The organism is Neorhizobium sp. AL 9.2.2, from assembly GCF_013317225.1.
Taxonomy (GTDB): Bacteria; Pseudomonadota; Alphaproteobacteria; order Rhizobiales; family Rhizobiaceae; genus Neorhizobium; species Neorhizobium soli.
This window is the reverse complement of sequence record NZ_JAALXU010000007.1, coordinates 169,609-226,031: the sequence shown is the minus strand read 5'-3', so window position 1 is coordinate 226,031 and position 56,423 is coordinate 169,609. Positions and strand designations below refer to the sequence as shown.

Below are 56,423 nucleotides of genomic sequence, written 5' to 3'. Positions count from 1 at the left end.
TCCGGCCCGGGCGGCTATGTCTGCGCAATCAAGGCGGCCCAGCTCGGCCTCAAGGTCGCTGTCGTCGAAAAGCGTTCCACCTATGGCGGTACCTGCCTCAACATCGGCTGCATTCCCTCCAAGGCGCTGCTGCATGCTTCGGAAATGTTTGCGCATGTGGCGCATGGCGTGGAAGAACTGGGCGTCGAGGTTCCGGCACCGACGCTGAACCTTTCGAAGATGATGGCCCACAAGGATGCGACGGTAAAGTCGAACACTGACGGCGTCGCCTTCCTGTTCAAGAAGAACAAGATCGACGGCTTCATCGGCACCGGCAAGATCGTTTCGGCCGGCAAGGTTTCGGTCACCGGTGAAGACGGCAAGGTCCAGGAAATCGAGACGAAGAACATCGTCATCGCCACCGGCTCCGATATTGCAGGCATCCCGGGCGTCAATGTCGACATCGACGAGAAGGTCATTGTCTCCTCGACGGGCGGTCTCACACTCGACAAGGTCCCGGCCAACATGATCGTCGTCGGCGGCGGTGTGATCGGCATGGAACTCGGTTCGGTCTGGTCGCGTCTTGGCGCGAAGGTTACCGTGATCGAATATCTCGACAAGCTGCTCGGCTCGATGGATGCAGACGTTTCCAAGCAGTTCCAGCGCATGATGGCCAAGCAGGGCATGGACATCCGTACCGAAGCCAAGGTTACCGGCGTCGAGAAGACAGAAACCGGCGCCAAGGTCACCTATGAGCCGGTCAAGGGTGGCGAAGCCGTCAGCCTCGAAGCCGATGTCGTGCTGATCTCCACCGGCCGCAAGCCATACACAGCAGGCCTTGGCCTCGAAGAAGCAGGCGTTGCGCTCGACAATCGCGGTCGCGTCGAAATCGACGGCGGCTACAAGACCAATGTTGCCGGCATCTACGCGATCGGCGACGTGGTGAAGGGCCCGATGCTGGCGCACAAGGCCGAAGACGAGGGCGTCGCTCTCGCAGAAATCCTGTCCGGCCAGCACGGACACGTGAACTACGACGTCATTCCGTCTGTCGTTTACACCCAGCCGGAAGTGGCATCGGTCGGCCGCACGGAAGAAGAGCTGAAGGCTGCAGGCATCGCCTACAAGGTTGGCAAGTTCCCGTTCACGGCGAACGGTCGCGCCCGCGCGATGCTCGCCACCGACGGCTTCGTCAAGATTCTCGCCGACAAGGAAACCGACCGCGTTCTCGGTGGCCATATTGTCAGCTTCGGCGCCGGCGACATGATCCACGAGATTGCCGTGCTGATGGAATTCAGCGGTTCGTCCGAAGATCTCGGCCGTACCTGCCACGCGCATCCGACCCTGTCGGAAGCCGTCAAGGAAGCCGCACTCGCGACCTTTGCCAAGCCGATCCATATGTGATCGGCGACAATATCGCATCGGAAAACCGGCCCCGTAACAGGGCCGGTTTTTTTGTGTCCGGTTGACGGGTGTACGTCCCTCGCCAGAGGGCTCAGTTCACAACGGTGACTGTGAAACCCTGTTTGCGCAAAAGCTCGACCAGGCCGTCATCGCCCGGCAGGTGCAGTGCGCCGACGGCGATGAAGGTGCTGCCTTCGTTGAGGATGGGTGCTGCGCGTTCGGCCATCAGCAGGTTGCGCTTGCGCACCACCAGTTCCTCGAATTCGGCATAGCCGCTATCATCGTCCTCGCCCTCAGGCACGACGGTCTTCAGGAAGGGGATGGTCATGCCCATGTCGCCGGAGAGATAGAGACCGGTCATCGTCTCGAAAACGTCGTCCAGCTTGGGGCCGAGCTTGATCGCTTCGATCAGCGACTTGATGTGGATATCGACTGGAATGGCAGCCAAGGTCGAAAGCTGCTCAGCAAAAGTCTCAAGCCCCTTCACCGATTTGCCGGCTTTCGCCGCATCCAGCGCCAGCTGCTTGTCGAGGAAAGGGGTGTTCTGGGTCTTGCGGGCCATCTCGCAGGCGGGCATCGAGACGAGGCCCATCAGCAGCCAGGGCTTCATTCTTGAGACGGCGGCCAGCGGCACGCCGCGCTGTTTAAGGGCATCGCTGAGAAGTGCGAGATCGTCCTTCGTCAGCAGGCTCTCGATCGAGGTGCCATCGGTAAACATCGTCAGCTCCGGCTTGGACAGCATGCCGGCCATTGCCTTCTGCTCGTCGAGCACTTCGTCCGACTCAACGACGATGGTCTTTGCTTCCTTGCGCGCGGCATCGGCGCCCTCAGGCATTTTCAGAACGCGTGGATCGGTCACATGCATGGTGCCGAGAAGGTAGGACGGGGGGAGGCCGGCTTTCTCGATTTTCCAGAAGATGCCGCGGCCGTTGGGGATTTTTTCGCCCTCTGCGACAACCTGCCGATAGGCGGCCGGGTCCTTGGCCTTCATTTCCGCGATCAGGTCCCGTCCGGTGCAGGCCGGCGTCTCTGCCCGGGCGGCAAGCGATGTGATCACGAGGCAGACCGAGGCCAGCAGCAGAACGTGCAGGGCGGCAAACACCCAAAGCGCAGCCGTCTGGGCGCGTTGAAGGATTGTGCCGGCGAAAATGCTGCGGATCATGTCATCAGTCCCAATTGTTGGGCTCACCCTAGCGGGACTGCTCGAACAGCGGCTTAACCGATGTGGTTAAGGATGGGTTCATGCCCTTGGATGGGCGCGGTCGTAGACTTCGAGCAGTCTCGACGTATCGACGCCCGTATAGACCTGCGTGGTGGAAAGGCTGGCATGTCCCAGCAGTTCCTGGATCGTACGCAGATCGCCGCCTCCGGCCAGAAGATGGGTCGCGAAGGAATGGCGCAGCGCATGCGGGGTGGCGCTGTCGGGGAGGTTGAACGCGCTTCGAAGCTTCTGCATCTCGCGCTGGATGATCGCCGGCTGCAAAGTCTTGCCGCGCGCACCCCGGAACATCGGGGCATCGCCGGCCAGATGGTAGGGGCAGAGTTTCCGGTAGGTTTCGACCGCTTCGAGGATGACCGGAAGAAGCGGCACAATCCGCGTCTTGCCGCCTTTGCCGAGAATGCGGAGCGAGGTTGCGCCTGCATCGACATTGGCGGGCGTCAGGCCGAGCGCTTCTGAAATGCGCAAGCCGCAGCCGTAAAGCAGCGTCAGGATGGCCGCATCCCGTGCCGCGATCCATGGCTCCTCGTGCAGTTGCGCCTCAGATGTGACGATGTTGAGGGCCTGGGTGTCGGTCAGCGGCTTCGGCAGTGATTTCGGCTGACGCGGGGCACGGATAGCACCGGCTGCGGCGGCATTCACCAGCCCCTTGCGCTCCAGATACCGCAGGAACGAGCGCAGCCCTGCCAGATGACGGCCGAGCGAACGCGCACCGGAGCCCTCGCGGCGCCGTGCAGCCAGAAAACTTCTCAAGTCTGCCGGACGCAGCGTATGGATGTCCGCAATCGTCGGCGGTCCGGCGAGGTGCGTGGTCAGAAAAGTCAGGAATTGCCGCGTGTCGCGCTCATAGGCGTCAAGCGTGTTGGGCGACAGCCGGCGCTCTCCACTCAGGCTTTCCAGCCATTCGCGGCGCCTCTCGAGGAGATCGGGGGCAGCGATAATGAGCAGTTCGTTCATGAGGGCGACGTTGATTTCCGTGGCATGCCGCCCCAGATTGCTCCCAGCAACGTTACGGAATCCCTAAAGGCGCAGTAACTCTGCCATTGTAATATCATGCGGGCCTGCTCCATTGGGGACCCGCTTCAAGGAGTTTTAATGGACCGCCGTGATTCCATGACGAGCTTCGGCCAGGTCGCCGAAGCCATCGCACGCGTATCTCAAGGGCGTCCGGGCCACATCGTCGATACCCTGATCGCCGAGCGGGGCAAGCGGATCGTCGGCAGTCCGTTCTGGCCGGTCATGCGTCCGTTTCTCTATACGCTGCTGCGCTACGGAAGGGCGATCGAGTTCGCCGACGATATCGCGCCGAAATCCGGTTACCAGTGTTTCGAATATTTGAGCGAGCATCTGAAGCTGAAGCTTTCGGTCAATAACGAGGAGCGGATTCCCGAAAAGGGCGGTTTCATCCTCGTCAGCAACCATCCGACCGGCATCGCTGACGGTGTCGCCGTGTTCGACCTGTTGAAATCACGCCGGCCGGACCTGATGGTGTTTGCCAACCGCGATGCGGTGCGGGTCAATCCGCGTTTCGCCGAGATGATCATTCCCGTCGAATGGCGCGACGATCACAAGAGCAAACTCAAGACCCGCGAGACGCTGGTTCTTACCAACAAGGCGGTCGAGGAGGGCAAGGTCATGATCCTGTTCCCGTCCGGCCGCATCGCCTATTGGGAAAATGGTCGGCTGAACGAGCGTCCGTGGAAGACCTCGGCCGTCGGACTTGCTCGCAAATACAATCTGCCGATCCTGCCTGTCCACATGACGGCGCGCAATTCCGGGCTGTTCTACTGGCTTGCCAAATGGTCGACCGAACTGCGCGACATGACGGTGTTCCATGAGCTCCTCAACAAGAAGGGCAACCAGTTCGATTTCACCATCGGACACATGATCCAACCGGACCAGCTGGAAGGTGACGTCGTCGAGGTCACCAAGGCGCTGGAGCGGCATACGGTGTTCGGACTTGCCGCCGACGGCGATGCGCAGTTTGCGCCACAATCAGTAGTCCTCGAGGAAGCGCTCCAGGCCCCGGTTCAGGCGTAGATACTGCTGGCGATCGAGCTCTTTGATTGCCCGCTCTTCGGTCGCAGACACTGCCGATGTCGCAGGCTGTTGCCTCGGCCGCGCGGGCGCCGTCGGCGTCATCTTCTGCGGCTTCGGTTTTTGTCTCAATTTCTCTTTCTCTTCCGTCAGCGTCGGCATGGAGAGTGCAAACAGCAGCCGGTGCTTGTGGATGCGCGACGCGGAATTCGTCATGCCGAGGCTCGATATCGTGACGCCTGAGGTCACCGGGTTGAGCTCGATCTTCGGATCGATATTTCCCTTCAGCGTGGTCGTGAATTCCAGCGTATCGGCCATGGTGATCACGTCGGTGCCGCTCGGGGCTTTGAGATTGCCTTTCTCGTTAAGCCACACGAATGTCTCGAGCGTTTCCTTCAAGCCGATCCGTCCGACGATCGGGTAGATGAGGTTGCCGCTTCTCGCTTTCGGCGCACAGTATAAATCGTTGACCTCGGTCGCCAGCTTCGCGAATTCATCGGTGACGCGGAAGCTGCGGTTGTTTTGGCGGGACAGATCGACGCTGCTGCCCAGTCCGAGACTGCGGGTGCCGTTCGAGAACGGGTTGAGCAGGCCCAACGAAAACCCGTGGCTGTCCATTTCCGTCATGTTGAGCTGAAAGTCGTACGCGATGAACGACTTGGCATAGCGGTCGAAATAGAGACTGATGTCCGGGCTGTAGCGGCGTGTGAAAGCATCGGCATAGGTTACCGTCCCGGCTAGAAGCTCTGCGGAGAGCTGCTTCTCCGCCGGGGATCCGTATTCGCGCAGTAGCCCCGTGGCGATCTCGCGGATGGCATCGCGCGCCTCGCAGCGCACCTTGGCGACAATCTGGTAGGTCGTATCCGGCTTGGAGAAATCCTCTGGCAGAGGATGAATATTGCAGCCGGCCAGCAGAATAGCAGGCACGACAAGCGTCGTCATCGACTTGCAGAACATCCGTAGCCCCCACTCCGGTTAGGACTCTACCTATAGTTAATTTTTGTTTACGATACAACCTAAATTTCACGCCGCGATGTGTGTCGTCAACGGCGGGGAGCGCCAAACAGCGGTTCCCTTTCGTTCCGGTTTTGGGCATGGTCCCGCCATGGACACAGATTCGTCCGACCTGTTCGGTCCGCTCCTTGATAAGCCCGTCGCGGCCGTCGTGCCGGTCCTGGTGCCTTTGCCGGTGCCGGGTCCGTATAGCTATGCCGTGCCCGAGGGACTGACTGTTGTGCCCGGTTCGGTCGTGCAGGTGCCGGTCGGCCCACGCCAGATGATCGGCGTCGTGTGGGATGGCGCAGACGACAGCACGCTCGACCCGAAGAAGCTTCGACCGATCACGCTCGCTTTCGATTGCCCGCCGCTCTCCAAGGAGATGCGCGATTTCGTCGACTGGGTCTCGGCCTACACGCTGTCGCCGCCGGGTTTCGTGGCCCGCATGGCGATCCGGGCGCCGGCAGCGCTCGATCCGGAACCAATGGTGGAGGGTCTGCGCTTTGTGGGCGGCGAGCCGGCGCGATTGACACCGGCCAGAACCCGGGTGCTGGACCTTGCGAAAGAGCAGGAAGCGCCCTGGACCCGCAGCGGCCTTGCGCATGCGGCCGGCGTTTCCCTGAGCGTCGTCGACGGATTGATCAAGCAGGGTGTGTTCGACACGATTTTCCTACCGCCGCCGCCTGTCGTGGCACGGCCTGACCCGGATTATACTGCGCCCCGCATCGAGGGACCTCAAAAGGGAGCGGCCGAAGAGATCGTCGCGTCGGTTAGCGCCGGCGGGTTTGCCGCCTCGCTGATCGATGGCGTCACCGGGTCCGGCAAGACGGAAGTCTATTTCGAGGCGATTGCGCAGGCGCTTAGACAAGACAAGCAGGTTCTGATCCTGTTGCCGGAAATCGCACTCACCTCGAGCTTTCTCGATCGGTTCGAGCAGCGGTTCGGGGCAAAGCCTGCCGAATGGCATTCGGATCTTTCTCCTCGTATCCGCGAAAAGGTCTGGCGCGGCGTCGTGACGGGAGAGGTGAGGGTGGTTGCCGGGGCCCGTTCGGCTCTGTTCCTGCCGTTCGAGGACCTGGGGCTGATCGTCATCGACGAAGAGCACGACCCTGCCTACAAGCAAGAGGACCGCGTCTTCTACAATGCCCGCGATATGGCGGTGGTCCGGGCACGCATCGGCGATTTCCCGATCGTGCTGGTGTCGGCGACGCCTTCCGTGGAAAGCCAGGTCAACGGGCTTTCCGGGCGCTATACCACGGTCCACCTGCCGACCCGCTTTGGCGATGCGGCACTGCCGGACCTGCATCTGGTGGACATGCGTCGCCATCCGCCGGAACGCGGCGGGTTCCTGTCGCCCATTCTCCTGCGCGGCATGAAGAAGGCGCTCGAGCGTGGCGAGCAGTCGCTGCTGTTCCTCAACCGTCGCGGCTATGCGCCGCTGACGCTGTGCCGGGTCTGCGGCCATCGCTTTCAGTGCCCGCAGTGCTCGAGCTGGCTGGTGGAGCATCGCTTCAGAAACCAGATCCAGTGCCATCAGTGCGGCTATCACGAGCATACGCCGGAAGCCTGCCCGGAATGCGGCACGTTCGACCACCTGGTCGCCTGCGGGCCCGGTGTGGAGCGGATCGCGGAAGAGGTGGAGAAGCATTTTCCGGAAGCGCGCACCATCGTCATGTCGTCGGACCTGCTCGGCGGCGTGAAGCGGTTGCGGATGGAGCTCGACGCGATCGCCAAGGGCGATGTGGATATCGTGATCGGCACGCAACTGGTGGCGAAGGGCCACAACTTTCCGCTGATGACGCTGGTCGGCATCGTCGATGCGGATCTCGGTCTGTCGAACGGCGACCCGCGGGCCGCCGAGAGGACTTTCCAGCTGCTCAGCCAGGTAACGGGCCGCGCCGGGCGAACGGGGTTGAAGAGCCACGGCCTGATCCAGACCTTCCAGCCGCAGCATCCCGTCATGCAGGCGATCGTCTCCGGCGATGCGGGTGCTTTCTACGAGCGTGAGATTGCGGAGCGCGAAAAGGCGATCTTGCCGCCGTTCGGGCGACTTGCGTCGCTGATCGTTTCCGCCGATACGCGGGCCGATGCGGAAACCCATGCACGGGGATTGCGCGCGGCCGCACCAAGGGTGACGGGGATTTCCGTGCTCGGCCCGGCGGAAGCGCCGCTCGCGCTGGTACGCGGTCGCCATCGATTCCGGCTTCTGGTGCACGGACGGCGCAATTCCGACATGCAGGCTTTTCTGAAGGCGATGATGTCTGCCGGCCCGAAGGTCCGTGGTACGGTGCAGATCCAGCTCGATATCGATCCGCAGAGTTTTCTCTGATCCTATCTTTGCGAGTTGTTTACCGCTTTCGATAAAATCGCCGCACAAGAACGATTCGAGGATTCCATGGAACTGTATTTCCCCACCGAGACCGGCGAGCAGCTGGCGTTTGTCTGCGCTGCCGCGACGGCTCTCATCGGGCTCCTCATCCTCCTGTTTCCCGGCCCCTGCCTGCGGCTTTCGGCGTTCCGTGTCGGCGATGTGCGGCCGGAAGGATACGGATCGGTTCGGGCCGCCGGCGCCCAATATGTCGGCCTCGGTGTCGTGCCGATCATCTTTGCCCAGGACTGGTTCTATATGGTGCTCGGCATCGTGCTTGGTCTGGGGGCATTCGGCCGGCTTGTCTCGTTTGCTTTGGATCGTGGCGCAACTGTGAAAAATACACTGATTTTCCTACTTCAGGTTGTTCTTTCTGCCGGCCCGCTCGCCTATGTCTTCGGCTATCTCTGAGCTTCCCAATCAAGAGTGTTCATCTCAGACGCGGTCAATTCCAGCGGTGTCCGACATAAAAACGACTCAAGCTCTAGTCCCAGGGGCGTTTTCCCGCCTCTCCCGTGTTGCGAGTCCCTACATCCTATGCTAGACGGACCGCGAAAGTCGGAAATGGTGGGGTGGAGGCCTCGCTGGTTCTGATTAAAAATCAAATATTTTCAAGGTCTTGCTGATCCTCTAAAAAAGGGCACAGCGCTTGGATGGCAATTCAGGGAAACTGTGCCCGTGGCTGACACGTCCCCGCTTATTTCCGGTGTCGCAGAGCGTTACGCTTCTTCGCTTTTCGAGCTCGCGCTCGAAACCGGTTCCATCGATAAAGTCAGCGCCGATCTCGATCGGTTTCAGGCGTTGCTGGATGAGAGCGAAGACCTTAGGCGTCTGGTTGCAAGCCCGGTGTTTTCCGCCCACGATCAGCAGAACGCGGTGACAGCCGTTGCCGAAAAGGCTGGCATCTCCGGTGCCGTTCTGAACTTCATTAAGGTCGTTGCCGGAAATCGCCGTCTGTTTGCGCTTCCGGGCATGATCCGCAGCTTCCGCCAAATCGCTGCCGAGCATCGTGGCGAGGTTACCGCAGAGGTAACGTCTGCCCACGCGCTCACCCCAGCGCAGGAAACTGAACTTAAGTCGGCGCTGAAGGGCGTCACCGGCAAGGATGTGACAATCGCCGTTACGATCGATCCGTCGATCCTCGGCGGCCTGATCGTCAAGGTCGGCTCGCGTCAGATCGATACGTCCCTTCGCACCAAACTTTCCACCCTTAAGCTTGCATTGAAAGAGGTCGGCTGATGGATATCCGTGCAGCGGAAATTTCCGCAATTCTCAAGGACCAGATCAAGAACTTCGGCCAGGAAGCCGAAGTCTCTGAAGTCGGCCAGGTTCTTTCCGTCGGTGACGGTATCGCTCGCGTTTACGGCCTCGACAATGTCCAGGCTGGTGAAATGGTCGAGTTCCCGGGCGGTGTCCGCGGTATGGCGCTGAACCTCGAATCCGACAATGTCGGCGTGGTTATCTTCGGCTCCGACCGTAACATCAAGGAAGGCGACACCGTCAAGCGGACCGGCGCCATCGTTGACGTTCCTGTCGGTCCGGAACTGCTGGGCCGCGTCGTTGACGCGCTTGGCAACCCGATCGACGGCAAGGGCCCGATCAACGCGACCCGCCGTTCGCGCGTCGACGTCAAGGCTCCTGGCATCATCCCGCGCAAGTCGGTTCATGAGCCGATGTCGACCGGCCTCAAGGCCATCGATGCTCTGATCCCGGTTGGCCGCGGCCAGCGCGAGCTCGTCATCGGCGACCGTCAGACCGGCAAGACCGCGATCATTCTCGACGCGTTCCTGAACCAGAAGGCCATTCACGAGAACGGCCCGGAAAACGACAAGCTGTTCTGCGTGTACGTGGCTATCGGCCAGAAGCGCTCGACGGTTGCCCAGTTCGTCAAGGTTCTCGAAGAACGCGGCGCACTGCCTTACTCGATCATCGTCGCTGCGACTGCATCCGACGCTGCACCGATGCAGTATCTTGCTCCGTTCGCCGGTTGCGCGATGGGCGAGTACTTCCGCGACAACGGTCAGCACGCGCTGATCGCTTATGACGACCTTTCCAAGCAGGCCGTTGCCTATCGTCAGATGTCCCTGCTGCTGCGTCGTCCTCCGGGCCGCGAAGCTTACCCGGGCGACGTCTTCTATCTGCACTCGCGTCTTCTCGAGCGCGCTGCCAAGCTCTCCGACGAGCGTGGCGCCGGTTCGCTGACGGCTCTGCCTGTCATCGAAACCCAGGGTAACGACGTTTCGGCGTTTATTCCGACCAACGTGATCTCGATCACCGACGGTCAGATCTTCCTTGAAACCGACCTGTTCTACCAGGGTATCCGTCCGGCCGTGAACGTCGGTCTGTCGGTGTCCCGCGTTGGCTCGGCCGCGCAGATCAAGGCGATGAAGCAGGTTGCCGGCTCGATCAAGGGCGAGCTTGCCCAGTATCGTGAAATGGCTGCGTTCGCGCAGTTCGGCTCCGACCTCGACGCCTCGACCCAGCGCCTGCTCAACCGCGGTGCACGCCTGACCGAACTTCTGAAGCAGCCGCAGTTCTCGCCGCTGAAGACCGAAGAGCAGGTTGCGGTGATCTTTGCTGGCGTCAACGGCTACCTCGACAAGATCGCGGTTTCCGATGTCGGCAAGTTCGAGCAGGGTCTGCTCTCCTACCTTCGTTCCGAAGGCAAGGCGGTTCTCGAAACGATCCGCAGCGAGAAGCAGGTTTCCGACGACACGAAGGCAAAGCTCAAGGCAGCTCTCGACAGCTACGCCAAGTCTTTCGCCTAAAACGGATCTAGATCGAGGACCGATAACGGATGCCTTCACTTAAGGATCTGAAAAACCGGATCGCCTCCGTCAAGGCGACGCAGAAGATCACCAGGGCGATGAAAATGGTCGCCGCTGCGAAACTGCGCCGTGCACAGGAGGCGGCCGAGGCTGCCCGTCCTTATGCGGAGCGTATGACCAAGGTGTTGGCCAGCCTCACGGCTGCCAATGCCGGCAATGCCGAAGCACCGCTTCTCTTGTCCGGGACTGGCAAGGATCAGGTTCATCTCCTGATCGTTGCGACTGGCGAGCGTGGTCTGGCGGGGGGCTTCAACTCCTCGATCGTCCGTCTGGCACGCGAGCATGCGCTGAAGCTGATTGCACAGGGCAAGACGGTCAAGATCTTGACCGTCGGCCGCAAGGGCAACGACGTGCTTCGCCGTACGTTCAAGGACAACATCGTCCACTACGTGACCTTCCGCGAAGTTAAGCAGCTTGGTTTCGTCCAGGCCGACGAAGTGGCCCACAAGGTGCTTGAGCTGTTCAACGCCGGTGAATTCGACGTTGCGACGCTTTTCTTTGCGCGCTTCCAGTCGGTTATCGCGCAGGTGGCAACTGCCCAGCAGATCATCCCCGCAAAGTTCGACGTCAGGGATGCAGCACAGCCGGATGCCGGTTCTGCCGCACTCTACGAATACGAGCCGAGCGAACAGGAAATCTTGGAAGACCTGCTGCCGAAGAACATCGCAGTGCAGATCTTCCGTGCACTTCTTGAAAACAACGCTTCCTTCTATGGCGCGCAGATGTCTGCAATGGACAACGCGACGCGCAATGCCGGTGACATGATCAACAAGCTGACGCTCTCCTACAACCGTCAGCGTCAGGCACAGATCACCAAGGAACTCATCGAAATCATTTCGGGCGCGGAAGCGCTCTGAGGTAAAGAAAGAGGGTAATAATCATGGCTACCGCAACGGGCACGTCCCTCGGCAAAGTGACCCAGGTTATCGGCGCTGTCGTCGACGTGGCGTTCGACGGCGAACTGCCGGCGATCCTCAACGCGCTTGAAACAGAGAACAACGGCAACCGCCTCGTTCTCGAAGTCGCGCAGCATCTTGGTGAAAACCAGGTTCGCACCATCGCCATGGACTCGACCGAAGGTCTTGTTCGCGGTCAGCGCGTAACGGATACCGGCGCTCCGATCACCGTTCCGGTTGGTCCTGAGACGCTCGGCCGCATCATGAACGTCATCGGCGAGCCGGTCGACGAAGCTGGTCCGCTGATCACATCGGGCAAGCGCTCGATCCACCAGGAAGCACCATCCTACGTCGAGCAGTCGACTGAAGGCCAGATCCTGGTTACCGGCATCAAGGTCGTCGATCTGCTGGCTCCCTATTCCAAGGGCGGTAAGGTTGGCCTGTTCGGCGGCGCCGGCGTTGGCAAGACCGTTCTCATCATGGAACTGATCAACAACGTCGCTAAGGCGCACGGTGGTTACTCGGTATTTGCTGGCGTGGGTGAACGTACCCGCGAAGGCAACGACCTTTACCACGAAATGATCGAATCCGGCGTGAACAAGCACGGCGGCGGCGAAGGCTCGAAGGCAGCTCTCGTTTACGGCCAGATGAACGAACCGCCGGGCGCCCGCGCTCGCGTCGCTCTGACGGGTCTGACGATCGCTGAGGACTTCCGCGACAAGGGCCAGGACGTTCTGTTCTTCGTCGACAACATCTTCCGCTTTACCCAGGCAGGTTCCGAAGTGTCGGCTCTTCTCGGCCGTATTCCTTCGGCCGTTGGTTATCAGCCGACGCTTGCGACCGACATGGGTCAGATGCAGGAACGCATCACCACCACGACCAAGGGTTCGATCACCTCGGTTCAGGCCATCTACGTTCCCGCCGACGACTTGACCGACCCGGCTCCTGCAACCTCGTTCGCCCACTTGGACGCAACGACGGTTCTGTCGCGCTCGATCGCTGAAAAGGGTATCTACCCGGCTGTGGATCCGCTCGACTCGACCTCGCGCATGCTCGACCCGCTGGTTGTCGGCGAAGAGCACTACGAGATCGCTCGTAAGGTTCAGACGACGCTTCAGCGCTACAAGGCTCTGCAGGACATCATCGCCATCCTCGGCATGGACGAACTGTCCGAAGAGGACAAGATGACCGTTCAGCGCGCCCGCAAGATCGAGCGCTTCCTGTCGCAGCCATTCTTCGTCGCCGAAGTCTTCACCGGTGCGCCGGGCAAGCTGGTCGCTCTCGAAGACACGATCAAGGGCTTCAAGGGCCTCGTTGCCGGCGAATACGATCACCTGCCGGAAGCTGCCTTCTACATGGTCGGCTCGATCGAAGAGGCGATTGAAAAGGCCAAGAAGCTTTCCGAAGCTGCTTGATCCTATGAAACGGCGCGCGGGACATGATCCGGCGCGCCATTCCTGCTTGAAACACTCGAGGGAAGTGGACCTTGATGGCCGACGCTTTCAAATTTGAACTGGTATCGCCCGAGCGCCTGCTCGTGTCGGAGAATGTCTCCGAAGTGGTGATCCCGGCTACGCTTGGCGAAATGACGGTGCTTGCCAACCATGCGCCGACGATGACGACGATCAAGCCGGGCGTTGTGTCCGTGAAGCTTGCCTCGGGTCAGGTCACCAAATACGTCGTTTTCGGTGGTTTTGCCGATATCGTTCAGGACAGCTGCACGCTGCTCGCGGAATCCGCTGTGCCGGTGACCGAACTGAACCAGGACACGCTGCAGAAGCGCATCGATGCCACGCAGGCTGCCATCGACAACGCCAACAGCGACGAGCACAAGACGAAGCTCGAACAGTTCCTCTCCGAACTGACGCATCTGAACGGCATCGTCGTTCCGGCCTGATTTTTCAGAGTCCGATATAATTTACGAAGGGCGGTCCATCGGGCCGCCTTTCGCGTTTTAGCGCTGCCGGTGCCTATGGGTTTCCGAGCAGGTGCTGGTGGAGACGTGCGGCGCCCGGGGTGAGCGAGCGGTAGCGCGGCATGCCGAGATAGTAGCCGTAGCCCGTATCGAGCTGGGCCGTGCCAAGTTCCACCAGTGTTCCGGACGCGAGCTCCTCGGCAATCAATCCTCTGCTGCCAAGCGTTACGCCCTCGCCGCGCAGGGCGGCATCTATCGCCAGTGAGTAGGTTGAGAAGGACAGGCGCGGCTTGATCGCAGCCTTCGGTGGCTTCGGCAACCGCGCGAACCATTGCCTGAGCGAAATCCAGTGGGCGTTGGCCCGCTCGTAATCGATCAGGTCCAACTGGGTCATGGCGTCTGCTGTCAGCGAGGCTGCATCGAGCCCCCGTCTTTCCACATAGGCGGGGGAGGCGACGGGGACGAGGCTTTCCCGGATCAACAAAGTGAGGTTCCACCGCGGGTGTTCGCCGGCGGCATAGAGGATGACGAGGTCGTTGGCTTCCGAGGCCAGTTCCGACGGCACGTCGGTTGTCAGCAAACGCACGGAGACAGACGGGCTCTCATTGTCGAAATCCTTCAAGCGCTTGCCGAGCCACAGATGCGAGACCGAGCTGCTGGCGGCGATCGAGATGGTTTCCCTTCCGCCGCCCCGGAACGGCTCCAGACTTTCCTCCAGATATTCCAGCGTTGCGCGCACCCTTTGGGCAAGCCGGTCTCCCTCCGATGTCAGGCTGAGATTGCGGCCGCGCCGCGTGAAGAGTTTTGCGCCGAGTTGGTCTTCCAGCCCCTGGATACGCCGGCTGACGGCGGCCTGGGTGATATGAAGCTCACGACCGGCGCGGGAGAAATTCATGAGCCGGCAGGCGGCATCGAAGACGCGGAAGGCTTCCAGCGGAATTCTGTCCAGCATCGACGTCTCCATGATCTGAAGTCATCATTAAGCCTGAAAAACCGATGGATTTGAAGATGTGAAATTGTGTTGCACACTCACGGCTAGCGATCCTGTCAGGGTGTTTCCGTCATGCAGTTTCAGACGTCATCAGTACCAGATATCCGCTTCGGCTCCGGCCTGTTTGGCGATCTCGCCTCCGCGGCCAAGGGCTTCGAAGACGTGGCGATCGCAACCGTGGTCATGGACGGGTTTCTGGCATCGAGCGGTCTCGCCGCAGCGCTTGCGGCCGAGCTTGCCGCCGCGGGCATCGATGCGCGGTTCTATTCGGATTTTTCGGGCGAACCCAAACTCGCGCATCTTCGCGCCGCAAGTGAACTCGCCCGCGGTTCCGATCTCGTCATCGGTATTGGCGGCGGGTCGGCGCTGGATATCGCCAAGATCGCTGCCTGCTGCGCCGCGTCCGACGAGGATCCGATGCATTATGCACTGGCGGCCAATCCGCTTCCGCGTAACCCCCTGAAGAAGATCATGGTGCCGACGACGGCGGGCACCGGATCGGAAACGTCTGCGACCAATATCTTCGCTGGGCCGGAAGGCAAGAAGCTATGGATCTGGGGGGCGGAGACCAAGGCCGATCTCGTCATCCTCGACCCGGAGCTCACCATTTCGCTTCCGCCGCACCTGACGGCGTGGTGCGGCCTGGATGCCTTTATTCACGCCTTCGAGGCGGCGACCAACCGCAACACCCATGCCGGCGCGAAACTCTATGCCCATGAGGCCATGCGACTGGTGGCAGGTTCGCTCGAGACAGCCGTCAAGGCTCCAGGCAATCTCGATGCCCGCGGAAAGGTGCTGCTCGGCTCCTGCTATGCCGGTATCGCGATCGACAACTGCGGCACGGCTGTCGCCCACAATATCAGCCATGCGCTGGCCGGGCTTGCGCCGATTCATCACGGGCTTGCAACGGCGCTCGGCTTCGAGGCGACGCTCTCGTGGCTCTGCAACGCCGACCCGCCGGACCTGAACGATGCGGCCCATGTGCTGGGGCTTGCCGACGCGCAGGCGCTGCCTGGGTTTGTTTCAGAACTCATGGATCGCTGCGGAGTACGGCGCGCGCTGCCGAGGGCATTCGACGCCTTTTCAGCGTCAGACCTCGCCGCCGAAATGCGGGCGGCGGAAAACCAGCCGATGCGGCGCTCGACGGTCCGCGAAATTTCCGACGCCGATATGCATGCCTTCGCGAACACGATCATGACGCTGCCGAAGACGCTTTAGGAACAGGGACACTCCGATGACCACGACCTATACCCGCGACTACTGGGAAAGCGCGCTTTCCACGCTCAAGCTTGAAGGCCGCCTCTTCATCGGGGGCGACTATCGCCGGGCACTATCAGGCGAGACGTTTACCCGTCCGCGCCCGATGGACGGCAAGCCGGGGACGCCGCTCGCGCGCGGCGTCGGCGCCGATATCGATACGGCGGTCGGTTCGGCCCGCGCCGCCTTCGAAAGCGGCGTCTGGCGAAAACAGGAGCCGCTCGAGAAAAAGAAGGTCATGCTCCGATGGGCCGAACTCATCCGCGCCCATGCGGAAGAGCTTGCGGTGCTCGAAACGCTCGATGTCGGCAAGCCGGTTCTGGCTTCGCTCAATGTCGATGTCCGCCTCTGCGCCGATGGCATCCAGTATTACGGCGAAATGATCGACAAGCAGTATGACGAGATAGCACCGACCGGCCCGAACGCCCGGGCCCTGGTGCGAAAAGTGCCGCTCGGCGTGATCGGGGTCATCACGCCCTGGAACTACCCGATGATCATCGATGCCTGGAAACTCGGCCCGGCGATCGCGGCCGGCAATAGCGTCGTCCTCAAACCGGCCGAACAGTCGTCTCTCTCGGCGCTCCGGCTTGCGGCACTGGCGGTGGAGGCCGGTCTTCCCCCCGGCGTGTTCAATGTCGTCACCGGCTACGGCGAAGAGGCGGGTAAGCCGCTGGCGCTGCATATGGATGTGGACATGATCGCGTTCACCGGTTCGACCGAAGTCGGCAAGCTGATCATGGGGTATGCAGCCCAATCCAACGTCAAGCGCGTGGCGCTTGAGCTCGGTGGCAAGTCGCCCATCGTCGTGTTCGAGGATGCAGACCTTGATGCCGCAGCATCTGCCGCCGCCTGGGGATGCTTCTACAATGCCGGCGAGACCTGCCATGCCTCGACCCGCCTTCTGGTGCAGCGCTCGGTTCAGGAGAAGCTGATCGCCAAGATTGAGGCGGTGACCGCAAGCGACATAGCGCTCGCGCATCCGTTCGAGCCTTCCTCCCAGATCGGCGCCCTGATCGACGAAGCGCATATGGAAAAAGTACTCGGCATGATCGCTGCCGGCGAGACGGAGGGTGCCAAACGTGTCTTCGGAGCCGAGCGGGTGCTTTCCGAAACGGGGGGCTTCTACATTTCACCCGGCGTCTTTATCGACATGACCAACGACATGAGCCTGGCGCGGCAGGAAATATTCGGCCCGGTGCTTGCCGTCATCCCCTTCGATACGGAGGAGGAGGCGCTGCGGCTTGCCAATGATACGATCTATGGTCTGGCTGGCGCGGTGTTTACCAAAGACATGGACCGCGCCCACCGCGTTTCGGAAGCGATCCATGCGGGCACCGTGTGGATCAACACCTATGACATGGCAAATTTCTCGACACCCTTCGGCGGCTTCAAGCAATCCGGTTTCGGACGCGACCGGTCGGTGCATGCGATCGACAAGTACTGCGACTACAAAACCATCTGGCAGCAGTTTGGGTAGGAAGGCCCCCTCTGGCCTGCCGGCCATCTCCCCCACAAGGGGGGAGAAGACTCGGGGCGGTCGCTCGTCCGGAATTGATCTCCGGGGGTGCCGTGGGGTTAAGGCCCTCCCTCATGTGGGGAGGGTGGGGAGGGGTCTTCGTCAGTCCGGCAATATCAGCGGAGGAAAGCCATGAGCCGTATCGTATCGATCGAGATCACCCACCACCGGCTGCCGCTCGATCCGGCTTTCAAGGCGAGCTGGGATGGCAGGCCGCGGCGGCATTTCGATGCCACCATCGTGCGCGTCAAGGACGACGAGGGCCGGGAGGGGATCGGGTCGGGCGACCTGATGAAGGGTTTCGAGGGTCACGAGGACCTGTTCATCGGCCAGGACCCACGTCATCTGGAGCGGCACTACGAGGTGCTCTCACATATCAACTTTCACTATGGCCGATGCTGGCCGCTGGATCTGGCGCTTTGGGATCTGTCGGGCAAGATCAATGGAGAGCCCGTCTGGCGCATGCTCGGAGGCCGCTCGGACAAGGTGCGTCTCTACGCATCCTCGGGCGTGCTGCGCGATCCCCAGGCGATGGCGGATCAGGCGGAGCGTTATGTCGAGGAAGGCTTCCCGGCCATGAAGGTGCGCTTCTCGTCCTCTGCCGGCGGACGGTCGAGCTGGCGGGATGACATCAAGGCGCTGGGAGCGATCCGTGCCCGCGTCGGCGATCGCTTGGAACTGATGGTCGACTGCAATCAGGGCTGGCGCATGCCCTGGGATACGACACTGCCATGGACGTTCAAGGATGCACTTGCGGTTGCGAAGGAACTGGAAAGGCTCGACATCTACTGGATGGAAGAACCGCTGTTCCGGTCCGACCGCAAGGGCATGCGAGCGTTGAAGGAGGCGACGTCGGTGAGGATCGCGGGCGGCGAGATGACCCGCGAGCTCTCGGAATTCCGCGATATCATCGAGGAGCGTGCGTTTGACGTGATCCAGCCGGATGTTGCGCTGGTGGGCGGCATTACCGGTTGCCGGCGGCTCGTCTATCAGGCGCGGGAGGCGGGGGTGACGTTTACGCCGCACAGCTGGACCAACGGAATCGGCGTGCTCGCCAACGCGCATCTGACTGCCGGCGTGGGGGATGCGCCTTTCCTCGAATACCCTTACGACAATCCGGAATGGAGCGGGGCGCGGCGGGATTATCCAATGGCTTCGCCGCTGAAGCACAGTCACGGCTGGCTGGAACTGGGCGATGCGCCGGGTCTCGGCATCGTGCTGGACGAGGATCGTCTCGCGTCAACCCGGATTGCCTGATCCCAGGCCGTCTGCACCCTGAGTTCGCAGAGCCTGCGGTCTACCAGTGTCGACCAACGAAGAGGTGATTGACGACGCCGAAATCTCCTGCGCATTCGATTTCTTTTGCCGCTATAAGTTGCCGGCAGAGTGATTTGATAGGATGTGGCGCCGGAAGTTCCGGCAGTTCAGAGCCATATCGTGTGGGAGCGGGCTTTGATCGACAAGCTGGAATTCTTCATTGCGCTGGCACGGGAAGGCCATTTCGGTCGCGCGGCCGAGGAATGCGGCATTGCCCAACCTTCCCTGTCGGCGGCGATCCGGCACCTCGAAGACAGTCTCGGCGTCCAGCTCGTGGTGCGCGGTTCGCGCTATCAGGGCCTGACGCCCGAGGGACAGCGCGTGCTGGAATGGGCAAAACGCATTGTGGGCGATGCCCGCACGATGCGCGAGGAAATGCGCGCCGCCCGCAAGGGTCTTGCGGGCCACATCCGTCTTGCCGTCATCCCGACGGCGCTTGCCATGGTGCCCAGCCTGACTGGACCCTTCCAGACCCGGTATCCGGATGTAACGTTTTCGGTCGTGTCCCGCACATCGCTGCAGATCCTGACACAGCTCGACAACTTCGAGATCGATGCGGGCATTACCTATCTCGACAACGAGCCGCTCGGTCGTGTCGTCAGCATTCCGCTCTATTCGGAAAGCTACAATCTTGTCACGGCCGACGGCACGCCGCTTTCCGACCGTAAACAGGTGACCTGGACCGAAATGGCCGGGTTGCAGCTCTGCCTTTTGACGCCAGATATGCAGAACCGCCGGATTATAAGCCAGCACCTCGCGGAAGCCGGCGTGACGGCGAGGCCGATGCTTGAATCCAATTCGATGGTCACGCTGCTGGCGCATGTCGGTACCGGTCGCTGGGCCAGCATCATGCCGCAGAACGTGGCCGAGTCCTTCGGTTTCTCGCAGAATATCCGCACCATTCCGATCGTGGAGCCGCATGTCAGCCATACGGTTGGTCTTGTCGCTCCGCATCGCGAACCCAATACGCCACTGGTTTCAGCGCTGCTCCACGAGGCGCGCCTGCTCGGAAAGTCCTGATGTCCACGTTGAATGATGAACACAAGGGCGGCATCGCGCCGACCGTTTCGCTGGCTGAAACGTCCTATCGCGATGGGCTCGTCAAGGAAACGAGCCGGTTCGTACCCGAAGAGGTGCCGATCGCCTTTTCCTACGGTGGCTCAACCCAGGCGGTGATGATGGGCACGCCTGCCGATCTCGAGGACTTCGCGGCCGGTTTCACGCTGACGGAAGGCATCATTGCTTCCATCGCCGAGATTGAAGGGATCGAGGTGCTCCAGGAGGGCGACGGTCTCGATGTTCAGGTCACGCTTGCCGAAGACAAGGAAGATGCTCTGCGCGCCAGACGACGCCATATGGCAGGACCCGTCGGCTGCGGCCTTTGCGGCATCGAATCGATCGAGCAGGCGATGCGTCCGGTGCCTGATGTCTCCGGTGTCGACATGCTTCTGTCAGCCGCCGACATTGCGCGTGCCAGCAACGCGCTCAACTCCGCCCAGCCGTTGCATGCCCAGACTCGCGCGGTTCACGGAGCCGGTTTCTACGTCCTCGGCGAGGGACTGGTTGCGGTGCGCGAGGATGTCGGCCGGCACAATGCGCTCGACAAGCTTGCGGGCGCCGTGATGCGCGCAGGCCGCACGGGCGCCGAAGGCGTCGTCGTCGTTACCAGCCGCATCTCGGTAGAAATGGTGCAGAAGGCCGCCATTCTCGGTGCCCCAGTCTTGATCGCCATATCGGCGCCGACCGCACTGGCCATCCGCACGGCAGACGCCGCAGGCATGACCCTTGTCGCACTCTCACGCGGCGAGGATTTCGAGATCTTCACGCATCCGCACCGGATCCGTTTCGAGCCAGCCGAGGTTGCCTGAACGCCGCCCCGGCTGCTCTTGAGGGTGTCTCAGAAATCTTCCCAGCCACCGGCGGTTTTCAGATTGCCTTGGACCATGCGCAGCGGCGCCACGTTGCCTGCTGCCGGCATATAGTTCGACTCCGGCCTGCGGACCTGGGAGGTGACGGAGCCGATATCGAATTGGCTGAGCAGAGCCTTCAGGCTATCGGCCTCGTTGGCCAGTGAATAGCTGGCAGCGGTGGTTTCTTCCACCATCGCGGCGTTCTTCTGGGTCGCCTGGTCCATGTGATTGACCGCGCTGCTGATCTCTCGCAGGCTGGTTGCCTGTTCGCGGGATGCCTCGACGATCGCGCCGACATTTTCATGGATGCTTGCCACCTGCACGAGGATTTCCTGCAGTGATCGGCCAGTACGCCCGACCAGTTCGACACCGCTGGAGACCTGATGTGCCGAGGTGTTGATCAGAGTCTTAATTTCCTTGGCGGCCTTGGCCGAACGCTGAGCGAGTTCGCGCACTTCCTGAGCAACCACGGCAAATCCCTTGCCCGCTTCACCCGCGCGCGCCGCCTCGACACCGGCGTTCAGGGCCAGGAGGTTGGTCTGGAAGGCGATGTCGTCGATTACACCGATAATGTTGTTGATCTCGTTCGACGATGCGGCGATCTCGTCCATCGCCGAAATGGCACTGCGCACGACAAGGCCGGATTGCTCGGCATTTTCCTTGGTGGCCCTGACCTGCTTGCCGGCCTCGTCGGCGCGGCTGCTGGAATCGGTGACGGTGCGCGTCACCTCCTCAAGGGCTGCTGCGGCCTGCTCAAGTGCGGCTGCCGCCTGCTCGGTGCGCTTTGCGAGCTCTCCAGATGCGTCACGGACTTCGGTTGAAGCCGCGGCAATACCGGCTGCATTCTGCGCCACGGTGCGCATGGCATCGGTCAGCTTGGCGGCGACCTCGTTGAAGTCGCTTCGGGTGGTTTCCATGCTCGGCACGAAGGGCGTATCGAGTGCCTGGTCAAGCTTGCCGTCCGCGAGATTGCGCAGGCCTTTGCTCAGCATGCCGATTGCGTTCATGCGCGGCGTCACGTCGGTTGCAAACTTGACGACCTTCGTGACCTTGCCGTTGAGATCGCGGATCGGGTTATAGGCGGCCTGGATCCAGATCTCGCGGCCACCCCTTCCGTAGCGGACAAACTCGTCGGCAATGAACTCGCCTTCCGACAGCTTCTTCCAGAATTCCGCATAGGCAGGTGACGCCGCATAGCCAGGCTCGCAGAACATCCGGTGGTGGCGTCCCTTGATCTCGGCCAGATCGTAGCCGACAGCGTTGCAGAGATTTTCGTTGGCGTCGAGGATTTCGCCCTGTGGTGTGAATTCGATGACGGCCTGCGACCGGCTGATCGCCGAAAGCTTGCTCGCGTCATCGGCTGCCTTCAGCTTCGTGGCCGTGATATCGGTCGCGAACTTGATGACCTTGTATGGTTTGCCGTTGCGCATGACCGGGTTGTAGGAGGCCTGGATCCAGATTTCCCCGCCTGATTTGGTGATACGCTTGTACTCCCGCGCCTCGAACTTGCCGGCAGCGAGGTCTTTCCAGAAAGAGCGGTATTCGTCGGACGCAACGAAAGCGGGCTCGCAGAACATGCGGTGATGCTTGCCTTTTATTTCTGCGAGCGTGTACCCCAGCGCCTGGCAGAAATTCTCGTTGGCATCCAGGATGGTGCCGGTCAGATCAAATTCAATAACGGCCTGCGAACGCGATATGGCGTCGAAGATCCGCGCCATATCCCCGGCTTTACCCAATCCCAGCATGATGATCCCCTTGCCGCGCCGCGTCGGACACTTGGCTGCGTACCTTTGACGCCTTTTCCCAACAGCGGGATGGTCGTCGCCCCGGGGTAATATTAGAAGGCATAAATATTAAAAAGTGGTGGATGAAACCGGATTGTGAGCAAGTATTACGAAGCAAACGACAAAGGCCGCATGACTTAGTCATGCGGCCTTTGTTCAAATCGCGGGGATGGTTTAGGCAGCGAGTTCTTCTACTTCGGTGCCCTTGAACATCTTTGACAGGTTGAGGAAGCAGATCATGCCGTTTTCGTTGGCGATGATGCCTTCCGAGAATGACTTGTCGAACGAAGCGGAGACTTCCGGAACCGGCTGAACCGTGTTTGCGGGAATGGTCAGGATGTCGGACACGCGATCGACCAGCATGCCGATGACCATGTTATGCACCTCGGCGACGACGATCGCGCTCCGCTCGTTGGCGACAGTGCTCTTCATGCCCAGCTTGAAGGCCAGATCGATGATCGGGATGACGGATCCGCGCAGGTTCATGACGCCGATGACGTCGGCCGGTGCATGCGGGAGCGGTGTCGACGGGGCCCAACCGCGGATTTCGCGGATGGTGGTGGTCTTCACGCAGAACTCCTGATCGTGAAGGCGGAAGGCGATGATCTCAAGCGTATCGCCACTGTAAGTCTTCGAGTTGATCGTCGCGGACATCAAAGTTCTTCCCGGTTCGTGCAGGCCTTTACGGCGACAGCGGCAGGTCCGGTTCAAGGCTTTCAGCTGGCGCTGCTGACCTTTCCGCAACGGTGCTGCAAACCGTATGGCAAGTTTCAATTCGCTAACTGTATGCGAAGAGTATTTCGCAATTCTAAACTTGCTCACCAGTTCGCTAATGTTCTGGCATGTCTCCGCAGGCAGGGCAGCTCTTGCTGCGCCCGGTTGCCGGCCACGTTCGGGGCAGTCGGATGTTTCCCGTCTGGTGGGCTGTGGGTGGCTCTACGTCACCTGGTCAGTATTCTTTTTCGTAGAATACGCCTGCGGTGCCGCCTTCGCTGCCGGCGCCGGCCTTCAGCTTGACGCCACGCCCGACATCCAGATTGATGGTGGCCTGAGCGCCGTTCTGGCCGCCCTGCTCGACCTGGAAGTAGGTGCGCTTGTTGATGTAGCGCCCCACCGATACCGTCGTCTGGCCCGTATCGTCTGTGCTGATGTCGAGGTCATCGACGCCGAGGTTACTGCGCAGCTTTTCGAGCAGCGACGTCGAGCCCCCGCCGGCAAGCTGGGTCACGGCATCGGCCAGCTGTGCAATCTGCAGCGGCGACAGACGCGACATCGATTGGTTGAAGATCAGTCGTGCCAGAACCTCGTCCTGCGGCAGGGCAGGGGCGGAGGAGAAGGAAATCGTCGGATCGTTGGCAACGCCGGTAATGTTCACCGTGATCGTCGTCTGGCCGGAGCTCGTGTTTGCTTCCATGTCGAGGATCGGTACCAGACCGCCGCCGAAGGTGATCTTGCCTTCGGTAAAGTCCAGCCGCTTTGACAGGATGACAATGCGGCCTCTACGCATGTCGAAGCCACCGGAAATGACAGGGGTGACTGCGTCGCCTCTGATCGTCAGGTCGCCGCCGAGCTCGGCGTCGATACCGCGGCCTCGCACGAAGATACCGTTCGGTGCCAGGATCTGCAGGTCGAGCGCGATCGGTTCGCTGGCGCCCTTTGCGCTTTTCGGCCGGATTTCCTCCATCTGGCGCACAACGTCGCGTGGGGCGTTGCGGTGGTGGATATCGATCGATGACAGTGATGACGGAAGCCGGGCCGGCACGGTGATTGCAGCCTTGGTCAGCGACACCTTGCCCTTCAGCGCCGGGCCCGACAGCAGCGGGCCGTTGATCGTGAGATCTCCGTCAGCGGTGACCGCAAACAGGTTTCCGTCCGCATAGCTCGCCTTGTTGAGGACGATGCGCAGATCGGCCGGAAAGCCCTCGGTCGTCTCTACGGAGCCTGTCACGGCGACGGTGCCGCCGCTTGCAAGCGTTCCGCCCAGCCGCTCGATCGTGGCGCGGGTGCCGTCGAGCCGAACGTTGAGAGCGAGATTGTTGATGGCGAGATTGCGCCTTGCATCGACGAACTTCGCCCCTGAGGAGGTGACGCTGCCTGAGAGAAGCGGTGCCTTGGCCGTTCCGCGAATGCCGAGATCGACATTGCCGGTGCCTGTCAGCACGAACCCCTGAGCGGCAAGTTGGCCCGCGAGTATGGAAAACGGAAAGCGCCCATCGAATTTGAGGTTCAGCGCCTTGTCGCCTTCGAGCGAGACAGCGCCGCCACCGGTGAGCGAAATACCGCCGCCGCCGGTAAGACCGAGGTCGACGGTTACGCGCGTACCCTCATAGGTACCCTTGGCAGTCACATCCACCGAAGCAACGCCTGCGGATGTCGACTGGCTGACGGAGGCGTTCGCCCAACGCAGATCGTAACGAACGGCCGGCGCCTGGGGACTTCCGGTTGCCACCACGGTCCCGGAGATCGCGCCTTTTGCGCCGAGGCCCGGTACGAAGGCATTTGCGAGACTGGCCGGGACAGATCTGGCCCTTGCATTGATGTCGAGCGCCGGCGCGCCGTCGGCGTTGAGGATCACGCGTCCGTCGGCGGTCAATTCGAGACCATCGGATCCCGTGAGACGGGTGCCGTCTAGTGTGACTGTACGGTCGGCGAAGCTTCCGGCAGCCTGGAGTCGAAAGGGTGCGATGCCAGCGTCGCGCATCTGGCGAAGCTGTGCATCACTCCATTCCAAATCATATTTGATCGCCGGGGCAGAGGTCGTGCCCGTTGCATTGATCGTGCCGGAAATGACGCCGGCTGCATTGATCGAGGGTACGAACGTGTTGATCAGGCTGGCCGGCAGGGACGTGATCTTGGCGGAAAGATCAAGCGCCGTGCCGGCGATCCCGTTCAGAGACAGATGGCCGTTGCCGGTGGCAATGGTAAAGTCGGTAAACCGCGCGTTGCCGTTCTCGACAACGATCCGGGTTGGGGCAGCGAGGCGCACGGGGATCTTGCGTGGCGTCGCATTGAAGCTGTTGATCTCGACAGCAAGCCCGTCCGCGGTCTGGATCGCGCCGGCACCCTCGAGTGGCGCATTGTCGTAGGTTGCGGACAGCTTGAAGTCTGTCGTCGTGCCACCGTGGGTGATACCCAACTGCATGTTATCGATGACGTTGGTGCCGCTGCCGATGCGCGCCGCACTGATCGAACCGGCAGCCGCAATCGCCTTCAGGTCCGGGATCGTCAGGTCGACCTTGGGTTGGGTGATCTCGATAGCACCTCGCTTCAGCAAGGAACCTTCGGCCTTCACGACAGCGCTCGCCTTGCCGTCGACATTGGCAAAGGTCGCCGAACCGCGAAGGTCGCCTTGCGCCTGCTGGGCTGCGAGTGCGGCAAGAAGTGCCACATCGGGGAAGTTGAAGGTGACTTCGCCGGTGGGAAGGAATTCCGGCGAGAAGGTCAGTGCGCCGTTCAGGCGGTTCGGGCCGATTTCGGCGACGATATTGGGGGCAGACGTCTGGCCGTTCGCCGACTGCACATCGGCATTGATGCGGATCGGCTGGCTGTCCAGAGTGCCCTTGGCGACGATCGTGCCCTGCGGCGCCTGTGGATTGGCGGTGCCATTGATCGTGAAGCTCAGATCTTCGAGCTTGCGGCCTACGAGCCTTGCCTCGGCGGAGTTGACGACGGCCTTGACGGCCAGTGCCGTGGTGGGGCCGCTGGTGGTGATGTCAAAGCCTGCGGCGCCTTCGGCGTCCGGCAGCCAGCGCTTGATGTCCGGAAGGCGTCCGGCAAGGTGGCTGACCAGCGTGCCGTTCTCATAGAGCACGTTGCCGCGGGCTTCGAGTGCGTTCGATTTCAGCGTGACGTTTTCCAGGCTGATGCGGTTTGCCGAGGAGGCGTCGACATAGCCTTCGGCGGCAATTGCGCCCTCAAACTTCGGTGCCAGCGACGGCGGCAGGACCGAGGCATTGGTCGAAATGCGGAAATTGCCTGTGACTGTCTGCTTCGACGTATCGAATGCGCCGCTGACCGTACCGCTGATGCCGGCGCTTTCGAGCGTCGCTGCATCCAGGCCGATGGCCGGTGGTGCCAGCCGAAGTGGTGCGTCGAGCGTCAGCGGCCCGCGGATCACACGGTTGAGGTCGGGATTGACGAAGCTCATCTGACCAATCGTGAGGCGGCTGCGGATGCTGCCGGCCCGTTGGATGAGGTCGAGATCCTCGCTTTCAGCCTGTAGCCGCACCTGGCCGAACCGGCCTTGCGGAAGCTCTGCGGAATTCAGCGCTGCCGTCGCATTGAAACGAGCAGAGGCTGCGGCGCCGGTTAGGGTGAAATTGATCGTATCAATGGAGAAGCGGCTCTCCTGGCCGTTGATCGGCCACGCGATCGAGACCGGGCCCTTGGTGCCGGAAACGCCGGCCGTCAGGCTGTTGTCGCCGTTCGGGTCCCATGCGCCCTTGGCGGTAATCTTCACGGCGCCGGAGGTGAGGTCGCCGCGCTGGATGTCGACGCGACCCGAAGGCGCGTAGATGGCGGCGACATTGATGTCCGTTGTACCTTCGACCAGCGACCGGAAGGCTGGCGGCATCAGCGTTGCAAGCTGGCCGCCACCGATGATTTCCACGCGGTGGGCGCCGTTGTCGACCAGGACATGTTTGCCGTCCACGGAGATGACAGGTGCGCCATCGACATTGCCGACGAGACGGCCGGCCCAGTTCGAGAGAGGTCCTTCGCCATCCAGCCCCAATGCGACGGCAGGAGCGCCGGGAAGGCGCAACAGGCGGGCGAGCAGTCCGCCCTGCGGTTCGGAGACCGAGGCCTTCAGCTGCAGGCGGTTTTCCGACGGTGCGTAGACGATATCTGCGGATGCCTTCGCATCCATCTCGTCCTTGCGGGTTGCTTCTAGCTTGAGCGAGATGTTGGGGCCGGTCGCATCGATCGAGCCCTTCACCGACAGCGCAAAATCGCGTCCGGAGAGGGCCTGCGACAGGTTGATATCCGGCAGATCTATCTGCGCGACCCGAATGCCGACCGGCAGCGGCGAGCCGGACGACTTTGTCGTGCTCTGCGTCGTTATGGTCGCATCCGGCTGCGGCGGACGAATGAAGTTCACGGTCGTTGCGGAAACCCGGTCTGCGCGGAAGACGCCGGAGACCAGTGCCGATGGCGACCAGTCGACCTCGATGCCGCCGATTTCGGCATAGGCACCGTCCTTGTCCGACAGCGTCAGGCTGTCGATGCGCAGATCACCCGACAGCAGACCTTCCGGTCGAGAGAAACTGACCTTGCGGTCCGGGGTGGACACCAGCGCCGAGATCCGCTCTGCCGCAATGTTTCCGCCGAACGGCGTCAATGCAACGAACAGGACGACGCCGAGCGCCATGACGAAAAGGACCCCGACCGCGGCAATCGCGGCCTTGAAGACCCATCTCAGCAGGCGAACGAAAAGCGTCATGCTGGCAACTTTACCTTTCAGAATGCCTGGCCAATGCCGGCATAAATTCCATACTGGCTACCGTCGTCATAGCGTCGCAACGGAAGCGCGACGTCCAGCCTGATCGGCCCGAAAGGAGTGGCGTAACGCAACCCGATCCCCGCTCCAGCTCTTATATCAGAAAAATCGGGCACGATTTCGGTCGAAACCGTACCGACGTCGAGAAACGGTACGATGCCGATGCTATCTGACACTTTTACGCGCATTTCAAAAGAGGCCACAGTGTAGGATCGTCCGCCCAGCGCTTCGTCATCGCCGTTATAAGGCGAAATTTCGCGATAGGAATAGCCGCGCACCGATCCGCCGCCGCCGGCATAAAAGCGCCTGGTGGCTGGGATGTCCTGCAGCTCGTCGGCGCCGACCAGCGTCCCCGCACTCAGCTTGCCTGCAAACACGACCCGATCCTCTGCACCCAAACCGAGATACCCGGAAATCGAGCCCTCGAAAGACGAGAAAATGCTTTGATTGAAGAACTCATAACTAGGCTTGGCGGAAAGCGTTGCGCGGTAACCTTCGGTTGGGTCCAGTTTGTTGTCACGCGCGTCGCGTTCGAAGCCGACAGGCACGCTGAACGTCAGGTACTCATTCTTCCCGAAGGCATCGTCGGCGAGAATATACGCGACTTCACCGCCGGCGGTGAGCTTGTCGGTGTCGTTGAGTTCGTAGGAAAAGCCGGCCGAATAGGCGATCGACTGCGCGTCGTAGATATCGTCTGGATTTTCGCTCTTGGCTTCCAGGCGCGATTCGAACGTTGCCTCAGGCACGGGAAAGCCCGGCTTGGTAAAGACGATACCGGCGGAATAGTCGAATGTGGTGACGTCGGTCGTTGCGCCGATGCCGGAAACCTTGCCTTCCACGCGCAGCGATTCGGCCTGGCCAAACAGATTGCGATGCCCCCAGTAACCCGAGAGACCCGCTCCATCGAGCGAAGAGTATTCGGCACCAAAGCCGAAATACCGCTGCTTGCCGTCCGAAACCTCGATCATCAGCGGCAGCGATCCATCCGGCGCAAGGGCATCGGATTCCTGAATCGTGACGCTCGAAAACACACCGAGCTCGCGCAGCCGGTCATTGGCCTTTTTCAGCTGCACCGGTGAATAGCGGCCACCCTTGTCGAGGCGGGAATAGCGTTTGATGAAGGCTGGGTCGACTGTGCGCGAGCCTTTGACCGTGACCATGCCGAACGGTGCGATTGGGCCCGAGATGGCGCCAAGCACGACATCGACCGTGTTGGTGCGATGGTCGGCGGTCACCTGCCGTTCGGTCAGCTTGGCAAGCGGTCGACCTTCTGCCTTGACGTCGACCAGCAGCTTTTCGCCGGCCTTCAGAATCACGCGCGAACCAGCTTCGCCGCCAGGCTCCAGATCGTAGTCCGCGGGGTTGCGACCGGCCGCATCCTTGTCGAACCGTACCGAGCCAAGTTTGAAAACCGGACCGGGTTCGATCTGAACCGTCACGGGAACGGGTGATGAGTGGTCGAAGGTGGGGTTGGGTGGCAGCGCGTCGATATCCGTTCCGGCAACAGAGATACGGACGACCCCACCATACCGGGCTTCTTCGTAGAGAACAGCAACCAGGCGGTCCCGGTCTTCGCGGGCCTTGATGACGATGCCAAGGTCACCGGATACAGGCTCGTCCTTGTCGGCGATCAGCGATGCCGCGGTTTCCAGGCGATCCTTGAGTTTCTTGTCCGCATCACCGGCTTCCAGAGTCGCGTCGTAGCGGACCGGGTCGATCACCTCGACCTTGTCCTCGTCGTCGCCAAACAGTGTAATGCCGAAAAGCTTGAAAGCGTAGGCGCTCTCGATGAGCGCAGGCGAACAAAGAAGGGCGGCCGCAATCGCTGCGACGGAACCGGTCCTCCGGTAATTCATCTTCTTCCGCCCGCTGCTTACGTTCTGCATACGCTAACTTATTGCCGACTTATCACCGCCCCGGCCATCATGACCAGCTCCTGGTCTTGTGTAGCCGCAAATTGTTTAACGGGGTACCCCCGTCTCGTCGATAAGTATGTCTTCATAAATGAAAAGGCCCTGGAGCATGCTCCAGGGCCACAGTCTTGCGGAGCTCGTCGAGCGCCGCTCCGATTAGTAACGGCGCGGGCAATCGTCGATGTAGCGACGGCCGTAGCGATCGCGATAATAGCACTGGCCCGGCTGTTCCGACACGTTGCCGATGACCGCACCGGAAACGCCGCCGATGGCTGCGCCAACGGCTGCGCCGCGGACGTTACCGGTGACTGCGCCGCCAATGATGGCGCCGGATGCAGCGCCGATACCGGCACCCTTTTCAGTCGCGGTGCAGCTCGCGAGAGATGCGCCGAGCACGAGAAGCATCAAAGCCTTTTTCATGAATTCCTCCTGAGTAGTTCCTGCCGGTTGATTGTGTCCGGCGAAACCCTTGCAGGTGCGCACGCCGGGCTTTTGTGCATCCGATGAACAATAGGCCGGCTCTTCAAATAGTCCATATAAGCAAGACACATTCTGATCTCATTCTTCGATGGCTGTGGCAAAAATCCGCTTTCAGTCGGGTTTCGCCGGTATGAAATGGGGATTGATCGGCTGGCCGACTTGGGGAATGATGAGAAGGTGGGGGAAGTCGCATCACGCCAGATCGAGCCGATTGTTCGGAAAGTCTTTCGTCTTTTCGGGGTCGCCTGACTCGTAACGATTTTGGCAGATTTCAATGGTAGTTTCGCTTCATTGGAATTGTTCCCAAAAATCGGACTTTTCGCCGCAGGTCGGGGCAAATTGACCTATTCGGGCTTGACGCATGGCGAAACCGGACCCAAAACCGGGGTAGGTTCTGGAGTGTGACATGGATTTCGAGGCATTTTTCAAAAGCGAACTGGACGGACTTCATTCGGAAGGCCGCTACCGCGTGTTCGCCGATCTCGAGCGGCATCGCGGAAGTTTTCCGCGCGCGACGCGTCATACGCCCGAGGGACCGAGAGAGGTTACCGTCTGGTGTTCCAACGATTATCTCGGCATGGGCCAGAACCCGGCCGTGATCGAGGCCATGCACGAGGCCATTGATCACTGTGGCGCGGGTGCGGGAGGCACCCGGAATATTTCTGGCACCACCCACTACCATGTTCTTCTGGAGCAGGAGCTCGCTGACCTTCACGGCAAGGAATCCTCGCTCGTGTTCACGTCCGGATATATCTCCAACTGGGCGACGCTGGGTACGCTTGGCCAGAAGATCCCCGGTCTGATCATTTTTTCCGACGCGTTGAACCATGCCTCGATGATCGAGGGCATCCGCTATGCCAAATGCGACCGGGTGATCTGGAAGCATAACGATCTGAACGATCTGGAAGCAAAGCTTGCGGCAGCCGATCCGAAGGCGCCCAAGATGATCGCGTTCGAGAGCGTCTACTCGATGGACGGCGATATCTCGCCGATCAAGGAGATCTGCGATCTTGCCGACAAATACGGTGCGATGACCTATCTCGACGAAGTTCATGCGGTCGGGATGTACGGCCCGCGCGGCGGCGGCATTGCCGAACGCGAAGGCCTCATGGACCGTCTGACGATCATCGAAGGTACGCTTGGCAAGGCTTTCGGCGTCATGGGCGGCTATATCGCGGCATCAACGGCGCTGTGCGACTTCATTCGTTCGTTCGCATCCGGTTTCATCTTCACCACGGCTTTGCCACCGACACTTGCGGCCGGCGCGATCGCTTCGATCCGCCACCTCAAGGCAAGCCCGTTCGAGCGCGTGCGTCACCAGGATCGCGTCAAGAAGCTGCGGATGATGCTTGATCAGCAGGGCATCCCGCATATGCACAACCCAAGCCATATCGTGCCTGTCATGGTCGGCGATGCGGCCAAGTGCAAGTGGATCTCCGACATCCTTCTCGACACCTGCGACGTCTATGTCCAGCCGATCAACTATCCGACGGTTGCGAAAAAGACCGAGCGCCTGCGCATCACACCGACGCCGCTGCATACGGATGCGGATCTGGAACATCTGGTCAGCTCGCTGCATCAGCTGTGGTCGCGCTGCGCATTGGCACGCCAAGTCGCCTGACACGACGTTTGCCTCATCCCCGTGCGTGTCACGGGGATGCCGGGCGCTCCAAGTCGCCCCGTCTTCACATCACGCAATGAACTTGTCTGATCACGCGGCCGTCCCGCCGTAGCCGATGGCTTTGGGCGCTTAGGCGGCCATTTCCCGTTGGTCGATGATTTCGTCGGCACGGCGGCGTGCTTCAGCGTCTGCTGCAAACACGGCATCCATCGTTGTGGCAGCGTGACCCATCATCGCGTCCATCACGTCTTCGACCACATCCGCCATGGTGAGGAAGCCGATCCTGCCGGCGCAGAAGGCATGAAATGCCATCTCTTCCGCGGCATTCATGATCGCGCCCTGCGCGCCGCCGCGCTCCAGCGCAGTGCGGGCGAGCCTGAGTGCCGGAAACCGAACCTCGTCCGGCGCCTCGAAATCCAGCCGTGCGAGCTTGGCGAAATCGAGCCTCTCTACATTCAGCTTCGGCCGTTCGGGATAGGTCAGCGCATAGCCGATGGCGGTGCGCATATCCGGACTGCCGAGCTGTGCAATGACTGATCCATCCTGGTAACCCACCATGGAATGAATGATGGATTGCGGATGCACGATCACCTCGATCTGGTCGGGCCTGATATCAAACAGGTGCTTCGCCTCGATGATTTCAAGCGCCTTGTTGAACATCGAGGCGCTGCCGATCGAGATCTTCAGTCCCATGGACCAGTTGGGATGGGCGCGGGCAACCTCTGCCGTGACGCCGGCCATCTCCTCGCGGCTCCATGTCCGGAACGGTCCGCCGGACGCGGTCAGAACGATGCGTTCCACCGCATGGTGCTGGTCGTCTTCCAGCGACTGGAAGATCGCGCTGTGCTCACTGTCGACCGGGATCAGTCGACCGCCGCCCTCGGCCACCGCCCGAACGAAGAGTTCGCCGGCGGAAACCAGGCACTCCTTGTTGGCAAGGGCGATGTCTGCTCCGCGCTCCGCAGCAGCAAGCGTCGGCGCAAGGCCGGCAGTCCCGACGATTGCCGCCATCACCAGGTCGGATGGTCGTGCACCCGCTTCGATCAGCGCCGCGCGTCCTGCCGCGACCTCGATCCCGGTGCCTGACAGTGCCGATTTCAGCGCGTCGTAATGGGCATCATCGGCGGTTACGGCCAGCGCTGCACCGCAGGCTATCGCCTGCTCGGCCAGCAATGTGACATTGGCGTTGCCGGTAATTGCCACGACATCGAATGCGTCGCGCCCGCCAAGCTGGCTCACGACATCGAGCGTGTTGACGCCGATCGAGCCGGTGGAACCAAGAATGCTGATGCGACGCTTGCCGGTTTCGGCCATGGTATGTCCTGTCTTTACGGTGACCGCTGGTCTAAAAGAGAAAGCGGCGGCTCACAAGTGTAAGCGCTCAACTCCGAACTTTCGAAGAGCCCGGTAGGTCATGACGGATATGCAGACGATCGAGACCCAGACGATCGAAACCCAGAAGATCGAAACCCAGTGTGTCATCGCCGGGGCAGGGCCGGCGGGCCTGATGCTGGGCTTTCTTCTGGCGCGGGCCGGCGTCGATGTGGTCGTGCTCGAAAAGCACGCGGATTTCCTGCGCGATTTCCGTGGCGATACCATCCATCCCTCGACGCTGGAAGTGATCACAGAGCTCGGCCTGATCGACGACTTTCTGGCACTGCCGCACACAAGGGCGCCAAAGCTTTCCGCGCAGATGGGCGGCGAGACGATCACCATGGCGGATTTCTCCCGTCTCCCGGTCAAGAACCGTTTCATCGCCTTCATGCCGCAATGGGATTTTTTGAATTTCATGGCAAGGCAGGCGCAAAGCTATCCCAATTTCAAGCTGATCATGGATGCCAAGGTAACCGGGCTCATTGAGGAGAAGGACGCAATTGCCGGCCTCTGCGTCGAAACGCCGGATGGTCCGCTGACCATCCGCTCGCAACTCGTCGTCGGGGCCGATGGCCGCAATTCCATCATCCGGGACAAGGCCGGCCTCACCGTCGAAAGCTTCGGAGAGCCGAGCGAAGTCCTGTGGATGAAGCTTTCCAAGCAGAAGGATGATCCGAACGAGGTGATGGGGCATGCCGGTCCAAGCCAGGGTCTGGTGCTGATCGACCGGGGTGACTACTGGCAATGCGGCTATGTGGTCCGTCGCACGACCTATGCAGACATCCGCGAAAAAGGCATCGAGGCTTTTCGTCAGCGAGTGGTGGATGTTTCGCCGCTTCCGGCCGCGCGGATGGAGGAGATCTCCTCGTTCGACGACGTCAGCCTTTTGACCGTGCGGATCGACCGGCTGACACAATGGTGGCGCAGCGGCCTGATCTGCATCGGCGATGCGGCCCATGCGATGTCGCCGATCGGCGGCGTTGGCGTCAACCTTGCCATCCAGGATGCGGTGGCGACGGCAAACATTCTGGCAAAGCCGCTGCGGGAAAACAGGCTCTCGGATGCGGATCTCGCGGCCGTGGAAAAGCGCCGCAGCTTTCCGACGCGCGCCACGCAGAAACTGCAGCTGATGATGCGCTCGAGCCGCCGCAGCGATGAGGGCGATGCGCAAAAACGCAAAGGCCCGCCCGCTTTTATCCGCGGCATCGCCCGCTTTCCGCTTCTCGCCCATCTCTCGGGACGACTGATGGGCCTCGGCTTCCGTATGGAGCATGTCCGCAAGACCTGAACCGTTCGCCGTGGGTTTTCAGATCGACGAGGTCGGCGCAGCGGGTAAAGCGCAACTTTGAGGCGCCTCAAAATGCCACCAGTATTCCTGCCCGCAACCTTTCCAGGTATCTCCCGTTGTGAAAGGGGTCCACGAACGGGGTGATGCGATGCTGATGTTCGGACGAATGCTGACGATGGCTGCAGCGATACTGGGCGGCCTCTTTTTCTCTCAGGCGCCCGAGTTTGCCCAGCAATACCGCCAGCGCATCGGCGGCGCGCTCGATGAGCTGAAGGTGATGATCACCCAGTTCGACACCCAGGCCAACCACCACGGTCTTGGCCGGCAAGAAGCGCTCAACGTCTATTCGAGCTCGCCGGAAACCTTCCTGCGTGACCAAGGCGACACGATGCGCGGCATCTTTCAGCGTTACGAGACTTTGCTGACGCAGCAGGATGAACTGATCAAGGCCTCGCTGCCGATCAAGCCATTCGTGGTGATGCGCAACGCCGACCCAATGACCTTCACCAATACCTGGCGCGACTACGTGCCGGCGGTGCCGATCGACGCCGCAGGCCTCATCTGGGCCGGCGGCGGCTTCTTCGCCGGCTGGCTGCTCGCCGGCATTCTCGGTTTTGTGCTCAAGGGGGCGACCCGCCCATTTCGCACAAACCGCGGCAGCAAGCAGGCCACGCCGCAAGTATAGACGAGGAGGGTGCGGAATTGGTGATTCCGAATGGACGGCGAAATCTCCGAGAACGTAATCCCGGGAACACGGAATTTTCGTAGGGAGAAACGCGACATCCTTCCGACAGCGCGCGTTCTCAGCCACGGGAGCGGCCTTCGGGAAATGAAAGGCGTGGCGCAGTATGTAGACATCGTGCACTGGTATAAGAGTTTGGCCTGCTAGCGCCACACGTTGGCCAAGTACCCGCTTTCTATAGGTATCGACCTCAAGTCGATCTCGTACGGTGGCGCCGATCTACTACATCGCCAGGTCTTCGTTCCCACACGACAGTCACCAGCCCCGCTCAAGTATTGCTCGCTAAATTAGCTCTACTTGCGGATTGGGCGAGCATAGCCATGGCTGAATGGGATAACGTCGTCACCATCGAGTTGCGGGGGGAAACCAAGACCTTTGTGCGTATCAAAAGCACGAAGGAGGCGGCGAAGTATTTGATCGAAGCGTGGCCGGGTTCCCGGGACGCAGCTTACCATGATGCCGTGGTCGCCTGCGCTGGAGCATTGAGGGGCCTCACGAACGAAAGACGCGTTGTCGAAGTGCTGTGTAAGGCGGCTTCGTCGTCCAACCTGATCGCTTACGACAGCATCGATGCTTTCGAGGCAGAGATGATCAGCGCAATCAGAATGGCCTTGGACACCGATCTTCAATCTTGTCTCGAGGCAACGTTAAATAAATTCGAGCTAAACAGTATAAATTTCGTCGAAGTCGGGATTTAGTTGATCCGCTGTTTGATGAATTTTGCAGGCGCTCTATTGTGTGTTGAAAGAGCCATGCGAAAATTCAAGCCTGGCCAAAATCGAGACGTTGAGCATGGCCGCAGCAAAGCAGTTACGATGGCTTGGGTCGAAGCAAATCCTTTGCAACTACGAGTTCTCGCCACGGTTCTGAGTTTGCGTATTTCGACGGTAGCGGATGGTTGTGGTGCTGAGCTGTTTTTACTGTGCAGCAACGCATCACGTCGCGGGTAACGGCTGAGCGAACTCGGACGTAATCAGCCAGCGAATGATCAGTTTGTGGGAACGCGGGAACGCGGACGTCCCATAAGTCCTGCAAATAATGGTGATCCCAATTGGATTCGAACCAATGGCCTCAAGATTAGGAATCTTGCGCTCTATCCTGCTGAGCTATGGGACCACTCGGCAAAACCCATACAAAAGGTGATGCGTTTAGCCAAGTGTTTTTCTGCGGGTTATGGTGACAGGCGCTGCTCCGTGAGCTTGACCCAGTAGGAGATGCCGTAGGCGAGGGCTTCGTCGTCGAAGTCGTAGTTGGGGTTGTGCAGCGCTGCCGTATCGCCGTTGCCGATGAAGATGAAGGCGCCGGGGCGGCGTTTTAGCATGAAGGCGAAGTCTTCGCCGGCCATGGTCGGTTCGACGTTGGCATCCACATTGGCGGCGCCGACGATCGATGAGGCGACGCCGATTGCGTGGTCGGTCTCGCTGTCGTGGTTGGAGGTGACAGGGCATTTGCGCTCATAGTCGATCGACCAGCCGGCGCCGTGGGCGCTTGCCAAGCCTTCGACGATCTGGCGGATGCGGTTTTCGGCGAGATCGCGGGTGTCCTCGTTCAGCGTGCGCACGGTGCCCATGATGATCGCGTTGTCGGGGATGATATTGTGTGTCGTTCCGGCATCGAAGCGGGTCACTGATATCACCACCGACTGGACGGGGTCCGCATTGCGGGCGGCGATTGCCTGCAGGCTGCCCACCAGCTGCGAGCCGATGAAGATCGGGTCGATCGTCTTGTGAGGCTGGGCCGCGTGGCCGCCGCGACCCTTGATGGTGATGGTGAAGCGGTCGGGTGCGGCCATGATGCCGCCCTTGCGGATGGCAAACTGGCCGACCGGAATGCCCGGCATATTGTGCATGCCGTAGACTTCGTCGATGCCGAAGCGCTCCATCATGCCGTCTTCGATCATCGCCAGCGCGCCGGCGCCGCCTTCTTCGGCGGGCTGGAAGATCAGCGCCACGGAGCCTTCGAAATTGCGGGTTTCGGCAAGGTATTTTGCAGCACCCAGCAGCATGGACGTGTGCCCGTCATGGCCGCAGGCATGCATCTTGCCAGGGGTTTTCGAGGCCCAGGTCTTTCCCGTGAGTTCGGTCAGCGGCAGCGCGTCCATGTCGGCGCGCAGACCGATCGTGCGTCCACTGCTCCCTGCGCCTGAGCCCGCGGCGCCCTTGCCCCTGATGATGCCGACAACGCCGGTGCGGCCGATGCCGGTCGCGACCTCGTCGACGCCGAATTCCTTCAGCTTAGCGGCTACGAAGGCTGCGGTCTCAACGACGTCATAGAGGATTTCGGGGGTCTGATGGAGGTGTCGGCGCCATTCGCTGACTTCGCCTTGAAGTTCGGCGGCTCGGTTCAAGATGGGCATTCGGATTTCCTGTCGCTGCTGCTGTTCATAAGGTTGTGACCCATCCTCCCGAAGGGAGTGTGCCTCGCCTGATTGACGTAATCAATCATCTTTGCCATTGCTTGGCCACAGTGGCCACATATGCGCCAAACGTTTCGGGCCTCCAATTCCGGCTCCAGCGACGAGGAACGCTCTTGTCATTCTTGCATCTGAAATCCGCGACCGCCGTTCGGGTGGTCTCCGCCATTGCGGCACTAGGCCTCCTCGTTTCCGCCGGCAGCGCTGCGGCCAATCCGCGGCTGATCGTCGATGTGAAGAGCGGGCGGGTCATCGCCCATCAGGATGCGTTCCTGAAATGGTATCCGGCTTCGCTGACCAAGCTGATGACGGCCTATGTCACCTTCAAGGCGATCAAAAGCGGCCGTCTTTCGCTCGAAACCCAGGTGGTGATGAGCAAGAAGGCGACGGACCAGCCGGCCAGCAAGATGTATTTCAAACCGGGCACGCGGCTGACGCTCGACAATGCGATGAAGATCCTTCTCGTCAAGTCTGCCAACGATATCGCCGTGGCCGTCGCCGAAACGGTGGGTGGCTCGCTCGACCAGTTCGTGGAAATGATGAATTCCGAAGCGCAGGGGCTCGGCATGGCATCGAGCCATTTCATCAATCCGCATGGCTTGCCGGGCAAGGGCCAGTTTACCACGGCGCGCGATCTCGCCGTGCTGACGCTGGCGCTGAAGCGGGAATTTCCGCAGTACCAGAGCTATTTCTCGCTGGAAGGCATCGATACCGGCAAGAAGCAGTATCCGAACTTCAACACGCTGATCGGCCGCTTTGATGGGGCCGACGGCATGAAGACCGGTTTCATCTGCGCCGCCGGCTTCAACCAGATCGGCTCGGCCACCCGCAACGGCCGCACGGTGATTTCGGTCGTGCTCGGGTCCGACAGTCTCGCCGGCCGGGCGGATGATACTGCGAACCTTCTGCAGCAGGGGCTCACCTCCCAGGCAAACGAAGGCGTGCCGCTCGCGTCGCTGCCGCCATATGGAAACACGGCCGAGGTGAACGATGTCAGCGCCGAGATCTGCAATCCGAAGGCTGCCAAAGTCCGCAGTGAAAATCGCGACGATGCCGGGCGCACCGTTCTGCATTCGCCCTATATTCACGAGATGACGCGCCCGCCGCAATATGCGGTGACAAGCCTTATCCTCGGCGGCGAAGACGTGCCGGATGCCAATACGGGCACAAAGTCCGTGCCGATCCCGCAGCCGCGCCCAGCCAATCTCTAAAAAGCTGGCTGAACTTTAAGGTACCAAAACATGTCCTTTAGCGGTCGCATTCCGGTTTCCATCCTCACCGGCTTTTTAGGGGCGGGCAAGTCCACGCTTCTCAACCGGATCCTGAAGGATCCGGCCGCCAGCAACACGGCCGTCATCATCAACGAATTCGGCGATGTGAGCATCGACAATTTCCTGGTCGAAAGCTCGGGCGATGCATTGCTCGAGCTTTCCAACGGCTGCCTGTGCTGCACCGTGCGCGGTGAGCTGATCGATACGCTCGCCACGCTGATGGACGGCGTGCAGACCGGGCGGCTGAAGCCGATCCACCGGGTGGTCATCGAAACGACAGGCCTTGCCGATCCGGCGCCGGTCATGCAGTCGGTCATGGGCAATCCCGTCATCGCGCAGAATTTCGAGCTCGACGGCGTCGTCACCGTCGTTGATGCGGTCAACGGCATCTCGACGCTCGATCGTCATCCGGAAGCGGTCAAGCAGGCCGCGGTCGCCGACCGGCTGGTTCTCTCCAAGCTTTCCATGTCGAGCCCGAAGGAGATCGACGCGCTCCGGGCCCGGCTGCGCGCGCTCAACCCGCGGGCACCCATCGTCGATGGCGATGACGAAAGCACCGGTGCCGCCGCGATCCTCGTCAACGGGCTCTACGATCCGGAAACAAAGATCGCCGATGTCGGCCGTTGGTTGCGGGAAGAGGTGGCGCACGATCACGCGCATGAGGCTCATGGGCACGGGCACGATGGGCACGGGCACGACCATCACGACCATAAGCACGATCCCCATGATCACGGCGACCATCATCACGATGTAAACCGGCACGGCGCCAACATCCGCTCCTTCTCGATCGTCCACGACAAGCCGATCGAGCCGATGGCGCTCAGCATGTTCGTGGATCTGCTGCGCTCGGCGCATGGCGAAAAGCTTCTGCGCATGAAGGCGATCGTGGCGATGTCCGATAATCTCGAGCGTCCGCTGGTGCTGCACGGCGTGCAGAGCATTTTCCATCCGCCGGAACGGCTGGCGAAATGGCCTGAAGGCTCCGATCGTCTGACGCGCATGGTGCTGATCACCCAGGATCTGCCGGAGGCGTTCGTGCAGGATCTTTTCGCGGCCTTCACGGGCAAGCCGCAGATCGATCGTCCGGATCGTGCGGCGCTCGAAGACAATCCGCTGGCCGTGCCGGGCATGCAGTTCTAAGGCTGCATCGCCAGTTCCAATTTTCGATTTGATGCTGTTGCGGAATCAACCCTTGCGGATCACGAACCTGTGGCCCGTCTCGGTCCGCTCGGACGAGAGCAGGACGTGGCCGTCCTGGCTGCAGAAATGCGGGATATCGATGCCTGCAAGCGGATCGGTGGTTTCCAGGGTAAGAGACGCGCCCGTCTCCATGGACTTCAGACGCTTGCGGGTCTTCAGCACGGGCAGGGGGCATTTCAGCCCGCGAAGATCATAGGTCTCTCCGAGGGCTTCCCCAGGCACTGGCGTCAGTCCTTGGACCAGAACTTCCAGGCGGGCTTCTTGGCGGTCTCGGTCACCGGCTGTGTTGCCGTATAGGCAAGCGGGTTCTGTTCCGGCACAGGAACGGCAACGGTCGTGCCCTGCGCTGTCTGAACGGTCGGCGTTGCAGCCTGTGGTGCCGGCGCCGATGGAACGCTGGCGGTCTGGGCGCCACGCAACTGCGTATTGGCAATCGAGCCGGTCGTCGTTGCAGGCAGGCGGTCCTGCTTTACCATCATACGCTCGTTGATCGAGGCTGTACGGGCAGACGTCGGGCCAGCGGAGGCAAGCACGGTGGTCGCCGGCTTCTCGCCGCCCGAGGCCATGCGCTTTTCCATCATCTGCTTGAATTCCGACTGGCTCAGCAGCTTGCCGGCTTCCAGCGAGGTGCCTGTCGGCGCATAAGCGAGTTCACGGCCCTTGCGCTTGCCGGCAACGACGGCCTTGCGCTCGGCTTCCGTCGGTTCGTACCAGACCTTGCCGTCATACTTGTCCATCGCCTTCTGATAGGCGAGTTCGTAGGTCTTGGAATAGGACGACAGTGCGGATACCAGCGTCGGCGGCGTCGACATGGTCGGGCAGGCGGCGGCCGGTGCGAACTTGCCGTTGCTGTCCGCCTGCTGGTTGAAGACGTATTTCTTTTCGCAGACGTTCACTTCCGGCGGGCGCTTCGTCACTTCGAAATTGTCGTAGCCGGTCTTGATCATCTTCCAGAAGTCATAGTTCTGGTTGTCGCGGTGGCGCACCATGTTTTCCGCGCTCATGCGGAAGGGAAGCGCCTGCAGCTGGATCGAGGTCTGGCCGCCCTTAAAGGCGTCGCGTGCAAAGGCGTAGATTTCCAGAACCTGTTCGTCGGTCATGGAGTAGCAACCCGACGACGAGCAGGCGCCGTGGATCATCAGATTGGTGCCGCTGCGGCCGTTGGCGGCGTCGTAGCGGTTCGGGAAGCCGGTGTTGATGGCGAGGTAATACTGCGAATTGGGGTTCAGGTGCGCAGGGGTCAGGCTGTAGAAGCCTTCCGGCGCCTGACGGTCGCCTTCCTTCACCTTCGGTCCGAGCTTTCCGGACCAGGCGCAGATGTCATAGCTCTTGATGACGTCGAAGCGGTTGTCGGCCTTCGCCTTCCAGATCTCGAGCTTACCCTCTTCCTTGAGGATGCGGATCATGATCGGCGACTGGCGCGGCATGTTCCTCTTTTGCATCTCGGCAACGATGCTGGAAGGAAGAGGCTGCTCCTTCTTGTTCTTGACGGTCGAGAGATCGATCTTTGCAGAGTCCAGCGTATCGTTACAGCCGGTAAGGGCCGTTGCGACAAGAAGGGCGAAGGCGATGTGTTTCAGGCGCATCGAGACAAACCACATATCAGGAATGGCGAACAAATCCGTACGAGACACGATCAATAAGACGGTAAGCTTTACATCTTCTTAAACGCTTGCACGCGGCTGTCTAGCGAAACCGCCGCGGTTTTCACCGCACACCGGCAATTGCCAAAGTCCTATACCGGCGATTTTGGCAATTTCAGGGGCAGACGATCGGTTTTACGCCTGATCCTACAGGTTGCGGCCGATATCGAGGAATTTCTGCCGGCGCTGGTTGCGCAACTCGATGCCGGAGAGCTTTCCGAGTTCTTCGAGCGCCGAAGCAATCACCTTGCCGGTGGCAGCAATAACGGTTTCCGGGTCGCGATGGGCGCCGCCGATCGGCTCCGGAATGATCTCGTCGATGATGCCAAGACCCTTCAGGTCGTCGGAGGTGATCTTCATGTTGGTGGCAGCTTCACGGGCGCGGGTCGAATCGCGCCACAGGATCGAGGCTGCACCTTCTGGCGAAATCACCGAATAGATCGAATGCTCCAGCATGTAGACGCGGTTGCCGGTGGCGATGGCGATGGCACCGCCGGAGCCGCCTTCGCCGATGACGATCGAGATCAACGGGACTTTCACGCCGAGGCACATTTCCGTCGAGCGGGCGATGGCTTCCGCCTGGCCGCGCTCTTCCGCGCCGACGCCCGGATAGGCGCCTGCCGTATCAATCAGGGAGATGATCGGAAGACCGAAGCGGTCGGCCATTTCCATGATGCGGATCGCCTTGCGATAGCCTTCGGGACGCGGGCTGCCGAAATTGTGCTTCAGGCGGCTCTTGGTGTCGTGACCCTTTTCCTGGCCCATCAGCGCGACAGGCATACCGTTGAAACGGGCAAGGCCTGCCTGGATCGCCGCGTCTTCACCGAAATTGCGGTCGCCGGCAAGCGGCGTGAAATCGGTAAACAGCTTTGCGGCATAATCGACGAAATGCGGGCGCTGCGGATGGCGGGCAACCTGCGTCTTCTCCCAGGCGCCGAGCTTGGAATAGATGTCCTTGACCGCTTCCTTCACCCGGCCTTCAAGGCGGGTAATCTCGTCGGTCGTGTCTATGCCTTCATTCTCGTCCGTGAGCTTCTTGAGCTCGTGGATCTTGCCCTCGAGGTCAGAGATTGGCTTTTCGAAGTCGAGATACGTTTGCATGAGATCCGGTTTCCGGTTGTTTTTCTCTTGAGGAACGTAGCGTTCCAATTTTCGATCGGGGCTTCTAATCCCGGTTTTTGGCCTGTTTTGCAAGAGGGTGATGTGTTTGCACCGTCTGGCGAAGCCGTTCTTCCAGGACATGAGTGTATATTTGAGTGGTGGAAATGTCTGAATGTCCAAGCAGTTCCTGTACCACTCGAAGGTCGGCGCCGTTTGCCAAAAGATGGCTTGCAAAGGCGTGACGCATCACATGCGGCGAGATCGCAGCGGTTTTTAAGCCCGCCCGCGCCGCCAGTCCCTTAAGGTCGCGGGCGAAAACCTGGCGGGGAAGATAACCTTCCTTGCTGCTGGAAGGGAAGAGCCAGATGCTCTCGGCATCTTTTTCGCGGCTGGCACGCATTTCGCCATAAACCTTCATCGCGGCGATCGCCGAGCGGGAGAGCGGCACCAGCCGTTCTTTGTTGCCCTTGCCGCGCACCATCAGGAACCGGCCTTCCTGGTCCAGCACCTTTGCCGGCAGTGAGACGAGTTCGCTCACCCGCATCCCCGTTGCATACAGAAGCTCGAGCAGCGCCAGCATGCGGGCGCGGGAAATCTGATCGGGTCCCGGCTGTGCCGCTTCCTCGATGGCAAGACTTAAGAGACGTGTCACGTCTGCCTCGGTCATGATCTTCGGCAGCGAACGGCCCTTCTTCGGGGCGTCCAGAATGGATGTCGGATCGTCGGTCCGAAGGCCTTCGGCATAGAGGAACTTGTAGAATTGCCGCATGGCAGAAAGGCGTCTTGCCTGCGAGGACGCGGCAAAGCCCTGCTTGCCGAGATGGCTAAGATAGGCCGACAGATCGGCGCTTTGCGCAGACGACGGCGTCGATTTGTGGGTCGCGAGGAAGGAATGCATGTCCTCCAGATCGCGCTCATAGGACGAAAGCGTGTTCATCGCCGCACCGCGTTCGGCGCTCATCATTTCCAGAAAGGCTTCGATGTGAGCGCGAGACAGGTCGGCCATTGGTTCGTCCTATCCTTGTCAGGCGGTCAGGGCTTCTGGGCGGGCGGGTTCAGCCGTTCGGAGGGCACGCGCACGGTGACATCGCGTTCGCGCGGCTCCACCAGAAAGACCAGTGCCACCATGCTTCCGTAGATGATGCCAGCGATCACCGCGAGCACGAATAGAAACCGGAACAGGGTAGGCATCAAGAACTCCGCATGGTTGCGCTGCACTATATCCGTAAATGTTTATAGATCGACAAGAAGAAACGGTGACGGCAGTGTTTCAGGCGCCGCGCGGCTTGACGCCCATCCCGCATTTGTCGATACCGTTTCGCAAACGGACGAGACGATGAACGAAGTTGCATCCATTGCGGAACAGTCGCTCAAGCAGCGGGCGAGCGCGGCACTCGGTGGCCGCAACCTGACCCTTGTCGGCCTGATGGGAGCGGGCAAGTCGGTGATCGGAAAGCTGGTCGCCCAGGCGCTCAACGTGCCCTTCGTCGATACCGACGCGGAAATCGAAAAAGTCTCCCGCATGACGATCTCGGAGCTTTTCGCATCATACGGCGAAACGGAGTTCCGGGCGCTTGAAACGCGGGTTATCGAGCGGTTGCTGAAGCAGGGACCGCGGGTGGTCTCCACCGGCGGCGGCGCCTTCATCAACGAGGCGACCCGCGCGCAGATCAAGGCCGGCGGCGTTTCGCTGTGGCTGAAGGCGGATCTGGATGTTCTGTGGGAGCGCGTCAACCGACGCGATCACCGCCCGCTTCTGAAAACCGAAAACCCGAAGCAGACGCTGGAGAACCTGATGATCCAGCGCTACCCGATCTATGCCGAAGCCGATCTCACCGTGCTGTCGCATAATGTCCGCAAGGACGTGATGGTCAACGAGGTGCTAAAAGCGCTGGCCGGGCTTCCCAAGGCCGGCCTTGCAAAGACAGGTGACATGCCATGAACCAATTCTCCCGTGCTTCCGAACGCCTGGTGCATGTGCCGCTCCAAGGGCGCGCCTACGATATTCTGATCGGCCCCGGCCTCATCGAGCGCGCCGGCGGCGAGATCACCTCGCGGCTGAAAGGTCGCCGTGCAGCCATCGTCACGGACGAAAATGTGGCGCCGCTCTATCTCGAAGCACTGATGGACAGTCTGCAGACCGACGGCATCGAAGCCGTGTCGTTGACGCTGCCGGCTGGCGAAAAGACCAAGAGCCTCGAACACCTGTCAACCGTCTGCGACATGGTTCTGTCGGCGCGGATTGAACGTAACGATGCGGTGATCGCGCTTGGCGGCGGCGTGATCGGCGATCTCGCAGGGTTTGCGGCGGGCATCGTGCGGCGCGGCGTGCGCTTCGTGCAGATCCCGACCTCGCTTCTGGCGCAGGTGGATTCGTCCGTCGGCGGCAAGACGGGCATCAACACCCGTCACGGCAAGAACCTGCTCGGCGTCTTCCACCAGCCGGATCTGGTTCTCGCCGATACCGCAGCACTCGACACGCTGTCCGAGCGGGAGTTTCGGGCAGGTTACGCCGAAGTCGCCAAATACGGACTGATTGACCAGCCGGATTTCTTCGACTGGCTGGAAAAGAACTGGAAGGCGGTGTTCTCAGGTGCGCCCGAGCGGATCGAGGCGATTGCCAGAAGCTGCCAGTCGAAATCCGATGTGGTCGTGGAAGACGAGCGGGAAACCGGCCGTCGCGCGCTCCTCAATCTCGGCCACACGTTCGGCCATGCGCTGGAAGCCGCCGTCGACTATGACGGGAAGCGCCTCGTTCATGGCGAAGGCGTCGCGATCGGCATGGTGCTGGCCTACCAGTTTTCGGCCCGCATGAACCTTGCAAGCCCTGATGATGCCAGCCGGGTCGAGGCGCATCTGAAAGCCGTCGGCCTGCCGACCCGGATCAGCGACATTCCAGGCGAATTGCCGCCGACGCAGAGGCTTCTCGATGCGATTGCGCAGGACAAGAAGGTCAAGAGCGGCAAGCTCACCTTCATCCTCACCCACGGGATCGGCCAGTCCTTTGTTGCCGACGATGTACCGTCTTCCGAAGTGCTGAGCTTTCTTGACGAAAAGCGGAGCCGATGAGCGCGAAACGCAGCCTGCCATCGCGCTTGCTGAACGCGGTCATCCGCCGCCTGCTTCGCATGTCAGGCCTGTCGCTGTCGCCGGAAACGCTCATTTTTGCGGACCGGGACGATCTGCATTCGGCACTCGAAGCCCGGCACCGGGAGCGCGATCCCGTGCAGCGGGACCGCAACCGGCTAAGCGGTCTGTTCGAGCTTCAGGAGCTCGAAGTCTCCGACGTTATGCGGCATCGCACCGTCATGCGCGCGCTGAACGCCGACGATCCGCCTGAGGTTCTCGTGCGCACCGTGCTGGAAAGCCCCTATACCCGCATGCCGGTGTGGCGCAATTCGACCGAAAACATCATCGGCGTGCTGCATGCCAAGGACCTGTTGCGCACACTTGCCGACGTGGAGGCCGACGGGGCCCCTGTCGATGTCGTAAAGATCGCCCAGCGGCCGTGGTTTGTGCCCGATAGTACCAGCCTCAAGGACCAGCTTGCCGCATTCCTGAAGCGCAAGGTGCATTTCGCCGTCGTGGTCGACGAATATGGCGAGGTGCAGGGCATCGTCACGCTGGAGGATATTCTCGAGGAAATCGTCGGCGATATCGCAGACGAGCACGATATCGAGGTCCGCGGCGTGCGCCAGGAAGCGGACGGCTCGATCCTGGTCGATGGCTCGGTGCCGATCCGCGATCTCAACCGGGCGCTCGGCTGGAGCCTTCCGGACCAGGAAGCGACGACGATCGCCGGCCTCGTCATCCACGAATCGAAGCTAATCCCCGAAGAGCGTCAGGCCTTCACCTTCCACGGCAAGCGCTTCATCGTCCTGAAGCGCGAGAAGAACCGCATCACGCGGCTCAGAATCCGCCCGGCAGTCGAGACAGCGCTGCCCGGCGAATAGGTCTCCGCTACCAGCGCGTCGCTTCGCCCGGTGCTGCGGCTTCCACCGCCAGCGCGTGGAGACCTGCGTCAAGTTCGGGCTTAAGCAGCGCATTCACCGCCCGGTGCCGGTCGAGACGGCTCTTTCCCGCAAATGCCGGAGACACGATCCGCACCCGCATATGGGTCTCGCCGGTTCCTGTAATATCCGGCTGATGTCCGGCGTGATGCTGGCTCTCGTCGATCACCTCGAGCCGATCGGGGGAAAGGTTGTCGCGAAGCGTGGCTTCGATGCGGGCTCTTACGGTCATGTTCGGCTTCCTTTGATGGCAGACAGGGCGACGCAGAAGGGCATCTCAGAAACCAGCAACAAACCGGTTTGTCAATTCTTGTCCCGACTTCTCGGCGGCCCCATAATAGGAGCCTAATGAAACTCGATTCCAAATATTTCGACCGTATCCGGACGCGCCGGAACAGGCAGCAGGAAACGGCTGCGCAGGCTCCGACCTGCCAGTGGGACGGGTGTGACAAACCCGGCGCCCACCGCGCGCCCGTGGGTCGAAATGCGGAAGGACAGTTCTTCCTGTTCTGCTTCGAGCATGTGAAGGAATACAACAAGGGTTACAACTATTTCTCCGGCCTGTCGGATGGTGAGATTGCGCGCTACCAGAAGGAGGCGATCACCGGCCATCGCCCCACATGGACGGTTGGCGTCAACAAGGCGGCGAAAGACGGGCCATTGCATTCGAGCGCGCGTTCCAGTGCGGGCGGTGCCAGCGGAACTGCTTACGCGCAGCAGCGTTTCAAAGATCCGTTCGGCTTTGTTTCCCAGGCCCGCGCGGGCACCGGCGGACGGTTCGAAACGCAGGGACGAAAGCTGAAAACGCTGGAAGCCAAGGCATTCGATACGCTGGAACTGACGGCAAACGCGAATTCAACGGATATCAAGCGGCGTTACAAGGAACTGGTCAAGAAGCACCATCCGGATGCCAATGGCGGAGACCGCGGGTCTGAGGACCGTTTTCGCGCTGTCATTCAAGCATACCAGTTGTTGAAGCAGGCGGGTTTCTGCTAAGCCGTAAAAATATATGGCAGCGAGGATGAAGGCCGGACATTTGCCCGTGCCCTGGAGTTATGATGAGCAAGATCGACTTAGACATTTCCAACCTTCCCGACACCACAGTCTCCGTCCGGGAAGTTTTCGGTATTGATTCCGATTTGCGGGTTCCGGCCTACAGCCACGGCGACCCTTACGTTCCGGACCTTGATCCGGACTACCTTTTCGACCGCGACACGACGCTCGCCATCCTTGCAGGCTTTGCCCATAACCGCCGCGTCATGGTGTCCGGCTTCCACGGGACCGGCAAATCGACCCATATCGAGCAGGTTGCGGCCCGCCTCAACTGGCCCTGCGTGCGCGTCAACCTCGACAGCCACGTCAGCCGTATCGATCTCGTCGGCAAGGACGCGATCGTGCTGAAGGACGGCAAGCAGGTTACCGAATTCAAGGACGGCATCCTTCCCTGGGCCTACCAGCATAATGTCGCACTCGTGTTCGACGAATATGATGCAGGCCGTCCCGACGTGATGTTCGTCATCCAGCGCGTGCTGGAATCGTCGGGCCGCCTGACGCTCCTCGACCAGAGCCGCGTCATTCGTCCGCACCCGGCATTCCGCATCTTCTCGACCGCCAACACGGTCGGTCTGGGCGATACGACCGGCCTTTATCACGGCACCCAGCAGATCAACCAGGCACAGATGGACCGCTGGTCGATCGTGACAACGTTGAACTACCTGCCGCACCAGAAGGAAGTCGATATCGTTGCCGCCAAGGTGAAGTCGTTCGGCAAGACGGCGGAAGGTCGCGAGACCGTGTCAAAGATGGTGCGCGTCGCCGATCTGACCCGTTCGGCCTTCATCAACGGCGACCTGTCGACCGTGATGAGCCCGCGTACGGTCATCACCTGGGCCGAGAATGCCGAGATCTTCGGTGATGTCGCCTTCGCCTTCCGCATCACCTTCCTCAACAAGTGCGACGAGCTTGAGCGCACGCTGGTGGCCGAACAGTATCAGCGCGCCTTCGGCGTCGAGCTCAAGGAAAGTGCCGCGAACATGGTTCTTGGCGCTTAATGAACGTCGGCAGGGGCGTGACCTAACGCGCCAAGCGAAGGAAATGCAGGCCATGTCAGGTCGAGGTGACAATTCGAAACCCAAGTCGAGCGGTATGGTCGATACCGAGCCGTTGCGCCGGGCGATCACCGGCTGCGTCCGGTCGATTGCCGCCAATGGCGAGGTCGAGGTGTCGTTCGCCAACGAGCGCCCCGGCCTTGCCGGTGATCGCATTCGTCTGCCCGAAATCTCCAGGCGCCCGACGGCCCATGAGCTTGCCGTCACCCGCGGCCTCGGCGATTCCATGGCGCTGCGGATTGCCTGCCACGATACGGCCGTGCATGCCAATCTGGCGCCGCAGGGATCGGATGCGCGCACCGTGTTCGATGCGGTCGAACAGGCCCGGATCGAATCGATCGGCGCGCTGCGGATGACCGGCGTTGCCTCCAACCTCAACTCGATGCATCAGGAAAAATACGCCAAGGCGAATTTCACCGGCGTCGAGCGTCAGGAAGACGCACCGATCGGCGAAGCGATCGCCATGCTGGTTCGCGAAAAGCTGACCGGCGTGAAGCCGCCCGAAAGCGCCGGCAAGGTGCTCGATCTCTGGCGTCCGTTTATCGAGGACAAGGCGTCGGGCGATCTCGACAATCTGAGAAATGTCATCGAGGACCAGCAGGCCTTTTCCAAGGTCGTGCGCCGCATGCTGTCATCCATGCAGATGGCAGAGGATCTCGCTGGCGACGACAGCGAGCCTGAAGACATCGACAACCAGAACGACGAGGAACAGCCGAGCAGCGGCGAGACCGAGAACGAGGAAGTCGAGGAAGAAGCCGGATCTGATGCCGCGCCAGCCGAGCAGAGCGACGTTGCCGACGACGACATGGACGAAGGCGAGATGGACGGCGCCGAAATGTCGGACGAGGAGATGTCCGACGAAAGCGACGATCACTCCGAGACGCCAGGCGAAACCCGCCGCCCCAACAGCCCGTTCGACGATTTCAACGAGAAGGTGGATTATCACATCTTCACGCAGGAATTCGACGAGGAAATCACTGCCGAAGAGCTGTGTGACGAAGCGGAACTCGACCGGCTGCGCGCATTCCTCGACAAGCAGCTTGCGCATCTGCAGGGCGCCGTCGGCCGTCTGGCCAACCGGCTGCAGCGCCGCCTGATGGCGCAGCAGAACCGCTCCTGGGATTTCGACCTGGAGGAGGGTTATCTCGATCCGGCCCGCCTGGTGCGCCTGATCATCGACCCGATGCAGCCGCTTTCCTTCAAGAAAGAACGCGATACGCAGTTCCGCGATACGGTCGTGACGCTTGTTATCGACAATTCCGGTTCGATGCGCGGCCGTCCGATCACGGTTGCGGCAACCTGCGCCGACATTCTTGCTCGCACGCTGGAACGCTGCGGTGTGAAGGTGGAGATCCTCGGCTTCACCACCAAAGCCTGGAAGGGCGGCCAGAGCCGCGAGAACTGGCTTGCGAACGGCAAGCCTGCGACGCCCGGCCGTCTCAACGACCTGCGCCACATCGTCTACAAGTCCGCCGATGCTCCGTGGCGCCGGTCGCGCCGCAATCTCGGACTGATGATGCGCGAAGGCCTGCTCAAGGAAAACATCGACGGCGAAGCGCTGATGTGGGCGCATAACCGTCTCATCGCGCGGCCGGAACAGCGCAAGATCCTGATGATGATCTCCGACGGCGCGCCGGTCGACGATTCGACGCTTTCGGTCAATCCGGGCAATTATCTGGAACGGCATCTGCGCGCCGTCATCGAACAGGTCGAGACCAAGTCGCCTGTCGAGCTTCTGGCGATCGGCATTGGCCATGATGTGACGCGCTACTATCGCAATGCCGTGACCATCGTCGACGCAGACGAGTTGGCAGGTGCGATGACCGAGCAGTTGGCCGAACTCTTTGCCGATAAGTCGTCGGCACAGGGCGCCCGTGGCGCCCGCGGTGGCCGTATGCGACGGGCAGGCTGAGGGCTTCGGTGAAGTCCTTCCGCGTCGCCGTAGCTGCGGCTCTGATGTCGACTGCACTGGCCGCTCTGCCGGCCGGTGCCGCAGGTCCTGATGTAGAGGCGAGTGTCCATACCATTTCCCGTTTCAAGACGGGCTCTGACGCCACCCGTTTCGGCAAGCTCGAATTTTTGGGCGGGCTGCAGTTCTCCTCAAATGACAGCATGCTGCAATCGCTATCCGCGATCCGATTCCGTCCGGACGGTAAGAGTTTTGTTTCGGTGCTCGATACCGGTCACTGGCTGACCGGGCAGATCGAACGGGATGCGGAGGGCCGTCTCTCGGGTCTCAGCCGCCTGCAGGTGTCGCCACTGCTCTACAGGGGCGGGCGGCCGGGGTCGAAGTTCCATTCGGATGCGGAGGGTCTTGCCCTGCGTAAGGGCGAGGCAATGGTAAGCTTCGAGCAGCTGCACCGCATCGAAACCTATCCGGATCCCGGTTTCGAGGCTTCAGGCCCGACGCGCACCATAGACTTCGTCTTTCCCCGTAGGGAATTGCGGATGAATGCCGGCATGGAAACGCTGGCACTCTCGCCTGAAGACAGCCCGCTCAAGGGCTCGCTCGTGACGGTCACGGAACACAGCCTCGATCAGAACGGCAACATGTTTGCAGCCATTCTCGAGGGACCGCTGAAGGGTGTTTTCAAGATCGTCCGTCACGACCCCTATGACGCGACGGATGGCGCGTTTCTGCCGGATGGCGACTTTCTGTTGCTGGAGCGCCGCTTCAGCTTCCTCGGCGGCCTCGGCATGCGCATCCGCCGCTTCGACGCCGCACAGATCCGTCCGGATGCCCTAATCGACGGTGAAATCCTGCTCGAAGCGGACATGACCTACGCGATCGACAATATGGAAGGTCTCGACGTGATCGAGGCACCCGACGGCCGCCCGCATCTCATCCTCGTCTCCGACGACAACGGCAACTTCCTGCAGCGCAACCTGATGCTGGAATTTCGGCTCGCGGAATAAGAAAGGGGAGCTGCAGGCTCCCCTTGATTATGTCACACGGTCTTTGCAGTGACCTGCGGCATCGGCCGCAACACGGTCATCAGCGCGCCATAGGGCAGCAACAGAACGATGCCGACTAGGATCTTGACCACGAGGTCGCCGAGCGCCCAAGAGACCCAGCGCGGGGCTTCGGTCGAGAGTGCGCCCAGAATCGGAGACCAGCCGACGGCGAAGTCGTCATTGGCGCCGAGGAAGGCGAAGATCGGGGCAAATGCCAGCGAGAAGAACAGCAGCGTATCAAGCGCCGATCCGAGCAGCGAGCCTGCCAGCGGCGCCTGCCACCAGGACTGGCGACGCAGGCGGTTGAACACCGAGATGTCCAGAAGCTGGCCGATCAGATAGGCGGTGCCCGAGGCGATGGCGATGCGTGGAGCGGATGCCCAGAGCGACAGCGTCACGCCGAAGATGAAGCCGACGAGAACCACACGGCGTGCGATTGTCGTTCCGAACTGGCGGTTGGTCAGGTCTGTGACGAGGAAGGCGAAGGGATAGGTGAAAGCGCCCCAGGTCAGGAGATCGCCAAGGGCTACTCCGAAAAGGCTTCCTGTGACAGGGAACTGTACGAGGAAGTTCGAGGCGACGACGACCGCTGCCATCAGCAGGGCATAGATAAGGGTATAGCGTTTCGCTTGCATTTTTTTATCCTGGGGTATGCCACCAGTTGCGGATATGACCATGAGAAAGGGCTTGTCCGGTTATCCGGTCAAGCCCTCTTCAAAGCCGGTGATGTCGAAGGTGCTGATTAAGCAGCAGCAGTCGCTGCTTCTGCAGTCTTCTTGGCAATCTGGCGACGCAGGAGACGAGCGCGCATGGACAGCTCAGTCTCGCTGGACTTCAGAAGGAAAGCGTCGAGACCGCCGCGATGCTCAACGGAGCGAAGCGCGTGAGCGGAAACCCGCAGACGGAAGCGCTGGCCGAGCGAATCGGAGATCAGAGTGACCTGGCACAGGTTCGGCAGGAACCGACGACGGGTCTTGTTGTTGGCATGGCTGACGTTATTGCCGGTCATTACGCCCTTGCCGGTCAGTTCGCATACACGAGACATGGGATACACCTTTGTTCTATTCTGCAATCGGAAGCAATTTCCGGGCAATGCCCGACATGCCGATCCAATTGGTCCTGATTGGAAAGTTGCGGTTCTATAGTCAGTGAGGTCCGGCGCGTCAAGCCAAAACCTTGTGTTTCCGACTCTCAAGGCGTCGCTTGGTGCTTTTGCGGCTGGCGCGTCGCTGTTTTCTTGCCATTATGGTCAGTCACTATCGCCAGGCAAGTCGCTTCCATCTCATCCGTCAGGGCCGTTCATGCTTTCTCGCACATATTTCGCCGTCGCCCTGTCCTCTCTTGTGAGTCTCGGTGCAGCAACGCCTTCGATGGCGGCCGAAACCCGGCAGGTCAGCCATTACAGTATCACGCTCGGGATATTGCCGATCGCGACGGCGAGCTTTTCGAGCGAATTCGACGGCGGCCAGTACAAGATCAACGGAACGTTCAAATCGTCAGGTATCGCCGATATCATCAGCAAGGTTTCGGCGGAAACCAGCGTGACGGGTCGCATCGAGGGCCAGAAGCTGCAGGCTGACCGCTATAATCTTGTCTACAATGTCGGAAAGAGGAAGCGCGTCTACGATATCTCCTACAGCAACGGTAATGTGACCGATACGAAGGTCACCCCGCCGCCGCGTCGCAACCGGGAAAACTGGGTGCCCGTGACGGACAAGGATCTTCGCGCCGTGCTCGACCCGTTGAGCGGCCTGATCTTTCCGGCGGATGCCAAGATCTGCCCGAACCGGTTGCCGATCTATGACGGTGAATCGCGCATGGATCTGGTGCTGTCGCCGATGGGCACCAAGCCGTTTGCGGCGGAAGGGTTCAAGGGAGAGGCCATCGTCTGCTCGATCCGCTATACGCCCAAATCCGGGTTCCGTCGCGGACGCACAGATATCGAGTATCTGCGCAAGACGCCGATGGAAATCTGGTTTGCCAAGGCCGAGGGAGCAAATGTATATGCTCCCGTCTATGCCCGTATCCCGACCAGGATGGGGCCGCTATACGTGACGGCCGTGAAGATTGGCGATTAGCAGATCGGCTCATGCCGAAGGAGGCATAGTGAAGATCCGGGGTACGCTGATCGGTTTTACGGCCATTCTCATGTGGTCGCTTTTGGCGCTGATGACGGCGGCGTCCGGCAAGGTTCCGCCTTTCCAGATGAACGCTATGACGTTTGCGATCGGCAGTCTGCCGGGGCTGATCCTGTTCGCCTTCAGGCCGCAGCGCATCCGGTTGCTCAAACAGCCCGCCAAGGTGTGGATCATCGGGATCGGCGGATTATTCGGCTACCACTTTCTGTACTTCACGGCGCTGCGCAATGCGCCGGCCGTCGAGGCGGGACTGATCGCCTATCTCTGGCCGCTGCTCATCGTCGTCGGCTCGGCGCTTCTGCCGGGCGAGCGGCTGCGCTGGTACCATGTCGCCGGTGCGGTTGCCGGGCTTTGCGGCACGATCGCCATTGTCTCGCGCAACGGCCTGTCGTTCGACGGTGCCTATACGCTAGGCTACGGCACGGCCTTCATCTGTGCCTTCACCTGGGCGGGGTACTCGCTGCTGACCCGCAGCTTCGATCGTGTCTCGACCGACGTGGTGACCGGGTTCTGCCTCGCCACGTCGCTGTTGTCGCTTGTGTGCCATCTGGCGCTGGAGACCACGATATGGCCGGCGGACGCCAGCCAGTGGGCGGCGGTCGTCGGCCTTGGCCTGCTGCCGGTTGGCGCCGCCTTCTACGCCTGGGATTACGGCGTCAAGAACGGTGATATCCAGGTGATCGGCGCCGCAAGCTATGCCGCGCCGCTGCTTTCGACCCTGATCCTGGTGCTTTCCGGCTTTGCCGAACCGGACTGGCGCATTCTCGCGGCCTGCGTGCTGATCACCGGTGGAGCGGTGCTTGCTGCACGTGATATGCTGCGGCCGAAATCGAAAGCTGTCGAAGCGGATTAGCAGCCTGAGCGTCAGGCTTTGGGTGTGTTGCCTGCAACTTATCCGCTAGATTGCCATCGCAACAGCGAGTGATCTGCCGACGATGTCGATCATCCATAACGAACGAACCAAGTACGTCGCCAATTCCTTCGACCGGGCGTCGACGTCCTGTCTCACGGTCTTCGCTCCGATTGCCGCGGCGATCTATGCACCTTCGGTCTCGACTGGCAACGCTTTTATACTTTCGGTTGTGGGACCCGGTTGGCTTTTTGCCGCTGCTATTCTACACTGGGGCGGCAAGCGTATATTGAGGAAACTGCTATGACAGGTTTGCAGATATATGCGTTCATCGTTCTTCCGCTCTCGATCGCGGCTTTGGGATGGGCCTATGCCTATTTCACAGTGCGACAGCACGAACGGAAGTATGGCAAGCGCAAGGAAGACTAGGCGCTCCACACCGGTTTGTGCTCGGGTTTGTGCACGCCCTTAACCCGGCTCCCAGCCAGGCGGTGCCATCTCGAAGCTCGCAAACTCGAATCCCGGCGCCACGGTGCAGCCCACCAACGTGTAGGCGCCGAGCGGTTCTGCTGCCTGCCAGGCATCGGCCGGCACCACGGCTTGAGGCCGCTCGCCGCTGGCCAGATCCATTCCGAGCCGGATTTCCTCGACGGTGTTTCCATCTGAGATCTTCAAAAGCAGCGGATCGCCGGCATAATAGTGCCAGACTTCAGCTGCATCGCGCACCCGATGCCAGTGCGATTTCTCGCCGGCTTGAAGCAAGTAGTAGATCGCCGTCGAGGCACCGCGCCCGGTGCCGTCTCCATCGCGAAACGTCTCCGCATACCAGCCGCCTTCCGGGTGGCGCTGCATGCCGAGAGTAGTGATGATCTCTTGCGCAGTCATCGTTTTAGAAATTGTCCTTGCGCTTGCGGATTTCGGCAAACACTTCTTCGTTGGTCTTGCCCTCCATGATCAGGTTGCGGCGGATCGCGGGATCGGCGGGGCGCAGGAAGGGGTTGGTTTCCTTTTCCAGACCCATCATCGTCGGGATCGTGGACTTTCCGTCGGCGCGCAGGGCCTCGATCTCGGCGGCGCGGGTCTTCAGCCGCTCGTTGTCCGGATCGATCGTCAGCGCGAAGCGGGCGTTGGAGAGCGTGTATTCATGGCCGAAATAGATCGCCGTCTCATCGGGCAGAACAGCGAGCTTCTGCAGCGAAGACCACATGTCGGAAGCAGAGCGCTCGAACAGTCGACCGCAGCCGAGCGCGAAAAGGGTATCGGCGGCAAACAGGATCTTGTCGTCCGGAAAATGGAAGCAGATATGGCCGGCCGTGTGGCCTGGCGTCTCGATGACGCGAACGAGATGGTCGCCGAAATGGAACTCGTCGCCATCTGCGACTGTCCGGTCGAGGCCGGGGATCGC

Annotated in this window: 50 protein-coding genes, 1 tRNA gene and 1 pseudogene (2 of these 52 only partly in view); 30 read left to right on the top strand and 22 right to left on the bottom strand. The window is 60.9% G+C overall.

The features are described from left to right. Positions 1–1,380, top strand: partial view of a dihydrolipoyl dehydrogenase gene (gene lpdA, locus G6K99_RS15995; RefSeq protein ID WP_062581696.1) — the 3' portion only. The gene continues 27 nt to the left of window position 1, outside the view; 1,380 of the gene's 1,407 nt are visible here — the last part of the coding sequence; the start codon falls outside the window, past its left edge; the stop codon is at positions 1,378–1,380. 91 nt (positions 1,381–1,471) lie between these two features. On the opposite strand, the gene G6K99_RS15990 is transcribed toward lpdA, so the two are convergent. Together G6K99_RS15990 and G6K99_RS15985 are read right to left on the bottom strand one after the other, a co-directional pair. Continuing rightward, positions 1,472–2,542, bottom strand: coding sequence for a TraB/GumN family protein (locus tag G6K99_RS15990; RefSeq protein ID WP_174197135.1), 1,071 nt, complete (start codon positions 2,540–2,542; stop codon positions 1,472–1,474). A 78-nt stretch (positions 2,543–2,620) separates the two neighbouring features. Further along, positions 2,621–3,556: a tyrosine recombinase XerC gene (locus G6K99_RS15985; protein WP_174197134.1), complete on the bottom strand. Its 936-nt coding sequence runs from the start codon at positions 3,554–3,556 to the stop codon at positions 2,621–2,623. A 138-nt stretch (positions 3,557–3,694) separates the two neighbouring features. On the opposite strand from G6K99_RS15985, the gene G6K99_RS15980 reads away from it, so the two are divergent. Then, the gene (locus G6K99_RS15980; RefSeq protein ID WP_174197133.1) at positions 3,695–4,639 is read left to right on the top strand and encodes a GNAT family N-acetyltransferase; all 945 of its coding nucleotides are present in this window, start codon (positions 3,695–3,697) and stop codon (positions 4,637–4,639) included. Here the strand turns inward: G6K99_RS15980 and G6K99_RS15975 are convergent. Further along, complete coding sequence (locus G6K99_RS15975; protein ID WP_174197132.1) at positions 4,595–5,593, bottom strand: hypothetical protein; 999 nt, start codon at positions 5,591–5,593, stop codon at positions 4,595–4,597. The genes G6K99_RS15980 and G6K99_RS15975 overlap by 45 nt on opposite strands. Positions 5,594–5,741: 148 nt before the next feature. On the opposite strand from G6K99_RS15975, the gene G6K99_RS15970 reads away from it, so the two are divergent. The 7 genes from G6K99_RS15970 (at position 5,742) to G6K99_RS15940 (ending at position 13,621) form a co-directional block, all read left to right on the top strand. Further along, a complete protein-coding gene (locus G6K99_RS15970) occupies positions 5,742–7,961 on the top strand; it encodes a primosomal protein N' (RefSeq protein ID WP_174197131.1) in 2,220 nt (739 codons plus the stop codon). A gap of 66 nt (positions 7,962–8,027) precedes the next feature. Continuing rightward, on the top strand, positions 8,028–8,411 hold the full coding sequence (locus tag G6K99_RS15965) for a DUF4345 domain-containing protein (RefSeq protein ID WP_174197130.1): 384 nt from the start codon (positions 8,028–8,030) through the stop codon (positions 8,409–8,411). Positions 8,412–8,672: 261 nt separating this feature from the next. Continuing rightward, positions 8,673–9,239 (top strand): F0F1 ATP synthase subunit delta, encoded by a 567-nt coding sequence (locus G6K99_RS15960; RefSeq protein ID WP_113111740.1) that lies wholly within the window; start codon positions 8,673–8,675, stop codon positions 9,237–9,239. Beyond that, positions 9,239–10,768, top strand: a complete 1,530-nt coding sequence (gene atpA / locus G6K99_RS15955) for a F0F1 ATP synthase subunit alpha (RefSeq protein WP_174197129.1) — start codon at positions 9,239–9,241, stop codon at positions 10,766–10,768. Before G6K99_RS15960 ends, atpA begins: the two co-directional genes overlap by 1 nt. Positions 10,769–10,797: 29 nt before the next feature. Then, positions 10,798–11,685 carry a F0F1 ATP synthase subunit gamma gene (locus G6K99_RS15950; protein WP_062581712.1) on the top strand — a complete coding sequence of 296 codons (888 nt, stop codon included), beginning with the start codon at positions 10,798–10,800 and terminating at the stop codon, positions 11,683–11,685. A 23-nt stretch (positions 11,686–11,708) separates the two neighbouring features. Then, the gene (gene atpD, locus G6K99_RS15945; protein ID WP_062581713.1) at positions 11,709–13,139 is read left to right on the top strand and encodes a F0F1 ATP synthase subunit beta; all 1,431 of its coding nucleotides are present in this window, start codon (positions 11,709–11,711) and stop codon (positions 13,137–13,139) included. Positions 13,140–13,213: 74 nt separating this feature from the next. Further along, positions 13,214–13,621: a F0F1 ATP synthase subunit epsilon gene (locus G6K99_RS15940; RefSeq protein WP_062462547.1), complete on the top strand. Its 408-nt coding sequence runs from the start codon at positions 13,214–13,216 to the stop codon at positions 13,619–13,621. A gap of 73 nt (positions 13,622–13,694) precedes the next feature. Here the strand turns inward: G6K99_RS15940 and G6K99_RS15935 are convergent, their stop codons facing one another. Then, entirely contained in the window at positions 13,695–14,591 is an 897-nt protein-coding gene (locus G6K99_RS15935) for a LysR substrate-binding domain-containing protein (protein WP_174197128.1), read from the bottom strand. A 111-nt stretch (positions 14,592–14,702) separates the two neighbouring features. On the opposite strand from G6K99_RS15935, the gene G6K99_RS15930 reads away from it, so the two are divergent. From G6K99_RS15930 to fdhD, 5 genes are all read left to right on the top strand, one after another. Then, a complete protein-coding gene (locus tag G6K99_RS15930; protein ID WP_174197127.1) occupies positions 14,703–15,848 on the top strand; it encodes an iron-containing alcohol dehydrogenase in 1,146 nt (381 codons plus the stop codon). Between the two features lie 16 nt (positions 15,849–15,864). Then, positions 15,865–17,364 (top strand): aldehyde dehydrogenase family protein, encoded by a 1,500-nt coding sequence (locus G6K99_RS15925; protein ID WP_174197126.1) that lies wholly within the window; start codon positions 15,865–15,867, stop codon positions 17,362–17,364. A gap of 171 nt (positions 17,365–17,535) precedes the next feature. After that, positions 17,536–18,660 carry a mandelate racemase/muconate lactonizing enzyme family protein gene (locus G6K99_RS15920; protein WP_174197125.1) on the top strand — a complete coding sequence of 375 codons (1,125 nt, stop codon included), beginning with the start codon at positions 17,536–17,538 and terminating at the stop codon, positions 18,658–18,660. 195 nt (positions 18,661–18,855) lie between these two features. Further along, positions 18,856–19,740 (top strand): LysR family transcriptional regulator, encoded by an 885-nt coding sequence (locus G6K99_RS15915; protein ID WP_062462554.1) that lies wholly within the window; start codon positions 18,856–18,858, stop codon positions 19,738–19,740. Beyond that, positions 19,740–20,588, top strand: coding sequence for a formate dehydrogenase accessory sulfurtransferase FdhD (gene fdhD, locus G6K99_RS15910; RefSeq protein WP_092659348.1), 849 nt, complete (start codon positions 19,740–19,742; stop codon positions 20,586–20,588). Before G6K99_RS15915 ends, fdhD begins: the two co-directional genes overlap by 1 nt. A 29-nt stretch (positions 20,589–20,617) precedes the next feature. Here fdhD and G6K99_RS15905 read toward each other — a convergent pair whose 3' ends face one another. From G6K99_RS15905 to G6K99_RS15885, 5 genes are all read right to left on the bottom strand, one after another. Beyond that, on the bottom strand, positions 20,618–22,375 hold the full coding sequence (locus tag G6K99_RS15905) for a PAS domain-containing methyl-accepting chemotaxis protein (RefSeq protein WP_174197124.1): 1,758 nt from the start codon (positions 22,373–22,375) through the stop codon (positions 20,618–20,620). Between the two features lie 213 nt (positions 22,376–22,588). After that, the gene (locus G6K99_RS15900; protein ID WP_062462566.1) at positions 22,589–23,068 is read right to left on the bottom strand and encodes a chemotaxis protein CheW; all 480 of its coding nucleotides are present in this window, start codon (positions 23,066–23,068) and stop codon (positions 22,589–22,591) included. Between the two features lie 295 nt (positions 23,069–23,363). Then, entirely contained in the window at positions 23,364–27,854 is a 4,491-nt protein-coding gene (locus G6K99_RS15895; RefSeq protein ID WP_174197123.1) for a translocation/assembly module TamB domain-containing protein, read from the bottom strand. Positions 27,855–27,871: 17 nt separating this feature from the next. Further along, positions 27,872–29,767 (bottom strand): autotransporter assembly complex family protein, encoded by a 1,896-nt coding sequence (locus G6K99_RS15890; RefSeq protein ID WP_162734882.1) that lies wholly within the window; start codon positions 29,765–29,767, stop codon positions 27,872–27,874. Positions 29,768–29,980: 213 nt separating this feature from the next. Then, entirely contained in the window at positions 29,981–30,244 is a 264-nt protein-coding gene (locus G6K99_RS15885) for a glycine zipper domain-containing protein (protein ID WP_062462576.1), read from the bottom strand. A gap of 466 nt (positions 30,245–30,710) precedes the next feature. Here G6K99_RS15885 and hemA point away from each other — a divergent pair, with 466 nt between their 5' ends. Beyond that, positions 30,711–31,925 (top strand): 5-aminolevulinate synthase, encoded by a 1,215-nt coding sequence (gene hemA, locus G6K99_RS15880; protein WP_062581729.1) that lies wholly within the window; start codon positions 30,711–30,713, stop codon positions 31,923–31,925. Between the two features lie 129 nt (positions 31,926–32,054). Here the strand turns inward: hemA and dxr are convergent, their stop codons facing one another. After that, the gene (gene dxr / locus G6K99_RS15875) at positions 32,055–33,239 is read right to left on the bottom strand and encodes a 1-deoxy-D-xylulose-5-phosphate reductoisomerase (RefSeq protein ID WP_174197122.1); all 1,185 of its coding nucleotides are present in this window, start codon (positions 33,237–33,239) and stop codon (positions 32,055–32,057) included. A 100-nt stretch (positions 33,240–33,339) separates the two neighbouring features. On the opposite strand from dxr, the gene G6K99_RS15870 reads away from it, so the two are divergent. The 3 genes from G6K99_RS15870 (at position 33,340) to G6K99_RS15860 (ending at position 36,027) form a co-directional block, all read left to right on the top strand. Further along, on the top strand, positions 33,340–34,587 hold the full coding sequence (locus tag G6K99_RS15870; protein ID WP_174197121.1) for an FAD-dependent oxidoreductase: 1,248 nt from the start codon (positions 33,340–33,342) through the stop codon (positions 34,585–34,587). A 148-nt stretch (positions 34,588–34,735) separates the two neighbouring features. After that, the gene (locus G6K99_RS15865) at positions 34,736–35,272 is read left to right on the top strand and encodes a DUF2937 family protein (RefSeq protein ID WP_062462586.1); all 537 of its coding nucleotides are present in this window, start codon (positions 34,736–34,738) and stop codon (positions 35,270–35,272) included. A gap of 377 nt (positions 35,273–35,649) precedes the next feature. Beyond that, positions 35,650–36,027: a DUF982 domain-containing protein gene (locus tag G6K99_RS15860; RefSeq protein ID WP_062461818.1), complete on the top strand. Its 378-nt coding sequence runs from the start codon at positions 35,650–35,652 to the stop codon at positions 36,025–36,027. Positions 36,028–36,368: 341 nt separating this feature from the next. Here the strand turns inward: G6K99_RS15860 and G6K99_RS15855 are convergent. Both G6K99_RS15855 and G6K99_RS15850 read right to left on the bottom strand, forming a co-directional pair. After that, positions 36,369–36,445: transfer RNA gene (locus G6K99_RS15855), tRNA-Arg, on the bottom strand. Between the two features lie 55 nt (positions 36,446–36,500). Further along, complete coding sequence (locus G6K99_RS15850) at positions 36,501–37,685, bottom strand: M20 aminoacylase family protein (protein ID WP_113166672.1); 1,185 nt, start codon at positions 37,683–37,685, stop codon at positions 36,501–36,503. A gap of 182 nt (positions 37,686–37,867) precedes the next feature. Between G6K99_RS15850 and G6K99_RS15845 the strand changes: the two genes are divergently transcribed. Together G6K99_RS15845 and G6K99_RS15840 are read left to right on the top strand one after the other, a co-directional pair. Continuing rightward, on the top strand, positions 37,868–38,953 hold the full coding sequence (locus tag G6K99_RS15845; RefSeq protein ID WP_244474111.1) for a D-alanyl-D-alanine carboxypeptidase family protein: 1,086 nt from the start codon (positions 37,868–37,870) through the stop codon (positions 38,951–38,953). A gap of 30 nt (positions 38,954–38,983) precedes the next feature. Next, a complete protein-coding gene (locus G6K99_RS15840; protein WP_174197120.1) occupies positions 38,984–40,153 on the top strand; it encodes a GTP-binding protein in 1,170 nt (389 codons plus the stop codon). A 45-nt stretch (positions 40,154–40,198) separates the two neighbouring features. Here G6K99_RS15840 and G6K99_RS15835 read toward each other — a convergent pair whose 3' ends face one another. The 5 genes from G6K99_RS15835 to G6K99_RS15815 form a co-directional block, all read right to left on the bottom strand. Beyond that, complete coding sequence (locus G6K99_RS15835) at positions 40,199–40,435, bottom strand: sulfurtransferase TusA family protein (RefSeq protein WP_062461809.1); 237 nt, start codon at positions 40,433–40,435, stop codon at positions 40,199–40,201. Positions 40,436–40,440: 5 nt separating this feature from the next. Continuing rightward, positions 40,441–41,799, bottom strand: a complete 1,359-nt coding sequence (locus tag G6K99_RS15830) for a murein L,D-transpeptidase family protein (protein WP_062462017.1) — start codon at positions 41,797–41,799, stop codon at positions 40,441–40,443. Between the two features lie 204 nt (positions 41,800–42,003). Continuing rightward, a complete protein-coding gene (locus G6K99_RS15825) occupies positions 42,004–42,957 on the bottom strand; it encodes an acetyl-CoA carboxylase carboxyltransferase subunit alpha (protein ID WP_092659372.1) in 954 nt (317 codons plus the stop codon). A 64-nt stretch (positions 42,958–43,021) separates the two neighbouring features. After that, positions 43,022–43,963, bottom strand: a complete 942-nt coding sequence (gene xerD / locus G6K99_RS15820; RefSeq protein ID WP_174197119.1) for a site-specific tyrosine recombinase XerD — start codon at positions 43,961–43,963, stop codon at positions 43,022–43,024. A gap of 26 nt (positions 43,964–43,989) precedes the next feature. Then, positions 43,990–44,148: a hypothetical protein gene (locus G6K99_RS15815; RefSeq protein WP_092660944.1), complete on the bottom strand. Its 159-nt coding sequence runs from the start codon at positions 44,146–44,148 to the stop codon at positions 43,990–43,992. Between the two features lie 145 nt (positions 44,149–44,293). Between G6K99_RS15815 and G6K99_RS15810 the strand changes: the two genes are divergently transcribed. From G6K99_RS15810 to G6K99_RS15800, 3 genes and pseudogenes are all read left to right on the top strand, one after another. Next, complete coding sequence (locus G6K99_RS15810; RefSeq protein ID WP_062461798.1) at positions 44,294–44,899, top strand: shikimate kinase; 606 nt, start codon at positions 44,294–44,296, stop codon at positions 44,897–44,899. Continuing rightward, complete coding sequence (gene aroB / locus G6K99_RS15805; RefSeq protein WP_174197118.1) at positions 44,896–46,026, top strand: 3-dehydroquinate synthase; 1,131 nt, start codon at positions 44,896–44,898, stop codon at positions 46,024–46,026. Before G6K99_RS15810 ends, aroB begins: the two co-directional genes overlap by 4 nt. Positions 46,027–46,046: 20 nt before the next feature. Further along, a pseudogene (locus G6K99_RS15800) lies at positions 46,047–46,910 on the top strand (transporter associated domain-containing protein); the annotation flags it as partial. A gap of 7 nt (positions 46,911–46,917) precedes the next feature. Here the strand turns inward: G6K99_RS15800 and G6K99_RS15795 are convergent. After that, positions 46,918–47,199 carry a BolA family transcriptional regulator gene (locus G6K99_RS15795; protein ID WP_062581759.1) on the bottom strand — a complete coding sequence of 94 codons (282 nt, stop codon included), beginning with the start codon at positions 47,197–47,199 and terminating at the stop codon, positions 46,918–46,920. A gap of 116 nt (positions 47,200–47,315) precedes the next feature. Here G6K99_RS15795 and G6K99_RS15790 point away from each other — a divergent pair, with 116 nt between their 5' ends. The 4 genes from G6K99_RS15790 to G6K99_RS15775 all read left to right on the top strand — a co-directional run bounded on the left by G6K99_RS15790 (position 47,316) and on the right by G6K99_RS15775 (position 51,991). Next, positions 47,316–47,963 (top strand): J domain-containing protein, encoded by a 648-nt coding sequence (locus G6K99_RS15790; protein WP_174197116.1) that lies wholly within the window; start codon positions 47,316–47,318, stop codon positions 47,961–47,963. A 62-nt stretch (positions 47,964–48,025) separates the two neighbouring features. Then, entirely contained in the window at positions 48,026–49,018 is a 993-nt protein-coding gene (gene cobS / locus G6K99_RS15785; protein WP_062583028.1) for a cobaltochelatase subunit CobS, read from the top strand. Between the two features lie 52 nt (positions 49,019–49,070). Further along, a complete protein-coding gene (gene cobT, locus G6K99_RS15780) occupies positions 49,071–50,987 on the top strand; it encodes a cobaltochelatase subunit CobT (protein ID WP_174197115.1) in 1,917 nt (638 codons plus the stop codon). Between the two features lie 44 nt (positions 50,988–51,031). Further along, complete coding sequence (locus tag G6K99_RS15775; RefSeq protein WP_174197236.1) at positions 51,032–51,991, top strand: esterase-like activity of phytase family protein; 960 nt, start codon at positions 51,032–51,034, stop codon at positions 51,989–51,991. Between the two features lie 32 nt (positions 51,992–52,023). On the opposite strand, the gene G6K99_RS15770 is transcribed toward G6K99_RS15775, so the two are convergent. Then, positions 52,024–52,665: a queuosine precursor transporter gene (locus G6K99_RS15770; RefSeq protein WP_174197114.1), complete on the bottom strand. Its 642-nt coding sequence runs from the start codon at positions 52,663–52,665 to the stop codon at positions 52,024–52,026. A 107-nt stretch (positions 52,666–52,772) separates the two neighbouring features. Continuing rightward, positions 52,773–53,075 (bottom strand): 50S ribosomal protein L28, encoded by a 303-nt coding sequence (gene rpmB, locus G6K99_RS15765; protein WP_062461777.1) that lies wholly within the window; start codon positions 53,073–53,075, stop codon positions 52,773–52,775. A gap of 256 nt (positions 53,076–53,331) precedes the next feature. Between rpmB and G6K99_RS15760 the strand changes: the two genes are divergently transcribed. From G6K99_RS15760 to G6K99_RS23435, 3 genes are all read left to right on the top strand, one after another. Continuing rightward, positions 53,332–54,108: a DUF3108 domain-containing protein gene (locus G6K99_RS15760; protein WP_174197113.1), complete on the top strand. Its 777-nt coding sequence runs from the start codon at positions 53,332–53,334 to the stop codon at positions 54,106–54,108. 28 nt (positions 54,109–54,136) lie between these two features. Beyond that, positions 54,137–55,021 (top strand): EamA family transporter, encoded by an 885-nt coding sequence (locus G6K99_RS15755; RefSeq protein WP_174197112.1) that lies wholly within the window; start codon positions 54,137–54,139, stop codon positions 55,019–55,021. Between the two features lie 300 nt (positions 55,022–55,321). After that, the gene (locus G6K99_RS23435) at positions 55,322–55,447 is read left to right on the top strand and encodes a hypothetical protein (protein WP_256413811.1); all 126 of its coding nucleotides are present in this window, start codon (positions 55,322–55,324) and stop codon (positions 55,445–55,447) included. Positions 55,448–55,486: 39 nt separating this feature from the next. Here G6K99_RS23435 and G6K99_RS15750 read toward each other — a convergent pair whose 3' ends face one another. Both G6K99_RS15750 and gloB read right to left on the bottom strand, forming a co-directional pair. Further along, entirely contained in the window at positions 55,487–55,903 is a 417-nt protein-coding gene (locus G6K99_RS15750; protein ID WP_174197111.1) for a cupin domain-containing protein, read from the bottom strand. Between the two features lie 4 nt (positions 55,904–55,907). Further along, on the bottom strand, positions 55,908–56,423 hold the 3' portion of the coding sequence (gene gloB / locus G6K99_RS15745) for a hydroxyacylglutathione hydrolase (protein WP_174197110.1). 255 nt of this gene lie beyond the right edge of the window; 516 of the gene's 771 nt are visible here — the last part of the coding sequence; its start codon lies beyond the right edge, outside the window; the stop codon is at positions 55,908–55,910.

Bases quoted from the DNA above. Each gene is read 5' to 3' on its own strand.
- G6K99_RS15980 (WP_174197133.1), top strand. From the start codon at position 3,695: ATGGACCGCCGTGATTCCATGACGAGCTTCGGCCAGGTCGCCGAAGCC.
- fdhD (WP_092659348.1), top strand. From the start codon at position 19,740: ATGTCCACGTTGAATGATGAACACAAGGGCGGCATCGCGCCGACCGTT.
- atpD (WP_062581713.1), top strand. From the start codon at position 11,709: ATGGCTACCGCAACGGGCACGTCCCTCGGCAAAGTGACCCAGGTTATC.
- G6K99_RS15925 (WP_174197126.1), top strand. From the start codon at position 15,865: ATGACCACGACCTATACCCGCGACTACTGGGAAAGCGCGCTTTCCACG.
- G6K99_RS15950 (WP_062581712.1), top strand. From the start codon at position 10,798: ATGCCTTCACTTAAGGATCTGAAAAACCGGATCGCCTCCGTCAAGGCG.
- G6K99_RS15810 (WP_062461798.1), top strand. From the start codon at position 44,294: ATGAACGAAGTTGCATCCATTGCGGAACAGTCGCTCAAGCAGCGGGCG.
- rpmB (WP_062461777.1), bottom strand. From the start codon at position 53,075: ATGTCTCGTGTATGCGAACTGACCGGCAAGGGCGTAATGACCGGCAAT.
- G6K99_RS15760 (WP_174197113.1), top strand. From the start codon at position 53,332: ATGCTTTCTCGCACATATTTCGCCGTCGCCCTGTCCTCTCTTGTGAGT.
- G6K99_RS15990 (WP_174197135.1), bottom strand. From the start codon at position 2,542: ATGATCCGCAGCATTTTCGCCGGCACAATCCTTCAACGCGCCCAGACG.
- cobS (WP_062583028.1), top strand. From the start codon at position 48,026: ATGAGCAAGATCGACTTAGACATTTCCAACCTTCCCGACACCACAGTC.
- G6K99_RS15895 (WP_174197123.1), bottom strand. From the start codon at position 27,854: ATGACGCTTTTCGTTCGCCTGCTGAGATGGGTCTTCAAGGCCGCGATT.
- G6K99_RS15750 (WP_174197111.1), bottom strand. From the start codon at position 55,903: ATGACTGCGCAAGAGATCATCACTACTCTCGGCATGCAGCGCCACCCG.
- G6K99_RS15870 (WP_174197121.1), top strand. From the start codon at position 33,340: ATGACGGATATGCAGACGATCGAGACCCAGACGATCGAAACCCAGAAG.
- G6K99_RS15900 (WP_062462566.1), bottom strand. From the start codon at position 23,068: ATGTCCGCGACGATCAACTCGAAGACTTACAGTGGCGATACGCTTGAG.
- G6K99_RS15970 (WP_174197131.1), top strand. From the start codon at position 5,742: ATGGACACAGATTCGTCCGACCTGTTCGGTCCGCTCCTTGATAAGCCC.
- xerD (WP_174197119.1), bottom strand. From the start codon at position 43,963: ATGGCCGACCTGTCTCGCGCTCACATCGAAGCCTTTCTGGAAATGATG.
- G6K99_RS15850 (WP_113166672.1), bottom strand. From the start codon at position 37,685: ATGCCCATCTTGAACCGAGCCGCCGAACTTCAAGGCGAAGTCAGCGAA.
- G6K99_RS15795 (WP_062581759.1), bottom strand. From the start codon at position 47,199: ATGACCGTAAGAGCCCGCATCGAAGCCACGCTTCGCGACAACCTTTCC.
- G6K99_RS15930 (WP_174197127.1), top strand. From the start codon at position 14,703: ATGCAGTTTCAGACGTCATCAGTACCAGATATCCGCTTCGGCTCCGGC.
- atpA (WP_174197129.1), top strand. From the start codon at position 9,239: ATGGATATCCGTGCAGCGGAAATTTCCGCAATTCTCAAGGACCAGATC.
- G6K99_RS15815 (WP_092660944.1), bottom strand. From the start codon at position 44,148: ATGCCTACCCTGTTCCGGTTTCTATTCGTGCTCGCGGTGATCGCTGGC.
- G6K99_RS15885 (WP_062462576.1), bottom strand. From the start codon at position 30,244: ATGAAAAAGGCTTTGATGCTTCTCGTGCTCGGCGCATCTCTCGCGAGC.
- aroB (WP_174197118.1), top strand. From the start codon at position 44,896: ATGAACCAATTCTCCCGTGCTTCCGAACGCCTGGTGCATGTGCCGCTC.
- G6K99_RS15865 (WP_062462586.1), top strand. From the start codon at position 34,736: ATGCTGATGTTCGGACGAATGCTGACGATGGCTGCAGCGATACTGGGC.
- G6K99_RS15965 (WP_174197130.1), top strand. From the start codon at position 8,028: ATGGAACTGTATTTCCCCACCGAGACCGGCGAGCAGCTGGCGTTTGTC.
- G6K99_RS15985 (WP_174197134.1), bottom strand. From the start codon at position 3,556: ATGAACGAACTGCTCATTATCGCTGCCCCCGATCTCCTCGAGAGGCGC.
- G6K99_RS23435 (WP_256413811.1), top strand. From the start codon at position 55,322: ATGACAGGTTTGCAGATATATGCGTTCATCGTTCTTCCGCTCTCGATC.
- G6K99_RS15770 (WP_174197114.1), bottom strand. From the start codon at position 52,665: ATGCAAGCGAAACGCTATACCCTTATCTATGCCCTGCTGATGGCAGCG.
- G6K99_RS15830 (WP_062462017.1), bottom strand. From the start codon at position 41,799: ATGCGCCTGAAACACATCGCCTTCGCCCTTCTTGTCGCAACGGCCCTT.
- cobT (WP_174197115.1), top strand. From the start codon at position 49,071: ATGTCAGGTCGAGGTGACAATTCGAAACCCAAGTCGAGCGGTATGGTC.
- G6K99_RS15920 (WP_174197125.1), top strand. From the start codon at position 17,536: ATGAGCCGTATCGTATCGATCGAGATCACCCACCACCGGCTGCCGCTC.
- G6K99_RS15890 (WP_162734882.1), bottom strand. From the start codon at position 29,767: ATGAATTACCGGAGGACCGGTTCCGTCGCAGCGATTGCGGCCGCCCTT.
- G6K99_RS15905 (WP_174197124.1), bottom strand. From the start codon at position 22,375: ATGCTGGGATTGGGTAAAGCCGGGGATATGGCGCGGATCTTCGACGCC.
- G6K99_RS15825 (WP_092659372.1), bottom strand. From the start codon at position 42,957: ATGCAAACGTATCTCGACTTCGAAAAGCCAATCTCTGACCTCGAGGGC.
- dxr (WP_174197122.1), bottom strand. From the start codon at position 33,239: ATGGCCGAAACCGGCAAGCGTCGCATCAGCATTCTTGGTTCCACCGGC.
- G6K99_RS15940 (WP_062462547.1), top strand. From the start codon at position 13,214: ATGGCCGACGCTTTCAAATTTGAACTGGTATCGCCCGAGCGCCTGCTC.
- G6K99_RS15790 (WP_174197116.1), top strand. From the start codon at position 47,316: ATGAAACTCGATTCCAAATATTTCGACCGTATCCGGACGCGCCGGAAC.
- G6K99_RS15860 (WP_062461818.1), top strand. From the start codon at position 35,650: ATGGCTGAATGGGATAACGTCGTCACCATCGAGTTGCGGGGGGAAACC.
- G6K99_RS15975 (WP_174197132.1), bottom strand. From the start codon at position 5,593: ATGTTCTGCAAGTCGATGACGACGCTTGTCGTGCCTGCTATTCTGCTG.
- G6K99_RS15935 (WP_174197128.1), bottom strand. From the start codon at position 14,591: ATGCTGGACAGAATTCCGCTGGAAGCCTTCCGCGTCTTCGATGCCGCC.
- G6K99_RS15840 (WP_174197120.1), top strand. From the start codon at position 38,984: ATGTCCTTTAGCGGTCGCATTCCGGTTTCCATCCTCACCGGCTTTTTA.
- G6K99_RS15775 (WP_174197236.1), top strand. From the start codon at position 51,032: ATGTCGACTGCACTGGCCGCTCTGCCGGCCGGTGCCGCAGGTCCTGAT.
- hemA (WP_062581729.1), top strand. From the start codon at position 30,711: ATGGATTTCGAGGCATTTTTCAAAAGCGAACTGGACGGACTTCATTCG.